The sequence below is a fragment of the Nocardioides sp. B129/18 genome, from assembly GCF_055282735.1.
In genome coordinates, this window is the sequence record NZ_JBUZJI010000006.1 from 8,877 (window position 1) to 64,179 (window position 55,303).

The 55,303-nt window shown below is 73.3% G+C and carries 54 protein-coding genes, 1 pseudogene and 1 riboswitch (1 of these 56 running past the window's edge); of the genes and pseudogenes, 26 read left to right on the forward strand and 29 right to left on the reverse strand.

Annotated features, from left to right (window positions below; translation table 11 throughout):
• Window positions 1-132: 132 nt before the first annotated feature.
• Window positions 133-1,092, reverse strand: a complete 960-nt coding sequence (locus ACZDWJ_RS05995) for a 1-phosphofructokinase family hexose kinase (RefSeq protein ID WP_463520021.1) — start codon at window positions 1,090-1,092, stop codon at window positions 133-135.
• On the reverse strand, window positions 1,089-1,856 hold the full coding sequence (locus ACZDWJ_RS06000) for a DeoR/GlpR family DNA-binding transcription regulator (RefSeq protein ID WP_463520022.1): 768 nt from the start codon (window positions 1,854-1,856) through the stop codon (window positions 1,089-1,091). Before ACZDWJ_RS06000 ends, ACZDWJ_RS05995 begins: the two co-directional genes overlap by 4 nt.
• 87 nt (window positions 1,857-1,943) lie before the next feature.
• Between ACZDWJ_RS06000 and ptsP the strand changes: the two genes are divergently transcribed.
• Window positions 1,944-3,653: a phosphoenolpyruvate--protein phosphotransferase gene (ptsP, locus tag ACZDWJ_RS06005; protein WP_463520023.1), complete on the forward strand. Its 1,710-nt coding sequence runs from the start codon at window positions 1,944-1,946 to the stop codon at window positions 3,651-3,653.
• A gap of 69 nt (window positions 3,654-3,722) precedes the next feature.
• Here the strand turns inward: ptsP and ACZDWJ_RS06010 are convergent, their stop codons facing one another.
• Both ACZDWJ_RS06010 and ACZDWJ_RS06015 read right to left on the reverse strand, forming a co-directional pair.
• Window positions 3,723-5,525 carry a molybdopterin-dependent oxidoreductase gene (locus tag ACZDWJ_RS06010; RefSeq protein ID WP_463520024.1) on the reverse strand — a complete coding sequence of 601 codons (1,803 nt, stop codon included), beginning with the start codon at window positions 5,523-5,525 and terminating at the stop codon, window positions 3,723-3,725.
• Window positions 5,526-5,737: 212 nt separating this feature from the next.
• Window positions 5,738-6,133 (reverse strand): annotated as a pseudogene (locus tag ACZDWJ_RS06015) (hypothetical protein); the annotation flags it as partial.
• Between ACZDWJ_RS06015 and rpsO the strand changes: the two are divergent.
• The 3 genes from rpsO (at window position 6,014) to ACZDWJ_RS06030 (ending at window position 10,229) form a co-directional block, all read left to right on the forward strand.
• A complete protein-coding gene (gene rpsO / locus ACZDWJ_RS06020; protein ID WP_463520025.1) occupies window positions 6,014-6,289 on the forward strand; it encodes a 30S ribosomal protein S15 in 276 nt (91 codons plus the stop codon). The pseudogene ACZDWJ_RS06015 and the gene rpsO overlap by 120 nt on opposite strands.
• 296 nt (window positions 6,290-6,585) lie before the next feature.
• On the forward strand, window positions 6,586-8,811 hold the full coding sequence (locus tag ACZDWJ_RS06025; RefSeq protein WP_463520026.1) for a polyribonucleotide nucleotidyltransferase: 2,226 nt from the start codon (window positions 6,586-6,588) through the stop codon (window positions 8,809-8,811).
• A 116-nt stretch (window positions 8,812-8,927) separates the two neighbouring features.
• Window positions 8,928-10,229 carry a M16 family metallopeptidase gene (locus ACZDWJ_RS06030; RefSeq protein ID WP_463520027.1) on the forward strand — a complete coding sequence of 434 codons (1,302 nt, stop codon included), beginning with the start codon at window positions 8,928-8,930 and terminating at the stop codon, window positions 10,227-10,229.
• A gap of 54 nt (window positions 10,230-10,283) precedes the next feature.
• On the opposite strand, the gene ACZDWJ_RS06035 is transcribed toward ACZDWJ_RS06030, so the two are convergent.
• The 3 genes from ACZDWJ_RS06035 to ACZDWJ_RS06045 are packed head-to-tail and all read right to left on the reverse strand — an operon-like array spanning window position 10,284 to window position 11,999.
• On the reverse strand, window positions 10,284-10,835 hold the full coding sequence (locus tag ACZDWJ_RS06035) for a hypothetical protein (protein ID WP_463520028.1): 552 nt from the start codon (window positions 10,833-10,835) through the stop codon (window positions 10,284-10,286).
• A complete protein-coding gene (locus tag ACZDWJ_RS06040; RefSeq protein WP_463520029.1) occupies window positions 10,832-11,428 on the reverse strand; it encodes a transposase in 597 nt (198 codons plus the stop codon). Before ACZDWJ_RS06040 ends, ACZDWJ_RS06035 begins: the two co-directional genes overlap by 4 nt.
• 55 nt (window positions 11,429-11,483) lie before the next feature.
• Entirely contained in the window at window positions 11,484-11,999 is a 516-nt protein-coding gene (locus tag ACZDWJ_RS06045; protein ID WP_463520030.1) for a class I SAM-dependent methyltransferase, read from the reverse strand.
• A 127-nt stretch (window positions 12,000-12,126) separates the two neighbouring features.
• Between ACZDWJ_RS06045 and dapB the strand changes: the two genes are divergently transcribed.
• Together dapB and ACZDWJ_RS06055 are read left to right on the forward strand one after the other, a co-directional pair.
• Complete coding sequence (dapB, locus tag ACZDWJ_RS06050) at window positions 12,127-12,909, forward strand: 4-hydroxy-tetrahydrodipicolinate reductase (protein WP_463520031.1); 783 nt, start codon at window positions 12,127-12,129, stop codon at window positions 12,907-12,909.
• A gap of 153 nt (window positions 12,910-13,062) precedes the next feature.
• On the forward strand, window positions 13,063-14,730 hold the full coding sequence (locus tag ACZDWJ_RS06055; protein ID WP_463520032.1) for a M4 family metallopeptidase: 1,668 nt from the start codon (window positions 13,063-13,065) through the stop codon (window positions 14,728-14,730).
• A gap of 25 nt (window positions 14,731-14,755) precedes the next feature.
• Here ACZDWJ_RS06055 and ACZDWJ_RS06060 read toward each other — a convergent pair whose 3' ends face one another.
• The 3 genes from ACZDWJ_RS06060 to ACZDWJ_RS06070 are packed head-to-tail and all read right to left on the reverse strand — an operon-like array spanning window position 14,756 to window position 16,340.
• Complete coding sequence (locus ACZDWJ_RS06060; protein WP_463520033.1) at window positions 14,756-15,064, reverse strand: AzlD domain-containing protein; 309 nt, start codon at window positions 15,062-15,064, stop codon at window positions 14,756-14,758.
• Window positions 15,061-15,762, reverse strand: coding sequence for an AzlC family ABC transporter permease (locus ACZDWJ_RS06065; protein WP_463520034.1), 702 nt, complete (start codon window positions 15,760-15,762; stop codon window positions 15,061-15,063). Before ACZDWJ_RS06065 ends, ACZDWJ_RS06060 begins: the two co-directional genes overlap by 4 nt.
• A complete protein-coding gene (locus tag ACZDWJ_RS06070; RefSeq protein WP_463520035.1) occupies window positions 15,759-16,340 on the reverse strand; it encodes a GNAT family N-acetyltransferase in 582 nt (193 codons plus the stop codon). The genes ACZDWJ_RS06065 and ACZDWJ_RS06070 overlap by 4 nt, the downstream gene beginning before the upstream one ends.
• A 90-nt stretch (window positions 16,341-16,430) precedes the next feature.
• Here ACZDWJ_RS06070 and ACZDWJ_RS06075 point away from each other — a divergent pair, with 90 nt between their 5' ends.
• Window positions 16,431-17,444: an aldo/keto reductase family protein gene (locus ACZDWJ_RS06075; protein WP_463520036.1), complete on the forward strand. Its 1,014-nt coding sequence runs from the start codon at window positions 16,431-16,433 to the stop codon at window positions 17,442-17,444.
• A 45-nt stretch (window positions 17,445-17,489) separates the two neighbouring features.
• Here ACZDWJ_RS06075 and ACZDWJ_RS06080 read toward each other — a convergent pair whose 3' ends face one another.
• Complete coding sequence (locus ACZDWJ_RS06080; RefSeq protein WP_463520037.1) at window positions 17,490-18,071, reverse strand: DUF3043 domain-containing protein; 582 nt, start codon at window positions 18,069-18,071, stop codon at window positions 17,490-17,492.
• Between the two features lie 172 nt (window positions 18,072-18,243).
• Between ACZDWJ_RS06080 and ACZDWJ_RS06085 the strand changes: the two genes are divergently transcribed.
• The 4 genes from ACZDWJ_RS06085 (at window position 18,244) to ACZDWJ_RS06100 (ending at window position 22,011) form a co-directional block, all read left to right on the forward strand.
• Window positions 18,244-19,026: a PspA/IM30 family protein gene (locus ACZDWJ_RS06085; protein ID WP_463520038.1), complete on the forward strand. Its 783-nt coding sequence runs from the start codon at window positions 18,244-18,246 to the stop codon at window positions 19,024-19,026.
• Between the two features lie 127 nt (window positions 19,027-19,153).
• Window positions 19,154-20,080 carry a zinc metalloprotease HtpX gene (gene htpX, locus ACZDWJ_RS06090; protein ID WP_463520039.1) on the forward strand — a complete coding sequence of 309 codons (927 nt, stop codon included), beginning with the start codon at window positions 19,154-19,156 and terminating at the stop codon, window positions 20,078-20,080.
• Between the two features lie 7 nt (window positions 20,081-20,087).
• Window positions 20,088-20,672 (forward strand): PspA-associated protein PspAB, encoded by a 585-nt coding sequence (pspAB, locus tag ACZDWJ_RS06095; RefSeq protein WP_463520040.1) that lies wholly within the window; start codon window positions 20,088-20,090, stop codon window positions 20,670-20,672.
• A 103-nt stretch (window positions 20,673-20,775) separates the two neighbouring features.
• Window positions 20,776-22,011 carry a sensor histidine kinase gene (locus ACZDWJ_RS06100; RefSeq protein WP_463520041.1) on the forward strand — a complete coding sequence of 412 codons (1,236 nt, stop codon included), beginning with the start codon at window positions 20,776-20,778 and terminating at the stop codon, window positions 22,009-22,011.
• Window positions 22,012-22,024: 13 nt separating this feature from the next.
• Here the strand turns inward: ACZDWJ_RS06100 and nadA are convergent, their stop codons facing one another.
• Window positions 22,025-23,212: a quinolinate synthase NadA gene (gene nadA / locus ACZDWJ_RS06105; protein ID WP_463520042.1), complete on the reverse strand. Its 1,188-nt coding sequence runs from the start codon at window positions 23,210-23,212 to the stop codon at window positions 22,025-22,027.
• Window positions 23,213-23,256: 44 nt separating this feature from the next.
• Entirely contained in the window at window positions 23,257-24,108 is an 852-nt protein-coding gene (locus ACZDWJ_RS06110; protein ID WP_463520043.1) for a GNAT family N-acetyltransferase, read from the reverse strand.
• Window positions 24,109-24,143: 35 nt separating this feature from the next.
• On the opposite strand from ACZDWJ_RS06110, the gene ACZDWJ_RS06115 reads away from it, so the two are divergent.
• Window positions 24,144-25,193, forward strand: a complete 1,050-nt coding sequence (locus ACZDWJ_RS06115; protein WP_463520044.1) for a glycerate kinase family protein — start codon at window positions 24,144-24,146, stop codon at window positions 25,191-25,193.
• A 99-nt stretch (window positions 25,194-25,292) separates the two neighbouring features.
• Entirely contained in the window at window positions 25,293-25,655 is a 363-nt protein-coding gene (gene erpA / locus ACZDWJ_RS06120; protein ID WP_463520045.1) for an iron-sulfur cluster insertion protein ErpA, read from the forward strand.
• A 205-nt stretch (window positions 25,656-25,860) separates the two neighbouring features.
• Here the strand turns inward: erpA and ACZDWJ_RS06125 are convergent, their stop codons facing one another.
• Window positions 25,861-26,079, reverse strand: a complete 219-nt coding sequence (locus ACZDWJ_RS06125) for a hypothetical protein (protein WP_463520046.1) — start codon at window positions 26,077-26,079, stop codon at window positions 25,861-25,863.
• 142 nt (window positions 26,080-26,221) lie between these two features.
• Between ACZDWJ_RS06125 and ACZDWJ_RS06130 the strand changes: the two genes are divergently transcribed.
• Window positions 26,222-27,154 (forward strand): carbohydrate kinase family protein, encoded by a 933-nt coding sequence (locus ACZDWJ_RS06130; RefSeq protein ID WP_463520189.1) that lies wholly within the window; start codon window positions 26,222-26,224, stop codon window positions 27,152-27,154.
• Window positions 27,155-27,173: 19 nt separating this feature from the next.
• Here ACZDWJ_RS06130 and ACZDWJ_RS06135 read toward each other — a convergent pair whose 3' ends face one another.
• Together ACZDWJ_RS06135 and ACZDWJ_RS06140 are read right to left on the reverse strand one after the other, a co-directional pair.
• On the reverse strand, window positions 27,174-27,434 hold the full coding sequence (locus ACZDWJ_RS06135) for a sulfurtransferase TusA family protein (protein WP_463520047.1): 261 nt from the start codon (window positions 27,432-27,434) through the stop codon (window positions 27,174-27,176).
• On the reverse strand, window positions 27,431-28,579 hold the full coding sequence (locus ACZDWJ_RS06140; protein WP_463520048.1) for a cysteine desulfurase family protein: 1,149 nt from the start codon (window positions 28,577-28,579) through the stop codon (window positions 27,431-27,433). The genes ACZDWJ_RS06135 and ACZDWJ_RS06140 overlap by 4 nt, the downstream gene beginning before the upstream one ends.
• A 90-nt stretch (window positions 28,580-28,669) precedes the next feature.
• On the opposite strand from ACZDWJ_RS06140, the gene ctaC reads away from it, so the two are divergent.
• From ctaC to ACZDWJ_RS06165, 5 genes are all read left to right on the forward strand, one after another.
• The gene (ctaC, locus tag ACZDWJ_RS06145) at window positions 28,670-29,539 is read left to right on the forward strand and encodes an aa3-type cytochrome oxidase subunit II (protein WP_463520049.1); all 870 of its coding nucleotides are present in this window, start codon (window positions 28,670-28,672) and stop codon (window positions 29,537-29,539) included.
• A complete protein-coding gene (gene ctaD / locus ACZDWJ_RS06150; RefSeq protein WP_463520050.1) occupies window positions 29,536-31,284 on the forward strand; it encodes an aa3-type cytochrome oxidase subunit I in 1,749 nt (582 codons plus the stop codon). The genes ctaC and ctaD overlap by 4 nt, the downstream gene beginning before the upstream one ends.
• Entirely contained in the window at window positions 31,281-31,697 is a 417-nt protein-coding gene (locus ACZDWJ_RS06155) for a cytochrome c oxidase subunit 4 (protein WP_463520051.1), read from the forward strand. Before ctaD ends, ACZDWJ_RS06155 begins: the two co-directional genes overlap by 4 nt.
• A 189-nt stretch (window positions 31,698-31,886) precedes the next feature.
• The gene (locus tag ACZDWJ_RS06160; RefSeq protein ID WP_463520052.1) at window positions 31,887-33,110 is read left to right on the forward strand and encodes a L,D-transpeptidase; all 1,224 of its coding nucleotides are present in this window, start codon (window positions 31,887-31,889) and stop codon (window positions 33,108-33,110) included.
• Between the two features lie 93 nt (window positions 33,111-33,203).
• Window positions 33,204-33,887, forward strand: a complete 684-nt coding sequence (locus ACZDWJ_RS06165; RefSeq protein ID WP_463520053.1) for a class I SAM-dependent methyltransferase — start codon at window positions 33,204-33,206, stop codon at window positions 33,885-33,887.
• 142 nt (window positions 33,888-34,029) lie between these two features.
• On the opposite strand, the gene qcrB is transcribed toward ACZDWJ_RS06165, so the two are convergent.
• Genes qcrB through ctaE form a run of 4 tightly spaced genes read right to left on the reverse strand, consistent with a single transcriptional unit; the run spans window position 34,030 to window position 38,393 of the window.
• On the reverse strand, window positions 34,030-35,739 hold the full coding sequence (gene qcrB / locus ACZDWJ_RS06170; RefSeq protein ID WP_463520054.1) for a cytochrome bc1 complex cytochrome b subunit: 1,710 nt from the start codon (window positions 35,737-35,739) through the stop codon (window positions 34,030-34,032).
• On the reverse strand, window positions 35,736-36,803 hold the full coding sequence (gene qcrA / locus ACZDWJ_RS06175) for a cytochrome bc1 complex Rieske iron-sulfur subunit (RefSeq protein WP_463520055.1): 1,068 nt from the start codon (window positions 36,801-36,803) through the stop codon (window positions 35,736-35,738). The genes qcrB and qcrA overlap by 4 nt, the downstream gene beginning before the upstream one ends.
• Window positions 36,800-37,675, reverse strand: a complete 876-nt coding sequence (gene qcrC, locus ACZDWJ_RS06180; protein ID WP_463520056.1) for a cytochrome bc1 complex diheme cytochrome c subunit — start codon at window positions 37,673-37,675, stop codon at window positions 36,800-36,802. Before qcrC ends, qcrA begins: the two co-directional genes overlap by 4 nt.
• Window positions 37,676-37,724: 49 nt before the next feature.
• A complete protein-coding gene (ctaE, locus tag ACZDWJ_RS06185; RefSeq protein WP_463520057.1) occupies window positions 37,725-38,393 on the reverse strand; it encodes an aa3-type cytochrome oxidase subunit III in 669 nt (222 codons plus the stop codon).
• A 220-nt stretch (window positions 38,394-38,613) separates the two neighbouring features.
• Between ctaE and ACZDWJ_RS06190 the strand changes: the two genes are divergently transcribed.
• Together ACZDWJ_RS06190 and trpD are read left to right on the forward strand one after the other, a co-directional pair.
• Window positions 38,614-39,030: an Rv3143 family two-component system response regulator gene (locus tag ACZDWJ_RS06190; protein WP_463520058.1), complete on the forward strand. Its 417-nt coding sequence runs from the start codon at window positions 38,614-38,616 to the stop codon at window positions 39,028-39,030.
• 4 nt (window positions 39,031-39,034) lie between these two features.
• Window positions 39,035-40,090: an anthranilate phosphoribosyltransferase gene (trpD, locus tag ACZDWJ_RS06195; protein WP_463520059.1), complete on the forward strand. Its 1,056-nt coding sequence runs from the start codon at window positions 39,035-39,037 to the stop codon at window positions 40,088-40,090.
• 50 nt (window positions 40,091-40,140) lie between these two features.
• On the opposite strand, the gene ACZDWJ_RS06200 is transcribed toward trpD, so the two are convergent.
• The 3 genes from ACZDWJ_RS06200 to ACZDWJ_RS06210 are packed head-to-tail and all read right to left on the reverse strand — an operon-like array spanning window position 40,141 to window position 43,622.
• Window positions 40,141-41,532, reverse strand: a complete 1,392-nt coding sequence (locus ACZDWJ_RS06200) for a hypothetical protein (RefSeq protein WP_463520060.1) — start codon at window positions 41,530-41,532, stop codon at window positions 40,141-40,143.
• Window positions 41,533-41,552: 20 nt separating this feature from the next.
• A complete protein-coding gene (locus ACZDWJ_RS06205) occupies window positions 41,553-41,831 on the reverse strand; it encodes an Lrp/AsnC family transcriptional regulator (RefSeq protein ID WP_463520061.1) in 279 nt (92 codons plus the stop codon).
• 9 nt (window positions 41,832-41,840) lie between these two features.
• Window positions 41,841-43,622 carry a DEDD exonuclease domain-containing protein gene (locus tag ACZDWJ_RS06210; protein WP_463520062.1) on the reverse strand — a complete coding sequence of 594 codons (1,782 nt, stop codon included), beginning with the start codon at window positions 43,620-43,622 and terminating at the stop codon, window positions 41,841-41,843.
• A gap of 145 nt (window positions 43,623-43,767) precedes the next feature.
• Here ACZDWJ_RS06210 and ACZDWJ_RS06215 point away from each other — a divergent pair, with 145 nt between their 5' ends.
• The 5 genes from ACZDWJ_RS06215 to ACZDWJ_RS06235 all read left to right on the forward strand — a co-directional run bounded on the left by ACZDWJ_RS06215 (window position 43,768) and on the right by ACZDWJ_RS06235 (window position 49,513).
• Window positions 43,768-45,111: an NYN domain-containing protein gene (locus ACZDWJ_RS06215; RefSeq protein ID WP_463520063.1), complete on the forward strand. Its 1,344-nt coding sequence runs from the start codon at window positions 43,768-43,770 to the stop codon at window positions 45,109-45,111.
• Window positions 45,112-45,220: 109 nt separating this feature from the next.
• Window positions 45,221-45,427 carry a hypothetical protein gene (locus ACZDWJ_RS06220; RefSeq protein ID WP_463520064.1) on the forward strand — a complete coding sequence of 69 codons (207 nt, stop codon included), beginning with the start codon at window positions 45,221-45,223 and terminating at the stop codon, window positions 45,425-45,427.
• 213 nt (window positions 45,428-45,640) lie between these two features.
• Window positions 45,641-45,803, forward strand: a riboswitch (cyclic di-AMP (ydaO/yuaA leader).
• Window positions 45,804-45,816: 13 nt separating this feature from the next.
• A complete protein-coding gene (locus tag ACZDWJ_RS06225; RefSeq protein ID WP_463520065.1) occupies window positions 45,817-46,818 on the forward strand; it encodes a C40 family peptidase in 1,002 nt (333 codons plus the stop codon).
• 97 nt (window positions 46,819-46,915) lie between these two features.
• On the forward strand, window positions 46,916-48,178 hold the full coding sequence (locus ACZDWJ_RS06230; RefSeq protein ID WP_463520066.1) for a gluzincin family metallopeptidase: 1,263 nt from the start codon (window positions 46,916-46,918) through the stop codon (window positions 48,176-48,178).
• Between the two features lie 63 nt (window positions 48,179-48,241).
• The gene (locus ACZDWJ_RS06235; protein ID WP_463520067.1) at window positions 48,242-49,513 is read left to right on the forward strand and encodes a M48 family metallopeptidase; all 1,272 of its coding nucleotides are present in this window, start codon (window positions 48,242-48,244) and stop codon (window positions 49,511-49,513) included.
• Between the two features lie 129 nt (window positions 49,514-49,642).
• Here the strand turns inward: ACZDWJ_RS06235 and ACZDWJ_RS06240 are convergent, their stop codons facing one another.
• The 6 genes from ACZDWJ_RS06240 to ACZDWJ_RS06265 all read right to left on the reverse strand — a co-directional run.
• Complete coding sequence (locus ACZDWJ_RS06240; RefSeq protein WP_463520068.1) at window positions 49,643-49,858, reverse strand: Flp family type IVb pilin; 216 nt, start codon at window positions 49,856-49,858, stop codon at window positions 49,643-49,645.
• Between the two features lie 76 nt (window positions 49,859-49,934).
• Window positions 49,935-50,150 carry a Flp family type IVb pilin gene (locus ACZDWJ_RS06245; protein WP_463520069.1) on the reverse strand — a complete coding sequence of 72 codons (216 nt, stop codon included), beginning with the start codon at window positions 50,148-50,150 and terminating at the stop codon, window positions 49,935-49,937.
• Between the two features lie 231 nt (window positions 50,151-50,381).
• Window positions 50,382-51,029, reverse strand: a complete 648-nt coding sequence (locus ACZDWJ_RS06250; RefSeq protein WP_463520070.1) for a response regulator — start codon at window positions 51,027-51,029, stop codon at window positions 50,382-50,384.
• Entirely contained in the window at window positions 51,026-52,621 is a 1,596-nt protein-coding gene (locus tag ACZDWJ_RS06255; protein ID WP_463520071.1) for a sensor histidine kinase, read from the reverse strand. Before ACZDWJ_RS06255 ends, ACZDWJ_RS06250 begins: the two co-directional genes overlap by 4 nt.
• A 130-nt stretch (window positions 52,622-52,751) precedes the next feature.
• Window positions 52,752-53,675 carry a type II secretion system F family protein gene (locus ACZDWJ_RS06260; protein WP_463520072.1) on the reverse strand — a complete coding sequence of 308 codons (924 nt, stop codon included), beginning with the start codon at window positions 53,673-53,675 and terminating at the stop codon, window positions 52,752-52,754.
• Between the two features lie 3 nt (window positions 53,676-53,678).
• On the reverse strand, window positions 53,679-55,303 hold the 3' portion of the coding sequence (locus ACZDWJ_RS06265) for a type II secretion system F family protein (protein ID WP_463520073.1). It continues 313 nt past the right edge of the window; only the last 1,625 of its 1,938 coding nucleotides appear in the window; its start codon lies beyond the right edge, outside the window — the gene reads right to left on this strand; it ends in the stop codon at window positions 53,679-53,681.

Below are 55,303 nucleotides of genomic sequence, written 5' to 3' on the forward strand. Positions count from 1 at the left end.
GGGCATCGGCTCGGCCCGCGGCGAGGGTCTCGGCGAGCGCGCGGATGACCGCGTGCTTGTCGGCGCCGAGATCGGCGTCGAGCCGGACCAGCGCGGGCGTGATCAGGTCGGTGGTGGTCGGTTCGGACACGGTCACCCTCCCAGGGTGGTGGACAGGCTGCTGAGGGTGACCAGCTCCGGGCGGACCTGGGTCGGCAGCGGGATGGTGGTGCCGGGCAACCCGGCTGCCGCACTGCCGTAGGCCACGGCGAGTGCGAGTCGGTGGGACGGCGAGCGCTGCTGCAGGTCGCCGAGGAGATAGCCGAAGAGGCTGGAGTCGCCCGCGCCGACGGTGCTGACGACCGTGGTGGGCGGGGGAGCGGCGTGCCAGGCGCCGGTGCGGTCGACCAGCACGGCGCCGTGGGCGCCGAGCGTGGCCAGCACGGCGCCGACGCCGGCGTCGATGAGGGTGCCGGCGGCCTTGGCCGCGGCGGCGGGGTCGCGCTCGAGCTCCTCGGCGTCGCCGCCGGTGAAGGAGGCGAGCTCCTCGGCGTTGGGCTTCATCAGCGCCGGGGCGGCGCGGTCGAGGCCGGCGACGAGCGCGGCCAGCGGGGCGTCGCTGGTGTCGACGGCCACGTGGGCCGGGGACGCGACGAGGTCGGCGACGAGATCGGCGTACCAGGACGCCGGGGCGCCGGGCGGCAGGGAGCCGGCGAGGACGACCCATGACGCGCGGCCCGCGCGGCGGCGGACGGCGTCGGCGAGGGCGTCGAGGAGCGCGGGCGTGGCCTGCGCGCCGGGGCTGTTGAGCTTGGTGGTGGTGCCGTCGGGCTCGGTGATGGTGAGGTTCACCCGCGGCGAGGCGTCGGTGGGCACGGGGCGGCAGTCGACGCCGGCGGCGAGCAGCTCGAGCACGAAGGGGTCTTCGGCGGGCGCCGGGACGACGGCCTCCGACGGCACGCCCGCAGCCACGCAGGCCCGGGAGATGTTGACGCCCTTGCCACCGGCCTGGGAGATGACGGAGGCGACCCGGTGCACGGCGCCGCGGGTGAGCGCGGCGTCGAGGGCGACGGTGCGGTCGTGGCTGGGGTTGGCGGTGAGGGTGAGGATCATGCGGTCAGGACCTCGATCCCGGCCGCCTCCAGGGCGGCTCGCTCGGTGGTGGGCAGTCCGGAGTCGGTGACGAGGACGTCGACGGCGTCCAGCGGCGCGAAGCTGACCAGGGTGTCCTGGCCGACCTTGCTGGCATCGCAGGCGACGACGACCTGGCGGCCGGCGCCGACGAGCGCGCGCTTGGTGGCGGCCTCCTCGACGTCGGGGGTGGACAGGCCGTGCTCGGTGCTCAGGCCGTTGGTGCCGACGAAGACGACGTCGGCGCGCAGGCGGCTCAGCGCCTCGACGGTCTCCGCGCCGACGGCCGCGCCCGTGGTGGGGCGCACGCGGCCGGGCAGCAGGTGCAGGTCGACCTGGGGGAGCGCGGCCAGACGGGCCAGCAGCGGCACCGAGTGCGTGAACACGGTGAGCCGCACGTCGCGGGGCCAGGCGGCGACCAGGCGCGCGGTGGTGGAGCCGGCGTCCATGACGACGGTGGAGCCCGGCGGCGGCAGGAGGGTGAGGGCCGCATGCGCGATGCGGTCCTTCTCCTCCACGCGGGCGCCGTCACGCTCGACCAGGCCGGACTCCAGCGAGCTCAGCGCGTGCGGCGGGACCACCCCGCCGTGCACGCGGCGCACCAGCCCGAGCCGCTCCAGGGACGACAGGTCGCGGCGCACCGTCTCGGTGGTGACGTCGTAGGTGGTCGCGAGCTCGACGACCGACAGGCGGCCGCGCTCGGCGACCAGCGCTGCGATCGCCTGCTGGCGCTCCTCGGCGTACATGCTGTGGCTCCCCTCACATCTGTGTTTGTGTTGTTTTATGCCCGAACACCTTTGACTGTCAAGAGTGCGCGTGGATATCGTGTGAGCATGGTCACCAGCGCTTCCGGTCTCGCCGACCGCCTCAGCGGCACGCCCGTCGTCCCCGGGCTGGGCCTCGGCCCCGTCCTGCCCGTGCGCACCGAGATCGACCCCGGCGCGATCGCCGCCTTCGCCACGACCGCGCTGGAGGAGGAGTCCGCGCTCGCGGCCTACGACGCCGCCGTCGTCGACGTCGCCGCCGGCTACGAGGCCCGCGCCGCCGCCGGCCATGGCGCCGCCGCCGAGGTGCTCACCGCCAGCGCCGGCCTGGCCCGCGACAAGGGGCTGCGCTCCGCGGTGCGCAAGAACCTGCGCACCGGCGCCGGGCTGCTCGACGCCGTGCACGCCGCGGTCGCGCAGTTCGTCGACCTGTTCACGCAGATGGGCGGCCTCATGGCCGAGCGCGCCACCGACCTGCGCGACATCGAGCGTCGCCTCGTCGCGCGGCTGGTCGGCGTCCCCGAGCCCGGCGTCCCGACGCCGGCGCAGCCGTCGGTCCTCGTGGCCGAGGACCTCGCTCCCGCCGACACCGCCGGGCTCGACCCGCGCCTGGTCGTCGCCCTCGTCACCGAGCGCGGCGGGCCCACCAGCCACACCGCGATCATCGCCCGGCAGCTCGGCATCCCCTGTGTGGTCGGCACCGCCGGAGCGCTCGGGCTCGACGCCGGCCGCACCGTGCTCGTCGACGGCGCCGCCGGCCTGGTCGAGACCATCGGCGAGGGCGAGGCCGAGCGTGAGGCCGCCGCCGCGCGCGTCAAGGCCGACCGTCGCGAGCGGGAGGCCGTCGCCGGCTGGGCCGGCCCCGGGCGCACCGCCGACGGCACGGCCGTGAAGCTGCTCGCCAACGTCGCCGACGGCGAGTCCGCCGCGCGGGCGGCCGACGGACCCGTCGAGGGCGTGGGCCTGTTCCGCACCGAGCTGTGCTTCCTCTCCCGCGCCGACGAGCCGAGCGCCGAGGAGCAGGCCGACATCTACGCCGCGGTGCTCGAGCCGTTCGGCGAGCGCTACGTCGTCGTGCGCACCCTCGACGCCGGCTCCGACAAGCCGGTCGCCTTCGCCACGCACGAGGGCGAGGAGAACCCCGCCCTCGGCGTCCGCGGCCTGCGGCTCTCCTTCGACAACCCCGGCCTGCTCGGGCGTCAGCTCGACGGCATCGCCGAGGCCGCCCGCCGCACCGGCACCGAGGCGTGGGTGATGGCGCCGATGGTGGCCACCGTCGCCGAGGCCGCCGACTTCGCCGCCCGGGTTCGCGAGCGCGGCCTGCGGGCCGGCGTCATGGTCGAGGTGCCCTCCGCGGCGCTGCTGGCCCACCGGATGCTCGAGGTCGTCGACTTCCTCTCCATCGGCACCAACGACCTCACCCAGTACACGATGGCCGCCGACCGGATGGCCACCGACCTCGCCCACCTCACCGACCCCTGGCAGCCGGCCGTCCTGCAGCTGATCGCGATCACCGCGCACGCCGGCGTCGAGGCGGGCAAGCCGGTGGGCGTCTGCGGCGAGGCCGCCGCCGACCCGCTGCTGGCCTGCGTGCTCGTCGGCCTCGGGATCACCTCGCTCTCGATGGCCGCGGCCGCCGTGCGCCCCGTCGGCGCCCGGCTCGCCCAGGTCACCCACGCCCAGTGCGAGGAGGCCGCCGAGGCAGCCCTCGCCGCCGCCGACCCCGCCGCCGCGCGCGACGCCGTCCGGGCGATCCTCGCCGCCGCCAGCCCGATGTGACGCGGGGTTCGCCCCTCCGAGGGGCGAACCCCGCGTTGCATGCTGCGGGTCGCGTGCCCGGGGCCCGGGTCAGCCGACGGCGACGACCTCGACCGGCAGGCCGGTCAGGGCGGCGTTGCCGGAGAGCGGGTCGACGAGGGCGGGGTCGGTGAGGTCGTTCACCGACACCCCGGGGACGCCGCTGGCGTGCCGCAGGCGGGTGCCGGGGAGGCCGTGGCCGAAGCCGTGCGGCAGGGAGACGACGCCGCGCATGAGGCCGTCGTCGGCGCTCACCTCGACCTCCACCGCGCCCACGCGCGAGGTGATCCGCACGAGCCCGCCGTCGTCGAGGCCGCGCTCGGCGAGGTCGTCGGGGTGCATGAGCAGGTGGTGGCGGGCCCGGCCGCGGGTGAGCCGCTCGGTGTTGTGCATCCAGGAGTTGCAGTCGCGCAGGTGACGGCGGCCGATGAGCACGAGGCCGTCGGGCGACGCGTCCTCCAGGCTCGCGCGCAGCCGAGGCAGGTCGACGACGAGGGCCTCGGGGGTGAGGTCGATGCGCTTCGACGGCGTCTGCAGCCGCTCGGGCAGGGTCGGCCGCAGCGGGCCGAGGTCGACGCCCTCGGGGTGCTCGAGGAGCTCCTCCATCGACGTCCGCCCGCCGCCGGCGAGCAGCAGGGCGACGAGGTCGCGCGGGTCGGCGTCGAGCGTGCCGGCCATCGAGGCCGACAGCGGCGTGCCGAGCCGGTCGGCGAGCCGGTGCGCCAGGGCGGCGGCGATCTGCCAGTCGTGACGCTGGTCGTCGTCGGGCTCGAAGACCGCCGGGGTCCAGCGGGCGGTGTTGCGCACCGCGAACCCATGGAAGACCAGGTCGTAGTGGTCCCGCTCGAGCAGCGTGGTCGGCGGCAGGATGACGTCGGCGTGGCGGGTGGTCTCGTTGAGGTAGATGTCGATCGAGACCATGAAGTCGAGCCCGTCGAGGGCCTCGGCCAGCCGATCGCCCGACGGCGTCGAGAGCACCGGGTTGCCGGCCACCGTGACCATCGCCTGGATCTGACCCTCGCCTGGCGTGGTGATCTCCTCGAGCATCGTCACCGAGGGCAGCTCGCCGCCCTGCTCGGGCAGATCGCGCACCCGGCTGCGCCAGCGGCCGTGGGAGCCGGGGCCCACGACCCGCATGCCGACGGTGTCGGCCGCGGGCTCGGGGAGCATCGCCCCGCCCGGGGCGTCGGCGTGGCCCGAGAGCAGGTTGAGGCAAGCGATGGCCCACTGGCACAGGGTGCCGAAGGCGTGCGTGGAGACCCCGATGCGGCCGTAGACGACGCCCGAGGGCGCCGCGACCAGCTCGCGGGCGAGCCGGCGGATGGTCTCGGCGTCGACGCCGCAGACCGCAGCGGCGGCCTCGGGGGTGAAGGGCGCGACGAGCTCGGCGAGGCGGTCGAGGCCGTCGACGTACGCGGCGGGCCGGGCCAGGTCCTCGGCGAGCAGCACCTGGATCATCGCCACCAGCAGGGCGGCGTCGGTGCCGGGGCGCACGAAGTGGTGCTCGTCGGCGACCCTCGCGGTCTCGGTGCGGCGCGGGTCGAGGACGATCATCCGTCCGCCGCGCGCCCTCAGGTCGCGCACCCGCTGGGGGAAGTCCGGGACGGTCATCAGCGAGCCGTTGGAGGCCATCGGGTTCGCGCCGACGACGAGGAACCAGTCGGTGCGGTCGAGGTCGGGCACCGGGATGAGGAGCTGGTGGCCGTACAGCTCGCGCGCGACGACCTGATGAGGCATCTGGTCGACCGTCGAGGCGCTGAAGCGGTTGTGGGTGCGCAGCGCGCGCACCAGGCCCGGCCCGTGCGTGCTGAAGCCGAGCGAGTGTGCGTTCGGGTTGCCGAGGTAGACGCCCACGGCGTCGTCCCCCGCTCGCGCAGGGTCGCGGCGAGTCGGTCGGCGACGAGGTCGAGGGCCTCGTCCCAGTCCATCTCCTCCCAGCGGGCCTCGGCGCCGCGGCCGATGCGCCGCACCGGGCGACGCAGCCGGTCGGGGTCGGCGTGGACGTCGCCGAGCGAGACGCCCTTGGGGCAGATGTGCCCGCGCGAGAGCGGATCGTCGGGGTTGCCCCGCACGCCCGTGACGCGCTGGGCGTCGGTGTCGATGGTCAGCACGAGGCCGCAGATGGCCTCGCACAGGTTGCAGACGCCGAGGCGCTCGTGAGTGGCCACGCTCACACCGTAGTCCGCCGGGCCGGTCGGGCGCGGGCAGGCCCGAGCCGCGTTTTGGCCGCGCCCCGGACCGACCGATAGCCTGCTGCGGTTGCCGTCAGAACGGCCGCGGAGCGAGAGAGCCCCGGGGAGAAGCCCCGGAGCACCGCGCAACGAGTCGAGAGGAGCCCGCACATGTCGATCGGAACCGACGCGGAGACCAAGAAGAGGATCATCGCCGAGTACGCCACGACCGAGGGCGACACCGGCTCGCCGGAGGTGCAGATCGCGCTGCTCAGCCACCGCATCGCCCACCTCACCGAGCACCTCAAGCAGCACAAGCACGACCACCACAGCCGTCGTGGTCTGCTGCTGCTCGTCGGCCAGCGCCGTCGTCTCCTCAACTACCTGAACAAGACCGAGATCGAGCGCTACCGCTCGATCGTCGAGCGTCTCGGCCTGCGCCGCTGACCTCTCCGTCATCAGGTGCGGAGCGGCAGCCGCTCCGCGTCTTTTCCCGGGGTCCGCACTACGATGGCCCCGACCACAACTGAACAGCACATCCACCAGGAGCGACCCGCCCGTACAGGCCCGGTCCTCGGTAGTGGCCTCCAGGCCGGCATCGGCCGCGCTGTGGGCCTCGATCGAAGACCGGCCATCCAGCGTCGGACTCCATGCGCGAGCCCGCCGCCTCCCGCCGCCCGAGCGATCTCGGTCGGCGCACGTCGTCCGGGCGCGGTCCGCTCCGCGAACAGCAAGGACATCCCTTGACCGACTCCACCGAGCCCGTCATCTCCGCTGTCGAGACCGTCCTCGACAACGGGAAGTTCGGCACCCGCACCATCAAGTTCGAGACCGGCCTCCTGGCCCGCCAGGCCGCCGGCGCCGTCACGGCCTACCTCGACGACGACACGATGCTGCTCTCGGCCACCACGGCCGGCAAGCAGCCGAAGGACCACTTCGACTTCTTCCCGCTCACCATCGACGTCGAGGAGCGGATGTACGCCGCGGGCCGCATCCCCGGCTCGTTCTTCCGCTCCGAGGGTCGCCCGGGCGAGGACGCCATCCTCGCCTGCCGCCTCATCGACCGCCCGCTGCGCCCGACCTTCAAGAAGGGCCTGCGCAACGAGGTCCAGGTCGTCATCACGGTGATGGCGCTCAACCCCGACGCCCCCTACGACGTGCTCGCCATCAACGCGGCGTCCATGTCGACCCAGCTCTCCGGCCTGCCGTTCTCCGGCCCCGTCGGCGGCGTCCGCGTGGCGCTGATCGAGGGTCAGTGGGTGGCGTTCCCGACCCACAGCCAGCTCGAGAAGGCCGTCTTCGACATGGTCGTCGCCGGTCGCGTCACCGACACCGGCGACGTCGCGATCATGATGGTCGAGGCCGAGGCCACCGAGGAGACCATCGAGCTGATCCGCGGCGGCGCCACCGCGCCCACCGAGGAGGTCGTCGCCGGCGGTCTCGACGCCGCGAAGCCCTTCATCAAGCAGCTGGTCCAGGCCCAGAGCGAGCTCGCCGCCGTCGCCGCGAAGCCCGTCCAGGACTTCCCGATCTTCCTCGACTACGAGGACGACGTGTTCGCCGCCGTCGAGGCGGCCGTCAAGGCCGACCTCACCGCCGCGATGACCATCGCCGACAAGCAGGACCGCGAGGCCCGCACCGACGAGCTCAAGGCCTCGCTGCTCGAGAGCCTCGGCGCTCAGTTCGAGGGTCGCGAGAAGGAGATCGGCGCGGCGTTCCGCTCGGTCAACAAGCAGGTCGTGCGCGAGCGCGTCCTGCGCGACAAGGTGCGCATCGACGGCCGTGGCCTGGCCGACATCCGTCCGCTGCACGCCGAGGTCGACGTGATCCCGCGCGTCCACGGCTCCGCGCTGTTCGAGCGTGGTGAGACCCAGATCCTGGGCGTCACCACCCTCGACATGCTCAAGATGGAGCAGCAGATCGACACCCTGTCGCCGGAGACCCACCGGCGCTACATGCACAAGTACATCTTCCCGCCGTTCTCCACCGGCGAGACCGGTCGCGTCGGCTCGCCGAAGCGCCGCGAGGTCGGCCACGGCGCGCTCGCGCGTCGCGCCCTCCTGCCCGTGCTGCCCGACCGCGAGGAGTTCCCCTACGCGATCCGTCAGCTCTCCGAGGCCATGGGCTCCAACGGCTCCACCTCGATGGGCTCGGTCTGCGCCTCGACCCTCTCGCTGCTCCAGGCCGGCGTCCCGCTGAAGGCGCCCGTCGCCGGCATCGCGATGGGCCTGATCTCCGGTGAGATCGACGGCGAGACCCAGTACGTCGCCCTCACCGACATCCTCGGTGCCGAGGACGCCTTCGGCGACATGGACTTCAAGGTCGCCGGCACCCGCGAGTTCGTCACGGCCCTGCAGCTCGACACCAAGCTCGACGGCATCCCCGCCGAGGTCCTGGCCGCCGCGCTGACCCAGGCCCGCGACGCCCGCCTGGCGATCCTCGACGTCATGAACGAGGCCATCGAGGCCCCGGCCGAGATGTCCTCCACCGCGCCGCGGATCATCACCGTGAAGGTCCCCGTCGACAAGATCGGCGAGGTCATCGGCCCGAAGGGCAAGGTGATCAACCAGATCCAGGACGACACCGGCGCCTCGATCTCCATCGAGGACGACGGCACCGTCTACATCGGCGCCACCAACGGCGAGGCAGCCGAGGCCGCGCGCAGCGCGGTCAACGCCATCGCCAACCCGACGATGCCCGAGGTCGGCGAGCGCTACCTCGGCACCGTCGTGAAGACCACCAACTTCGGTGCCTTCGTGTCCCTGCTCCCGGGCAAGGACGGCCTGCTGCACATCACCAAGCTGCGGGCGCTCAACGACGGCAAGCGCGTGGAGTCGGTGGAGGACGTCGTCTCGGTGGGTCAGAAGATCCAGGTCGAGATCGCCGAGGTCGACGACCGCGGCAAGCTCTCCCTCGCCCCCGTGGTCGAGGGCGGCGACGACGCCGCGTCGAACGGCGACGAGGCCTGAGGCCCGTCCCCGTGCCGCATCAGCACCAGCAGACCCGCCCGGGCCTCCCGGGCGGGTCTGCCGCTTCCCGTCCCGCGTCCGCCGCTGCATCCGGGGCCGGCTCCGCCGCTGGACCCGTGGCCGGCTCCGCCGCCGTGGACCTCCAGATCACCACCGACGCCGCCGGCCAGGTGGTCTCCCGCGTGCGCCGCAGCGTCCTGCCCGGCGGCCTGCGCGTGGTCACCGAGCAGATGGCCGGCGTCCGCTCGGCCAGCATCGGGGTGTGGGTCGGCGTCGGCTCGGCCGACGAGGACTCCACGCTCCACGGCTGCTCGCACTTCCTCGAGCACCTGCTCTTCAAGGGCACCGGCGAGCGCTCGGCCCTCGACATCTCCGTCGAGCTCGACGCCGTCGGCGGGGAGTTCAACGCCTTCACCGCCAAGGAGTACACCTGCTTCCACGCGCGGGTGCTCGACGACGACCTGCCGCTCGCCGTCGACGTCCTCGGCGACATGATCACCTCCAGCACGCTGGAGCCCGACGACGTCGAGGCCGAGCGCGACGTCATCCTCGACGAGATCGCGATGCACGACGACGACCCCGACGACGTCGTCCACAACCTCTTCGCCGAGCAGGCGTGGGGGAGCACCTCCTCGCTGGGCCGCACCATCGCCGGCACCGAGGAGTCCATCGCCGCGCTGACCCGCGACCAGATCGACGCCTTCTACCGCACCCACTACCGCCCGGCGCGGATGGTGGTCGCGGTGGCCGGCAACCTCGAGCACGACGCCGTGGTGGCCCTGGTCGAGAAGGCCTTCGGTCGCGGCGACTGGCTCTCCGGCGACGAGGAGCCGCTCGTGCTGCGCGGCTCGGGCGTCCCGCTGCCGGTGCGCCCGGGCACGATGTCCTCGCTGCGGCCCTTCGAGCAGGTCAACGTCGTGCTGGGCATGGAGGGCATCACCCGCCACGACCCGCGTCGCTTCGCGCTGAGCCTGCTCACCACCGCGCTGGGCGGCGGCACGTCGAGCCGGCTGTTCCAGGAGGTCCGCGAGGTGCGCGGCCTGGCGTACTCGGTCTACTCCTTCGCCTCCCACCACGCCGACTCCGGCCTGGTGGGCGTCGCAGTGGGCTGCCTGCCGGCCAAGCTCGACGACGTCCTGGCCACGGTGCGCCGCGAGCTCGCCGCGGTCGCCGCCGACGGCATCACCGCCGAGGAGCTCCAGCGCGCCCAGGGCCAGCTCAAGGGCAGCCTGGTGCTGGGCCTGGAGGACTCCGGCTCGCGGATGTCGCGGCTGGGCAAGGCCGAGCTGGTCTACGCCGAGCTGCTGAGCATCGAGGAGGTGCTCGCGCGCATCGACGCCGTCACGCTCGAGGAGGTCTCCGCGCTCGCGGCCGAGCTCCTGGTGCGCCCGGAGGTCCTGGCGGTCGTCGGGCCCTGAGCCTGCCGGGCCGCACCGCACCGGCTCGGGCCGGGTCGGGCCGGGTCGGGCCGCCTAGCGGGTCACGAGCACGACGACGCCCGCGCAGGCGGCCGACCACAGCACGCTCACGAGCGTGCCGATGATGAACCGCTCGGCGGCGCCGGTGCGCACGGCGTCCTCGGCCGCGCGCAGCTCGGGGTAGCGGCCCAGGCCCTTGACGGCCAGGACGACGGCCAGGCCCTCGGGCCAGCCGGCCACCAGGCTGGCGAAGACGGCGAGCCGCTCGAGCCCGCCGATCCACGCGCCGCCGCGCAGCACCCGACCGGCCTCGTGGAGGCGGTCGGGCGGCTCGCGACGGTCGATCGCGGCGAAGACGAGGGTGGTCAGCGGACCGCCGCCGGCGACCGCGCAGCCGGCGGCGAGCGCGACCAGCAGGCCGGTGAGCCAGCGCGGCCCGGCGTCGACCTCGGGCGGGAGCGCGACGAGCGCCGCCGTGATCACCAGCAGACCGAGCGCGACCGGCCCGGCGAGGCGAGCCTCGCCACGGCGCCAGGCCAGCAGGCCGGCGGCCAGGCAGCCGGCGAGCGGCAGCAGGGCCAGGGCGGTCCAGGCGGTGGCGCTCACGCGGGCTCCTCAGGAGCGAGGAGGTCGGCGGCCAGCCAGCCGAGCAGCTCGCGCGCGCGGCGGTCCTCGACGATGCCGGCGGCCTGGGCGCGCTGGCTCACCGCCGACTGGCTGATGCCCAGGCGCTCGCCGATCTCGCCGTAGGCCAGGCCCTCGGCGGCGAGGTCGGCGACCTCCCAGCCACGGCTCGTGCGACGACTGAGCACGGCGGCCCACAGCCAGGCGGTGGTCTCGAGCGCGCGCACCGCGGGCGTCTCGCCGACCACTCGCAGCCGCCAGGGGCTCGACTTCGCGGCGGTGACGGCGGTGCGCGCGTGCAGGAAGGCCGGGCCGCGTCCGGCCGGCGCGTCCTGGGGCAGCGGGAGCTCGACCTCGCCGATCCCGACGCCGATGTTCCACTGCTCCGAGCGCAGCAGCAGGGCCAGGACGCCGACCAGCGCGTCGGGGGAGGCCAGCACGCCCTGCACCTCGTCGCCCGCGGTGCGGGCGAAGCGCGCGGCGACGGGCACCGCGGCGAGCGAGGTCAGCAGCGGCGGCACGAGATCGGGACCGGTGCGGCTGCCGCGTTGGTCGAGGGTGAGGACGGCGAGCACCCCTCGACGGTACAGAAGGAAATAACCTGATGCAACGCCGATGAAGGATATTCCCTTATCGGTGGCCGATGACGCCGACGCAGGCCGGCACCTTGCGCTGCACGACCTGCACGCGGAACCCGCCCGCGGCCAGCGAGGCGGAGGTGCGCTCGATCATCTGCGGGACGTCCTCGGCACGGGTGGCCTCGTAGTAGAGGAACACCTTGCCGCCGGGAAGCAGCCGCTCGTGGAGCAGGGCGATCTCGTCGGCGCAGTCGCGCACCCAGAAGAGGTTGACGTTGAAGGCGTAGACCTTCGTCAGCCGCTTCACCGGCACGCGCAGGGTCGCCAGGTCGATCTGACGCACGGTGAGCCGCCCGGCCTCGACGTACTGGGCGCAGCGTCGCTTCGTGCGGTCGACGCCGGACTCCGAGCGGTCGATAGCGAACAGCTTGCCGGTCTCGAGCCGGCTGCAGATGAGCTCTGCGCCCGCGCCCGGACCGCAGCCGATCTCGAGCACGTGGTCGTCGGGCTGGACGTCCATGAGGTCGACGGACCAGCGGATCCGCGCCGGGATCGTCTGCAGCACCATGGGCACCAGCCTGCCAGATCCACACCCGCGCGCGCCCGGCACCATCCCGGCGGGGGGTGAGATCGCCGTGAGATCGCCGTGAGATCGCCGCGGGATCCGCCTCACGGCGCTTGTAGGTTGGGGCCTCGTGAGCAGCCAGTCCGCGTCCTCGTCCTCCTCCGCCGGGCTCCGCGTCGGCGTGCTCGGCGCCCGCGGCAAGGTCGGCGCCGAGATCTGCCGGGCCGTCGAGGCCGCCGTCGACCTCGTGCTGGTGGCCGAGGTCGACGCCGGCGACGATCGCGCGGCGCTGGTCGAGGGCGGCGCGCAGGTCGTCGTCGACTTCACCCACCCCGACGTCGTCATGGACAACCTGGCGTTCTGCATCGAGCACGGCATCCACGCCGTCGTCGGCACCACCGGCTTCGACGACGACCGCCTCGCCACGCTGCGCGAGCAGCTCGCCGACGCGCCCGACACGGGCGTGCTCATCGCCCCGAACTTCTCCATCGGCGCGATCCTCATGATGCGCTTCGCCGCGCAGGCGGCCGCGTTCTACGAGTCCGTCGAGATCGTCGAGCTGCACCACCCCACGAAGGCCGACGCCCCGTCGGGCACCGCGCGCCGCACCGCCGAGCTGATCGCCGCGGCCCGCCGCGAGGCCGGCGCAGCGCCGATGCCCGACGCCACCAGCACCGCGCTCGACGGGGCCCGCGGCGCGGTCGTCGACGGCGTGCCGGTGCACGCCCTGCGCATCCGCGGCCTCGTGGCCCACCAGGAGGTCGTCCTCGGCGGCCCGGGGGAGACCCTCACCATCCGTCACGACTCCCTCGACCGCGCCTCCTTCGCTCCCGGCGTGCTCGTCGGCGTGCGCGGCATCGGCGCGCACCCCGGCCTCACCGTCGGGCTGGAGCACCTGCTCGACCTCGACTGACGCCCGCTGCGGCGCGGCCGGCCGCGGTTCCCGCGATCCGCTGCAGATTCCTGCGGTGCACGAACCTGCGCTTCGTCCGCCGTTCCGCCGCCGTCCTCGCGGCCCCAGTCTCCTCCCACCGGCGTCATCGGGACGTCGCGGAAGGAGACCCCCATGAGGATCGGCATCGGCCTCGCGGCCGCCGCCCTGCTCGGCGCCAGCGCACTCGCGACCGGCCTGTCGACGGCCCAGGCCGTCCCCCCCGGCCCCGACGCCCGCGCCGGCCGTGACGCCGCCCGCGTCCAGGCCCGCGAGGTCCAGGGCGACGACGCCGTCGCCCGGCTCTCGGCCCGCGCCATCACCGCGCTCTCGGCCCACCCGGCCGCCCGCGTCGCCACCGGCCAGGCGCTGCGCGCCGAGGGTCGGGCCCTGCGCGACGCGGACGGCACCACGCACGTCCGCCTGGCCCGCACCTACCGCGGCCTGCCGGTCCTCGGCGGCGACGTCGTCGTCCACCAGGCCCCCGACGGCACCTACCGCGGCGCCAGCCAGACCCTGCGCAGCGCGCTCGCGCTGTCGGTCTCCCCGCGGGTCGGCGCGACCACGGCCCGCACCCGCACCCTCGCCCCGGCCCGCGCCACCGCCGACCTGCGCGGCCGCACGGTCACAGGCTCGCCGCGCCTGGTCGTCGACGCGGTCGGTCACGCGCCCCGCCTGGCCTGGCAGGTCGTCACGGGCGGCCGCGCCGCCGACGGCACGCCCAGCCGGCTCTCCACCTACGTCGACGCCCGCACGGGGACGGTCCTGCGCCGCGAGGAGGCCATCCAGACCGCCGACGGCAGCGGCCAGTCGCTCTACAGCGGCACCGTCCCGCTGCAGGTCACGCCCGCCAACGGCGCCTTCCAGCTCAAGGACGCCACCCGCGGCGGCACGTACACCACCGACATGAACGGCGGCACCGACTCCCAGCTGTGCGGCGTGCTCGGGGTGGGCTGCAAGACCGGCACGATCTTCACCAGACCGACGACGTCCTTCGGCTCGGGCACCACCGCGAACCGCGCCTCGGCCGGCGTCGACGCCCAGTACGGCACCAACGAGACCTGGGACTACTACACCCAGGTCCACGGCCGTGCCGGCATCTTCGGCGACGGGCGCGGCTCCTACAACCGCGTCCACTACGGCTCGGGCTACGTCAACGCCTTCTGGGACGGCTCGAAGATGACCTACGGCGACGGTGACGGCACCTCCTACGGTCCGCTGGTCTCCCTCGACGTCGCGGGCCACGAGATGTCGCACGGCGTCACCGAGAACACCGCCGGCCTGACCTACAGCGGCGAGTCCGGCGGCCTCAACGAGGCCACCTCGGACATCTTCGGCACGATGGTCGAGTTCTTTGCCGCGAACGCCGCCGACCCCGGCGACTACCTCATCGGCGAGGAGTTCGACCTCGCCAAGCACAGCGGGTTCCGTCGCATGGACGACCCCATCAGCGACGGCAAGTCGCCGAACTGCTGGTCGGCGAACACCAAGAACCTCGACGTGCACTACTCCTCGGGCGTGGGCAACCACTTCTTCTACCTGCTCGCGGAGGGCTCGGGCGCCAAGACCATCAACGGCGTCGCGCACAGCTCCACGACCTGCAACGGCTCCACCGTCGCCGGCATCGGCCGCGACGCCGCCCAGCGCATCTGGTTCCGGGCGCTCACGGTCTACATGACCTCGGGCACCACCTACAGCGGCGCTCGCACCGCCACGCTGTCGGCCGCGAAGGACCTCTACGGCGCGGGCAGCGTCCAGGAGTCCGCGGTGGGCGCCGCCTGGAGCGCGGTCTCCGTCTCCTGACGACGCGTCTGCTGCGCGTCCTGGCTCAGGCCAGGGCGCGCAGCACGGCCGCGGTGGCCGCGGCGCCGGCCACGACGACGAGGAACGGCGCCCGCACCACCAGCAGCACCACGGCGGCGGCCAGGCCCGCCACGCGCGCGTCGAGCGCGAGCCGCGTGCCGTCGGCCAGCGTCTGCACGGCCACCAGCGCCGCGAGCAGCGCCACCGGCACCAGGGCGGCCACCCGGGCGACGACCGGGCGCTCGAGCACCCGCGTCGGCACGGCCAGCCCGAGCGCCTTGAGCGCCAGGCAGCCGACGCCGGCCACGACGATGGCGGTCCACGTCGGGCTCACGACGCCTCCTGCTCGCCCGGCGCGCCGAGCCGCGGGTGCAGCCCGGCCAGCAGCGCCAGGCCGCCCGCGGCGAGCACCGGCACCCCGGCCGGGGTCGCCGGAACGAGCGCCAGCGCCAGGGCGGCCGCGGCGAGCGCCAGCAGCCGCAGGCCGCCGTCGGAGAGGCGCGGCCACAGCAGTGCGAGGAAGGCCGCGCCGACGGCGGCGTCGAGCCCCAGGTCGCGCGGGTCGCCGAGGGCGCTGCCCGCCAACGCCCCGGCCAGCGTCGTCAGGTTCCACAGCAGGAACACCGAGCCGCCGGTCACGAGGAACGCCAGGCGGGCCAGGGGAGCGGTCGGCTGGCCCACGGCCATCGCCGTCGACTCGTCGATCACCAGGTGCGCGGCCAGCAGGCGTCGCGGCCCGCGCCAGGGGAGAAGAGCGGCCAGACGCAGCCCGTAGAGCGTGTTGCGGGTGCCGAGCAGCAGCGCGGTGCCGGCCGCGGCCGGTGCGGCACCACCTCCGGCGAGCACGCCGACGAGCGCGAACTGCGAGGCGCCGGTGAACATGAGCAGCGAGAGCACGCAGGCCTGGGCGGTCGAGAGGCCCGAGGCCACCGCGACGGCGCCGAAGGAGAGGCCGTAGAGCCCGGTCGCGACGCCCACCCCCAGCGAGTCGACGACGCTCGCCCGCCGCGCCCGCTCCGGCGCGGCGCTCATCCCACGGCCGTGTGCAGGCGCACCTGGCGCACCCGCACCGCGCCGGTGCCGTCGAGGTCGAGCTCGCGGTGGGCGCCGTCGGTGGCCCAGCCGGCGGAGGTGAGCAGGGTGCGCAGGGCGTCGTCGTCGCTGAGCACCCAGGTGACGACGCGGGTGAAGCGGTCGGCCGCGACGGTGTCGACGGCCGCCTGCAGGAGCCGGGTGCCGTGTCCGCGGCGACGCTCGTCGGTGGCGACGGTGAGCTCGTGCAGCTCGGCGTCGTGCCCGGGGTCGGCGTCGGGGTCGGTGGCCGGCGAGGTCAGCACGGAGCCGACCACCCGGGCGCGGTCCAGCGCGACGAGCACCCGCTGCCGCGCCTCCGCCGGACGGGTCAGCAGCCCGCGCCAGGCCTGCGTCGCGGCGGCCAGCGCCTCCTCGCCCTGCGGCAGCGCCTCGGCCGGCAGCAGGTGGCCGTAGCGCTCGGGCCAGGTGCGCAGCTGCAGCGCGGCGAGCGCCGGCGCGTCGTCGGCCCAGGCGATCCGCACGGAGTGGTCGGCGGGCCGGTCGGCGGGACGGGCGTCGGGGGAGGAGCCGCTCATGGCCCCATCCTGCCGCCCCGTCGCCGCGACCCTGCGCAGGGGTGATCCTGGCGGTGGGAGCGGCGCGGCGGCCCGGACTAGGGTCGATCCATGGAGATCCGCAACCTGGGTAGGAGTGGTCTGAAGATCTCGGCCATCTCCTACGGCAACTGGCTCACCCACGGCTCGCAGGTCGAGGAGGACGCCGCGCTCGCGTGCGTGCGTCAGGCCCTCGACGAGGGCATCACCACCTTCGACACCGCCGACGTCTACGCCAACACCGCCGCCGAGACCGTCCTCGGCAAGGCCCTCAAGGGCGAGCGGCGCGAGGGCCTGGAGATCTTCACCAAGGTCTACTGGCCCACCGGCCCTGGCGCCCACAACGACCACGGCCTCTCGCGCAAGCACATCTCGGAGTCGATCGACGCCTCGCTGCGGCGTCTCGGCACCGACCACGTCGACCTCTACCAGGCGCACCGCTACGACGACGAGACGCCGCTGGAGGAGACGATGGAGGCCTTCGCCGACGTCGTCCGCGCCGGCAAGGCGCTCTACATCGGCGTCTCGGAGTGGCGCGCCGAGCAGATCCGCGAGGCCCACGCGCTGGCCCGCGAGCTGCGCATCCCGCTGGTGTCGAACCAGCCGCAGTACAACATGCTGTGGCGCGTCATCGAGGCCGAGGTCGTCCCGACCTCCGAGGAGCTGGGCCTGGGCCAGATCGTCTGGTCGCCCATCGCCCAGGGCGTGCTCACCGGCAAGTACAAGCCCGGTCAGCCGCACCCGGCCGGCTCGCGCGCCACCGACGACAAGGGCGGCGACCAGATGATCAGCCGCTGGCTGAAGGACGACGTCCTCGAGCGCGTCCAGCAGCTCGCGCCGCTGGCCGACGAGGCAGGCCTCAGCCTGGCCCAGCTGGCCGTCGCCTGGGTGCTGCAGAACCCGAACGTCTCCTCGGCGATCATCGGCGCCTCGCGGCCCGAGCAGGTCACCGAGAACGTCAAGGCCGCGGGCGTGCGCCTCGACGCCGACCTGCTGGCCAAGATCGACGAGATCGTCGAGCCGGTCGTCACCCGCGACCCCGCTCTGACCACCTCGCCGCGGCGCGCGGACCTGATGGGCCGCTGACCCGCTCCGCCCACCGAGCACGCGGGCCCTCGTGGCGTCCGCGGGTCAGCGGTAGGTGTCGGGGAGCTCCTGGCCGATGCGGACCTGGCTCTTGGGAAGCCGCATGAACCGCATCTGGGTGGCTCGGACGACGGCGTAGTAGGTGGTGCCCTTGAGGGGCTCCTCGGGGAAGCGGCGGCGCAGCTCGCGGCGCAGGCGGAACCGCAGCACGACGAGGTCGACGATCACGAGCAGGAACACGCCGAGGATCACGGTGTTCGCCACCTGGGCCGGGCGGGTGCCGCCGGCGCCGAGCAGGAACGGCAGCGAGACCAGCACGAGGATGAAGATGACCTCCGCGATGCGCAGGCGGGAGTCGACGTAGTCGCGGATGAACCGTCGCACCGGGCCCTGGTCGCGCGGCGGCAGGTAGCGCTCGTCGCCGGTGCGCATGGCGTCGCGCATCTTGCGGCTGCTCTCCGAGCGCGAGAGGCGCTGGGCCGCGGCCTGCTCCTTGCGGGTGCGCGGGGTCTTGGCCCGGGCCCGCGCCGCCGCCTCGGCCTCCTTGCGCGTGGGCGTGGGGCGTCCCTTGCCGCCCGGCTTCGCGGGGGTGGGCTCGGGGGTCGGGGTCGACTTGCTTCGGCGCACGCGGGGCTCTCGGGGTGCTCGCAGGGGATCGCCGGGCCCGAGGGCCCGGCCGTTCGGACGCCGCCAGCCTACCGAGCAGGCCGGGTGCGGGCCGGGTGCGGGCCGGGCATGGGCCGGGTGCGGGCCTGGCATGGGGATGCGGCGGCGTTGACCGACTGCCTAAGGTGGGCGCATGAGCCTGTGGAAGCGCATGAGCCTGGTCGTCAAGTCGAAGGCGAGCAAGGCGCTCGACCGTGCCGAGGACCCCCGCGAGACCCTCGACTACAGCTACCAGAAGCAGCTCGAGCTGCTCACCAAGGTGCGCCGCGGCGTCGCCGACGTCGCCACCAGCCGCAAGCGCATCGAGCTCCAGGCCACCCAGCTCCAGCAGCAGTCCGACAAGCTGCAGAAGCAGGCCGAGCAGGCCATCTCGATGGGTCGCGAGGACCTCGCCCGTGAGGCGCTGACCCGCAAGTCCGGCCTCACCGCGCAGATCGGCGACCTCCAGGCCCAGCTCGCGCAGCTGCAGGCCGAGGAGGAGAAGCTCGTCCGCACCCAGCAGCAGCTGCAGACCAAGATCGAGTCCTTCCGCACTCGCAAGGAGACGATCAAGGCCACCTACACCGCCGCCGAGGCCCAGACCAAGGTCAACGAGGCGCTCTCCGGCATCGGCGACGAGCTCGGCGACGTCGGCGCCGCCATCACCCGGGCCGAGGACAAGACCGCGCAGATGCAGGCCCGCGCGGGCGCCATCGACGAGCTCATCGCCAGCGGCGCGCTCGACGACGTCTCGGCCACCAACCGCGGCGACGACATCGCCCGCGAGCTCGAGGCGATGAGCAGCCAGGCCGACGTCGAGGCCGAGCTGGCCCGGCTCAAGGGCGGCGCGCCCGCCCCCGACGCCCTCGAGGCCCCCGCCGCCTCCGCGGAGCCGGTGCTCGACGCCGAGCAGGCCAAGGACCCCGGCCAGGCCTGAGCCTCCCGACGACGCAGACGACGACGCTGACGACGCCCCGGCCACCTGGCCGGGGCGTCGTCGCACGCACAGCAGATCCTCAGGCGCCGGCAGGCGTCGTCTTGCCCGTTCAGGGCAGGATGGGGCCATGGCACGCACGCGGTTCGCGGGTGATCCTGGCCTGACCGCCCGGATGACCCTGGTCATGTTCCTCCTCGGCGCGGCGTTCGTCGCGCTCATCGGCCTGGTGATGGGCATCCTGGCCTCGGCCGGCATGGGCGGTCTGGCCGTCGTCGCCGGCCTCGCCGGCCTCGGCATCGCCTGGTACCAGTGGTACTCCTCCGACACCGTCGCCATGAAGGCGATGCGCGCCCGCGAGGTCTCCCCGCAGCAGGCGCCGGAGCTGCACGCGATGATCGACCGCCTCTGCGCGATGGCCGACATGCCCAAGCCGCGCGTCGGCGTCGCCGACACGGCCGTGCCCAACGCCTTCGCCACCGGTCGCTCGCCCGAGCGCGCGGTCGTCGTGGTCACCACCGGCATCATGCAGACCCTGAACGCCGAGGAGCTCGAGGGCGTCCTGGCCCACGAGCTCTCCCACGTCGCCCACCGCGACGTCCTGGTCATGACGGCCGCCGCGTCGGCGGGCATCGTCGCCGGCATGCTGTCGCAGGGCGCGCAGTACGGCGCCTGGTTCGGCGGCGGCCGCAACCGCGACAACAACTCCGGCCTGCCCATCTGGCTGGCCGTCCTGCTGGTCAGCATGGTCACCTACGCCGTCAGCTTCCTGCTGCTGCGCCTGCTCAGCCGCTACCGCGAGCTCTCGGCCGACCGCGCCGGGGCGCAGCTGACGATGAAGCCCCAGGCCCTGGCCTCGGCGCTGCGCAAGATCAGCGGCGAGATGAACGTCGTCCCCGACAAGGACCTGCGCGCCTCGCAGCCGATGAACGCCTTCTTCATCGCCCCGGCGGTCAAGGGCGTCTCGCTCAACACCCTCACCTCCACCCATCCGAGCCTGCAGCAGCGGCTCGAGCAGCTCGCGCGCATCGAGGCCGAGCTCGGACGACGGGGCTGACGCGCCGATGGGCCTGTGGCAGACCCTGAGCGGACGCTCCAAGCCGAAGCAGGCCGACCTCTCGGCCCTCTTCGCCCTCCCGACCGCGGCGCTCGGCCTCGAGGCGGCGCTCGACCTGCGCCCCACCGGCGACGCCTCGGTCTGCTATCGCCTCGCGGCAGGACCGGCCTCGGCGCAGGCGCAGCAGGAGATCGTCGAGCTGCTGCGCGCCGACGCCAAGGCGCCCGACATCGTGGTGTCCACCGACGACTTCGGCTTCACCTGGCTGCTCATCGACGACCGGCCCGAGGCGCCGAACGACCTCACCGACCTCAGCACCGGTCTGCATGCGGTGAGCACCGGCATGGAGGCGGCCGGCTTCGGCCCGGGCCTGCTCTGCGCGCTGGTGCCCTTCGCCGACCCGGCCGGTCGGCGCGTCGCGCTGGTCTACCTCTACAAGCAGTCGACGTTCTACCCCTTCGCCCCGCGGCCGGGCGCCCGCGAGCGCGACGAGCTGCTCGAGATGCAGGTGCGCGACCTCCTCGTCGGCGAGCTGCCGATGGAGACCGACCTGTCGCGCTGGCTGGCCGTCTGGGGAGCACCCGGGCTCTGACCGTGACCATTCCGATCGATCCGTCCGGCTGATCGGCAGCCGTCCCCGCCGGACGGTAGGTTCGTCGCGAGCGCCCCGGCGTGGGGCGAGGGAGGAGCCGGCGGTGACCGCCACGGTGCACAGCGATCACGATCGCGAGCGCAGGGTCCAGATCGACCGCTACCGGGTGCTCGTCGAGCCCCCGCGGGCGGACCTGCAGGCCCTCGTCGAGGTGGCCGCCCATGTGGCCGACGTGCCGATGGCCACCATCAACCTCATCACCGAGACCCACCAGTACCAGGTGGCCGTCACGGGCTTCGAGGCCGCGGTGTGCACGCGCGAGGACTCCATGTGCAACGTCGCCATCGGCCAGATGGCGCCGATCATCGTCGCCGACGCCCGCCAGGACGACCGGTTCGCCGCGAACCCCTTCGTCACCGGCGAGATCGGCCGGGTGCGCTTCTACGCCAGCCACCAGCTGCGCACGCCCGACGGCGTCGTCATCGGCACGCTGTGCGTCTTCGACCTCGAGCCGCGCACCCTCACCGAGGAGCAGGCCGCCGACCTCGCGCGGCTCGCCGATCGCGTCGTCGACCTCCTCGAGCTCGAGCTGCGCACCCGCGAGCTCACCCGCACGGTCGCCGAGCTCGAGCGCGCCCAGGACGAGCTCGAGCGCTCGAACCTCCAGCTCGCGGCCTTCGCCGGCCAGGTCAGCCACGATCTGCGCAACCCGATGACGGGGCTGGACCTCTCGCTGTCGATGATGGCCGAGGAGGTCCAGGAGCTCGCGCCCGGCGAGGCGGCCGGCGACCTCCCCTTCCTCGTCACCCGTGCCCGCGGCAGCCTCGGGCGCATGCAGGGCATGGTCGACGACCTGCTCGCCTACGCCCGCGTCGGCGGTGCGCTCGACCTCGCCGAGGTCGACCTCGCGGCGCTGGTGGCCGACGTCCGGGCCGATCTCGCGGTGCAGCTCGAGGGCGCCACGGTCGACGTCGGGCGTCTCCCGGTGGTGCTCGGCGACGCCGGGCAGCTGCGGGCGGTCCTGCAGAACCTCCTCGCCAACGCGGCCGCCTACGTCCGCGCCGACGAGCCGGCGCGGATCGAGGTGCGGGCGGAGCGGATCGAGGACGCCTGGCGTCTCGAGGTCGCCGACCACGGCCTCGGCCTCGCGCCGGAGGACCGCGAGCGGGTCTTCGAGCCGCTGGTGCGGGTGCACAAGCACGTCGCCGGCACCGGGATCGGGCTGGCCACGGTCCGACGCATCCTCGACGCCCACGGCGGCGCCGTCGGCATCGAGGAGACTCCCGGCGGGGGCGCCACGGTGTGGCTCACCCTGCCCGACCAGCCGCCTCGCGGCTGACCGGACCCACGCCTCAGGCGGGCCCGACCGCCTTGCCGGGCAGCGAGAGCATCCGCTCGAGGGCCACGAGCGCCCAGCGCTCGGTCTCGGGGTCGACCTCGATGCGGTTGACGACCTCGCCGGCCACCAGCGACTCCAGCGCCCACACCAGGTGCGGCAGGTCGATGCGGTTCATCGTCGAGCAGAAGCACACGGTGCGGTCGAGGAAGCTGATCGACTTGTCCGGGTGAGCGGCCGCGAGCCGCTTCACCAGGTTCAGCTCGGTGCCGATCGCCCAGGCCGACCCGGCCGGGGCGGCCTCGATCGTCTTGATGATGAACTCGGTGGAGCCCACGAGGTCGGCCTTCGTGACGACCTCGTGGCGGCACTCGGGGTGCACCAGGATCTGGACGTCGGGGATGGTGGCGCGCAGCTCGTCGACGACCTCGGGGGAGAAGCGGCCGTGCACCGAGCAGTGGCCCTTCCACAGGATCATCTTCGCCTCGCGCAGCTGCTCGGCGGTGAGGCCGCCGTGGGGGCGGTGCGGGTTCCACACCACGCAATCGTCGAGGGAGAGGCCGAGCTCGAGCACGGCGGTGTTGCGGCCGAGGTGCTGGTCGGGCAGGAAGAGCACCTTGCCGCCGGCCTCGAGGTGGGCCTTCTGCTCGAAGGCCCAGGTCAGCGCGACCTCGGCGTTGCTGGAGGTGCACACGACGCCGCCGTGGCGTCCGCAGAACGCCTTGATGTCGGCGCTGGAGTTCATGTAGGTCACCGGCACGACGGCGTCGGCGACGCCCGCCTCGACGAGCGCGTCCCAGGCGTCCTCGACCTGGCCCAGCCGCGCCATGTCGGCCATCGAGCAGCCGGCGGCGAGGTCGGGGAGGATCACCTGCTGGTCCGGCCCGGTGAGGATGTCGGCGGACTCGGCCATGAAGTGCACGCCGCAGAACACGATGAACTCCGCGTCCGGGCGGGCCGCGGCGTCGCGGGCGAGCTTGAAGGAGTCGCCGGTGACGTCGGCGAACTCGATGACCTCGTCGCGCTGGTAGTGGTGCCCCAGGACGAAGACCCGCTCGCCCAGCGCGGCCTTGGCGGCGCGGGCGCGGGCGACGAGGTCGGGGTCGGAGGCCGGCGGCAGGTCGCCGGGGCACTCGACGCCCCGCTCGGCCTGCAGGTCGACGCCGCGGCCCAGCGGCAGCAGCGGGAGATCGACGGTGCTCATGGGCGGATCGTATTCCTCACCGTGGGTCGCTCCGGCACCGGCGCTCAGAGCAGGCTGCCATGCGGAACGTAGGAGAGGGGCGGACGCATTCCCCGCACGGCGAGGTAGCCGGTGACCTGGGGCTCGAGCCCGACCTCGAGGCCGAGCCGCAGCGCCCAGGTCTGCGAGCTCGCGACGTGCGCCACCAGCGGCCCGTCGGGACCCTCGGCCAGCACCGAGGTCAGCAGCTCCTCGGCCGTCGCCTCGTCGGTGGCGGCGAGCGTGGCCGTCGTCGCGCCGTCCACCAGCGCGTAGCCCCGGCCCAGACCGTCGTCGACGACGTGGAGCCGATGTCCGGCCGCGAGCATGAGGGCCAGCTCCGCCGGCCGGCGCGCCCCGCGCACCTGCGCGTCGACGGCGTCGAGGAGCGCGGGGTCGACCTCGCCGCCGACCCGCACCCGTGCGGCGGCGCCGAGCCGGTCGCGACGCAGGCGGCCGCCGAGCCGCATCATCGGCTCGAGGAGGAAGCCGCGCCGGTGGTAGGTGCGCAGGGCGCCGAGGTGGTCCGAGGAGCAGAGCATGGCGCGCCCGCCGGGGTCGGCGGCGTCGAGCAGGGCGGCCCCCACGCCGGACCCGTGACGATCGGGCTCGACGGCGAAGGTCGCCAGGCACCAGAGGTCCTCGCGCTGCAGGGAGGTGGCGAAGCCGACGACGGCACCGTCGTCCTCGGCCACGACGCAGCCCTGCGGATCGGTGCGCAGGAGGTGCTCGCTGCGCTGCCGCCACCACCCGGGCGGTCCCGACGGCGTCGGCGATCCGGCGGGCAGCGGCCCGCCGCCGGCCAGCCCGGCGAAGGCGCGGGCGCGCACGCCCTCGGCGGCGTCGAGGTCGGACGGCGTCATCGGTCGGATCCGCACCCGCGCGACGCTAGCCCGCGCACTACGGTGGCCGCATGCGGGTTCTCGTCGCACCGGACAAGTTCGCCGGCACCCTGACCGCCGTCGAGGCCGCGGAGGCCATCGCGGCCGGCTGGCGCCGTCACGCGCCCGACGACGAGCTCGATCTCGCCCCGCTCTCCGACGGCGGCCCCGGCTTCGTCGACGTCCTGCACGAGGCGCGCGGGGGAGACCTGCTGGCCGTCACGGTCAGCGGACCCCACGGCCGTGCCGTCCCGGCGACCGTGCTGCGGGTGGGCGAGGACGCCTTCGTCGAGAGCGCCCAGGCCTGCGGCCTGCACCTCACCGGAGCGCAGGGCGCTCGCACGGCCTCGACCCGTGGCGTCGGCGAGCTGCTGGCCGCCGCCGCGGCCTCCGGCGCCCGGCGCATCGTCGTCGGGCTCGGCGGCTCGGGCACCAACGACGGCGGCGCGGGCCTGCTCGCGGCCCTCGGGGCCACCGCCGAGGTCCCCCTCGACGCCGGGCCGGACGCCCTCGACGGCGTCGCCGACGTCGAGCTGATCGCCGCCAGCGACGTCGACATCCCGCTCACCGGGCTCTTCGGGGCCACCAAGACCTTCGGCCCGCAGAAGGGTCTCGCCGAGGAGGAGCTCCTGCTCGTCGACGGCCTCCTCGAGCAGTGGGCCGCGGCCACCGACCGCCGCGTCGCCCTCGAGAAGGGCGCCGGCGCCGCCGGCGGCCTCGGGCACGCCCTGCTGCTCCTCGGCGCGCGGCGCGAGCCCGGCATCGCCTGGGTCACCGAGGCGGTCGGCCTCGCCGAGCGCGCGCGGGCCGCCGACCTCGTGGTCACCGGCGAGGGCGCCTTCGACTTCTCCAGCCGCGCCGGCAAGGTCCCCTACGGCGTCGCCGCGCTCGCCGAGGAGGCGATCCGCCCCTGCATCGCCCTAGCCGGACGCGTCCTCGTGGGCGCCCGCGAGATGCGGGCGCTGGGCATGGAGTCGGCCTACGCGATGGTCGACCTGGTGGGCGAGGAGCGCTCCCTGCAGGACCCGGCGGGCTCGCTCGAGGCGCTGGCGGAGCGGGTCGCGCGGTCCTGGTCGCGTTGAGGTCGCACCCGGCGTGAGGACGCCCACTCGGGGAATAGCGCGTCCTGACCTAGCATTGGACCTGACGTCACCCGCCATCTCATCCTTGGGGAGCACCGCATGACCGAGCAGGTCGAGACCACCACCGAGCGTCGCAGCGACAGCATCAACATCAGCCCCGTCGCCGCCGCCAAGGTGAAGAGCCTGCTGGAGCAGGAGGGTCGCGACGACCTCCAGCTGCGGATCTCCGTGCAGCCCGGCGGCTGCTCGGGTCTGCGCTACCAGCTGTTCTTCGACGAGCGCACGCTCGACGGCGACGTCGTCACCGACTTCGACGGCGTGGCCGTCGTCGTCGACCGCATGAGCGTCCCCTACCTCAACGGCGCGCTCATCGACTTCGTCGACTCCATCGAGAAGCAGGGCTTCACGATCGACAACCCGAACGCCACGGGCTCCTGCGCCTGCGGCGACTCGTTCCACTGAGTCCTGCCTGAGCCCTGTGTGAGCCCCGAGCGGGCTCGTCGCCCGGCCCCCGACGTCCTCGACGTCGGGGGCCTGCGTCGTCTCCGGGCCGGGTCCGCGCTCAGCGGGTCCGGACGCACCGACGCCCCCGCGCGAGGCGCGGGGGCGTCGGAGTGAGGACCCGGGCGTACCGGGGGGTCGGTGCCGAGGCGGGTGGACGCGGCCTTCAGTCCAGGTGGAGCTCGAGGGCGTCGGCGATGCGCTTGGCGGCGTCGCTGATGCGGATCTCGGGCTTGCGGACCTCCCGCGGGAAGTCGTCGTAGAGCAGCGAGGGGGCCGTCGTGGAGACGGCCGGCAGGGTGCGGACCACGGCCTCGCAGTCGGCGCGCAGGTCGCCGGGAGCGAGGAGGTCCTCGTAGGCCAGACGGGGCTCGTGGGCGGTCATGACCTCGACGCTAGGCGCTACCGACAGGTAGGCCCACAGGTACCCGTCGGTAGTGTTCCGGCTAGTGTTCTGCGACGTGTCCGACACCACCACGCCCACGGGTCCGCTGCTCATCGCGGGGTCCATCGCCACCGACCACCTGATGACCTTCCCGGGTCGCTTCGAGGACTCGCTGGTGGTCGAGCAGCTGCACAAGCTCTCGCTGTCCTTCCTCGTCGACGAGCTCGAGATCCGTCGCGGCGGGGTCGCGCCGAACATGTGCTTCGGCCTGGCCCGCCTGGGCCTGAGCCCGATCCTGGTCGGCGCGGTCGGCGAGGACTTCGGCGAGTACCGCTCCTGGCTGGAGCGCCACGGCGTGGTCTGCGACCACGTGCGGGTCTCGGAGTCCAAGCACACCGCCCGCTTCGTGTGCACCACCGACTCCACCATGGCCCAGTTCGGCTCGTTCTACGCCGGAGCCATGAGCGAGGCGCGCCTCATCGAGCTGGCCCCGATCGTGGCCCGCGTCGGCGACCCGGCCTTCGTGCTCATCGGCGCCGACGACCCCGAGGGCATGCTGCGGCACACCGAGGAGTGCCGTCAGCGGGGCTACCGGTTCATCGCCGACCCCAGCCAGCAGCTGGCCTTCAGCGAGGGCGATCTCATCCGTCCGCTCGTCGACGGCGCGGCCATCCTGTTCTCCAACGAGTACGAGTCGCACCTGATCGAGCAGAAGACCGGCTGGTCGGCCGACGAGGTGCTCGAGCGCGTGGGCGTGCAGGTCACCACCCTCGGCGCCGCGGGCGTGCGCATCCGCCGTCGTGGCGAGGACGACATCGTCCTCCCCGCCGCCAGCGGCGTCACCGCCGTGGAGCCCACCGGCGTCGGGGACGCCTTCCGTGCCGGCTTCCTCGCCGCGACCACCTGGGGCCTCGGGCTCGAGCGCGCCGCGCAGGTGGGCTGCGTCCTGGCCGCCTACGTCGTCGAGACGGTCGGCACCCAGGAGTACTCCTTCACCGCCGCCGACTTCGTCGAGCGCGTGCGCATCTCCTACGGCGACGCCGCCGCCGACGAGGTCGCGCCCCACCTCTCCTGAGCGAGCGGCCCGGGTCGGCTCACACGAGCCGGCGCACCCAGTAGCGCGCCACGCCGTCGTCGGCGAGGTCCTCGCCGAGGTAGGTCTGGCCCTTCATCCGGCACCAGGCGGGCACGTCGTGGCGGGCCGCGACGTCGTCGGCCACCACCGCGACGATCCCGCCGACGGCGACCTCGCCGTGTCGCTGCCCGAGCCGGATGATCGGGAGCGGGCAGGCCTGGCCCCGGCAGTCGAGCTCGAGGTCGGGCCGCAGGCCGGGGTCGGAGGGAAGCGGGCTCACGGCCGCAGTCCCGCGACGACGTCGGGGAGCACCGCGCAGAACGCCTCCACCTGCTCGGCGGTGGTCTCCCGAGTCAGCGAGACCCGCACGTTGCCGTGCGTGAGCGCGCCCATCGCGGCCAGCACGTGGCTGGGCTCGAGGGTCGAGGCGGTGCACGCCGATCCGCTGGCCACGCCGAAGCCGCGCCGGTCCAGCTCGGTGACGATGGCCTCGCCGTCGACGTAGAGGCAGGAGAAGGTCACCAGGTGGGGGAGCCGGTCGTCGGGGTCGCCGACGACGTCGACGTCCTCGATCGCGCCCGCGGCCGCCCGCACCCGGTCGATGAGCGCGCGCTGGCGGCGGTCGGTCTCGGCCCGCTCGGCCACGACCGCCTGCAGCGCCGCCGCGGCCGCGAGCGCGGCCGGGACGTTCTCGAACCCCGAGGCGCGCTCGTCGGAGCGGTCGTCGCGGGGGAACGGCGCCCGCCAGCGGGCGCCGGAGCGCACCAGCAGCAGCCCGACGCCGGCCGGACCGCCCCACTTGTGCGCGGACGCCGCCGCGACGTCCCAGCCCGACGGCAGGGCGACGCGCCCCGCGGCCGCACAGGCGTCGACGAACAGCGGCACGCCGTCGAGGCGCTCGGCGATCGCGGCGATCGGCTGGATCGTGCCGACCTCGTGGTTGGCGGCCTGGACCGCGACCACCGCGGTGTCGGGAGCGAGCGCGGCGGCGACGTCGTCGGGGGAGACCCGGCCGAGGCGGTCGACGCCGACGCTCGCGTGCTCGCCGCCGGCCCACTCGAGCGCGTGCAGCACCGCCGAGTGCTCGACGGCGGAGTGCACCGCCCGCGTGCCGACCCGGGCGCGCCCGCGGAGCAGGCCCAGCAGGCCGCGATGGACGGCGTCGGTGCCCGAGGCGACGAAGGTGACCTCGTCGCGGCGCACGCCGAGCGCCTCCGCGGTCGCCTCCCGCGCGTTGTCCAGCAGCAGCCTGGCCGCCCGCGCCGGACCGTGCAGGCGACGCGGGTCGGCGTACCCGCGGTCGTAGGCGGCGAGGAGCACCTCGCGGGCGGTCGGATGCAGCGGCTCGGACGACGCGGCGTCGAGGTCGACGGGGGTGAGGGACGCGGGGCCGGTCCCCCGGGGATCGGACGTGGCTGACCGCACACCGGAACGGTAGCGCCCCCATGCCGTGACCCCCTCCAGGGTCCGGTACTGTGGAAACACCTAAGTACGCCTGAGAGGAAGGCTCAAACGTTGAGTCTGCAGCTCCCCCGGCGCACGGCCGGTCGCTCGCGTGCCCTGCGCACGCTGGCCCTGACCGTGACGCTCGCCGGCATCATGATGCTGGCCGGTTGTTCGTCCGAGACCTCGGGCGAGTGGAAGCGTCTGGCCATGCCGGACCCGGTCACGAAGCAGGGCGAGTCGACCCTCGACCTGTGGCGTGGCGCCTGGATCGCCGCGATGGTCACGGGCGTGATCGTCTGGGGCCTCATCGCGTGGGTCGTCGTCCGCTATCGCCGCCGCAGCGACGACGAGATCCCGGTGCAGACCCGCTACAACCTGCCGCTGGAGATCTTCTACACGATCGCCCCGGTGATGATGGTGATCGTGTTCTTCGCGCACACCGTGCGGGTCCAGGACATCGTCCTCGACGAGAGCAAGAAGCCCGACCAGATCGTCCAGGTCGTCGGTCAGCAGTGGAGCTGGACGTTCAACTACCCGCTCCCGGACGGCCGCTTCGCCTACGAGGCGGGCACGGCGTCCTACATCCCGACGCTGGTCCTGCCCAACGACGAGACCACGCGCTTCCAGCTGACGTCGCCCGACGTCATCCACGACTTCGGCGTCCCCGGCTTCCTCATCAAGATGGACGTCATCCCGGGCCGCACGAACTCCTTCCAGGTCACCCCGCAGCGCACCGGCACGTTCGCCGGCAAGTGCTATGAGCTGTGCGGCGTGTACCACTCGCGGATGCTCTTCAAGGTGAAGGTCGTCTCGCCCGCCGAATACGACGCCTACCTCGAGCAGCGCGTCAAGAACGGCTACGTGTCCGACCAGCCTCTGCTGGGCGGCTCCGACGCCACCACCCAGGCCGGTCTCAAGAGCGAGGGAGAGAGCGAGTGACCGCCGTCGCCAACCCGCCCACCACCGTGATCGGGCGCAAGCCGCTCGGCACGCAGCTGGTGCGCATCATGACCACCACCGATCACAAGCTGATCGGCAAGCTGTACCTCGGCACGTCCTTCGCCTGGTTCCTCATCGCCGGCGTGATGGCGCTGCTCATCCGCTCCGAGCTGGCCTACCCGGGCCAGCAGATCGTGAACGACGAGCTGTACAACCAGCTGTTCACGATGCACGGCACGATCATGCTGCTGCTGTTCGCGACGCCGCTGTTCTTCGGCTTCGCCAACGTGATCATGCCGCTGCAGATCGGCTCGCCCGACGTCGCGTTCCCGCGCCTGAACATGTTCAGCTACTGGCTGTTCCTGTTCGGAGGGCTGATCGCGGCCTCCGGCTTCCTCACGCCCCAGGGCGCGGCCGACTTCGGCTGGTTCGCCTACACCCCGCTCTCCGACGCCGTCCGCAGCCCGGGCGTCGGCGGCGACCTGTGGATCATGGGCCTGTGGATGGCCGGTCTCGGGTCGATCCTCGGTGCGGTCAACTTCATCACCACGATCATCTGCATGCGCGCCCCGGGCATGACCATGTTCCGGATGTCGCTGTTCACCTGGAACACCCTCATCACCAGCCTGCTGGTGCTGATCGCGTTCCCGGTGCTCGCCGGCGCGCTGCTGTCCCTCGAGGCCGACCGCATCTTCGGCGCCCACGTCTTCGACGCCGCCCACGGCGGCCCGATCCTGTGGCAGCACCTCTTCTGGTTCTTCGGTCACCCCGAGGTCTACATCATCGCGCTGCCGTTCTTCGGCATCGTCACCGAGATCTTGCCCGTGTTCAGTCGCAAGCCGATCTTCGGGTACGTCGGCTTGGTCGGCGCCACGCTCGGAATCGCCGTGCTGTCGGTCGCCGTGTGGGCCCACCACATGTTCGTCACCGGCGCGGTCAACCTGCCGTTCTTCTCCGGCATGACCTTCCTGATCGCCGTACCGACCGGGGTGAAGTTCTTCAACTGGATCGGCACCATGTGGGGCGGATCCATCTCGATGGACACCCCGATGCTGTGGTCCATCGGCTTCCTCACGACCTTCCTCTTCGGAGGTCTCACGGGCATCATCCTGGCCAGCCCGCCGCTGGACTTCCACGTCTCCGACTCCTACTTCGTCGTGGCGCACTTCCACTACACAGTGTTCGGCACCGTGGTGTTCGCGATGTTCGCCGGCTTCTACTTCTGGTGGCCCAAGCTCACCGGGCGGATGCTCGACGAGCGCCTGGGCAAGCTGCACTTCTGGCTGCTCTTCGTCGGCTTCCACACCACCTTCCTCGTGCAGCACTGGCTCGGCGTCGAGGGCATGCCGCGTCGCTACGCCGACTACCTGCCCGACGACGGCTTCACCTTCCTCAACCAGGTCTCCACGGTCGGGGCGTTCCTGCTGTCGCTGTCGATGCTGCCGTTCATGTACAACGTCTACGTCTCGCGTCGCAACCCGCTCGTCGAGACCGATGACCCCTGGGGCTGGGGCCGCTCGCTGGAGTGGGCCACCTCCTGCCCGCCGCCGCGGCACAACTTCCACACCATCCCGCGCATCCGCTCGGAGTCGCCGGCCTTCGACCTCCACCACCCGGAGATCGCGGCCCTCGACCTCGAGGAGAACGGTGACGGCAGCGGTGCGGACGCGCCCGACATGCAGGGCCGTGCCGAGCATCTCGAGGACGTCATGGGCGACGACACCACCGGAGGCGAGAAGCGATGAAGGCCGAGACCTGGATCTTCGCGGTCTGCACCGTCTTCCTGGTGCTGGTGACCCCTGCCTACTGGCTGGTCACCTCCTCCTCCGAGCACGGGGGCGACTGGACCGGCACGAGCGCGCTCACGATGACCACGCTCCTCACCGCGATGGTCACGCTGTACCTGGGCTTTCAGGCGCGGCGCATGGACCCTCGTCCCGAGGACCGCAAGGACGCCGAGATCGCGGACGGCGCCGGCGAGCTGGGGTTCTTCCCGCCGTACTCCTGGTGGCCGCTGTGGGCCGCGCTGACCCTCGGCCTGATCGTGTTCTCGGTCGCCATGCAGGCCTGGTGGCTGGCCATCATCGGCGGCGTCGTCGGTGCCGTGGCCGTGTGCGGCCTGGTCTTCGAGTACTACCGGGGCGAGTTCGCCCACTGATCCATCCGAGCCGGTGACGGCTCACTCGGCGATTCCGCGTACCACGCCGGTACGCGGAATCGCTGCGTTCTGGACGCGTCCTTTACTCTGAGGGCAGTCTCATCCGCGCTCAGGCGCAACGAATCCCGGGCCGGGTGCGTCCTACGAGGTGCCTCACCCGCCCACACACCAGCTCCTTGGAGTCATGCGATGTCCAGCCTCCCGACCCGCCCCGTCCGTGCGGCCACGATCCTGGCCGCGGCCCTGCTGCCGCTCGGCCTGCTCGCCGGCTGCAACGCCGGCTCCGGATCGAGCTCCTCCGCAGACGGCCCGCAGGCCGGCGGCGCCTCGACGACCGGTGCGTCCGCGCCGACGTCCGCTGCGGTCGTGAGCTTCAACGTCAACCGCGGCGCCACCACGGTGCCGGTCGACACGACGCTGACCGCCTCCATCGCCGACGGCACGTTCACCGACGTCTCCGTGCGCACCGCCGCGGGCGCGGTCAAGGGCGCCCTCTCCGGCGACAAGACCACCTGGACGGCCGGCCAGCTGCTCGAGCCCGGCACCTCCTACCGCGTGCAGGCCTCGGGCACCGACGCCGACGGCGTCGCGGTGTCCAAGACGATGTCCTTCCGCACCCAGACGCTGGACCGCAAGACCCAGGAGGTCTTCCCGTCCTTCGTGCCGCTCGACGGCCAGACCGTCGGCGTCGGCATGCCGGTCATCGTGAAGTTCGACCTGCCCGTCACCGACAAGGCGTCGGTGGAGAAGCACCTGAAGGTCACCTCCGTTCCGGCCCAGGCCGGCTCGTGGAGCTGGATCAGCCCGTCCGAGGTGCACTGGCGTCCGCGCACGTACTGGAAGGCCGGCACCAAGGTCCACGTCGCGGCCGACATCAACTCGGTCCCGACCGGCGGGGGCCGTTACGGCCAGATGGATCGCGCGATCGACTTCACCGTCGGTGACGCGCACATCTACAAGGTCAACGCCCAGACCCACCAGATGCAGGTCTTCAGCAACGGCAAGCTCCTGCGCACGATCCCGATCACCACGGGCAAGCCGGGCTTCATCACCCGCTCCGGCACGAAGGTGATCATCGAGAAGTTCGCCAGCAAGCGGATGAACTCCGAGACCGTCGGCATCGGCGGCTCCGAGGCCTACGACCTCGACAACGTCCAGTGGGCGATGCGCCTGACCTACTCCGGCGAGTTCATCCACGCCGCGCCGTGGTCGGTGGGCCAGCAGGGCTACGCCAACGTCAGCCACGGCTGCACCGGCATGAGCACGGCGAACGCCAAGTGGCTCTACGACCTCTCGCGTCCCGGCGACGTCGTGGTCACCACCGGCACCGACCGTCAGATGACCGCCGACAACGGCTACGGCGACTGGAACGTGCCGTTCAGCACCTACTCCCAGGGGTCCGCTCTGGCCTGAGAGGTCCACAGGAGCCTCTGAGAGGCTCTCAGGTGCCCCCGAGTCCCCACAGTGGACTCGGGGGCGTTCTGCGTCGTGTGCGAGCCTCTACGGGTGCCTGACGCCCAGTACGAGCCGTTCGCCCTGGCCTTCGACCGCCATGCCGAGAGCAGCAGCCACAACGCCCTCTACGACCGTCCGACGATGCTCGCGCTGCTCGGCGACGTCGCGGGGCGCCAGGTGCTCGACCTCGGCTGCGGGCCGGGCCTCTACGCCGAGGAGCTCGTGCGTCGGGGCGCCGCGGTCCATGGCCTCGACGCGAGCCCCACGCTCATCGCGCGAGCCCGCGCTCGGGTCCCGAGTGCCCGCTTCGACGTGGCGGACCTCGAGGCGCCGCTGGGGCAGGTGGCCGAGGCGTGGGCCGACGTGGTCCTCGCCGCTCTCGTGATCCACCACGTGGAGCGGCGTGCCGCCCTGCTGCAGAAGATCCGGCGGGTGCTGCGCCCCGGCGGAGCGCTGCTGGTCTCCACGACCCACCCCACGTGGGACTGGCAGCACGTGCGGGGCGGCTACGTCGATCGTGGCTGGGTCGAGGAGACCTGGCAGCAGGACTGGCGGATGCGGTACTGGCGCCAGCCGCTGTCGGACTGGTGCGGCGAGCTCACGGACGCGGGCTTCCTCATCGAGCGGCTCGTGGAGCATCGGGCGTCCCCGGAGATGGCCGAGCGCGACCCGGCCACTCATGCGCGCCTGAGCGTGCAGCCGGGATTCGTCGGTCTGCGGCTGCTGCGTCCGTGAGGCTCCCGCGCACGGACCGCCTCGGAGCCTGACGCCCCCGCCCAGCATGCGGGGCGGGCGCGAGGCGTGGGGGAGGGGCTCCAAGAACGACGAAGGGGGTCGGCTCCCGAAGGAGCCGACCCCCTGGTCGTGCACGACTGCGTCAGTGCTTGGCGCTCTCGCTGCTCTCCAGAGCGGCGTGATCGTCGTGGCCCTCGAGCTCGTGCTCGAAGTGGTGCTTGGCCTCCTCGATCTCCTCGGTCGTCGGCTTCTGCACGTTGTCGGCGAACCAGAGGGCGGAGAGGCGACCACGCAGGGCGTCCAGGCGACCGACCCGGGCCGGCACGCCGTTCTCGTCGAGCTTGGTCTCGGGCACGTACACCTCGTCGCGGTCGCGCGCGGTGAGCATGTAGGCCTTGGCCTCCGAGATCGGGGCGTGACGCTCGCTGTAGCCGCCCTCGGCCGACCGCATGATGATGCCGGTCTCGTAGCCGTGGAGCAGCTTCTGCTCGTCGTGACGCTGCAGCGAGATGCACCAGCGGCGCGTGATCACGAACGCCAGGGCGGGACCGACGAAGACGGCCACGCGCATGAAGTAGGTGATCGCGTTGATGCTCAGGTGCAGCTTGATGGCGATGATGTCGTTGCCGCCGGCAGCCCACATGAGGCCGTAGAAGGTCATCAGCGAGACCATCACGGCGGTGCGGGTCGGGGCGTTGCGCGGACGCTCCAGCAGGTGGTGCTCACGCTTGTCGCCGGTGATCCAGGACTCCAGGAACGGCAGCATCATCAGGATCGTGAACATCAGGCCGGGCAGCACGATGATCGGCAGGAAGACGTTCCAGGCGATCGTGTGACCGAACAGGTGCGACTCGATGCCGGGCATGATGCGCAGCGCGCCGTCGGGCCAGCCCATGTACCAGTCGGGCTGGGAGCCCGCGGTGACCTTGGTCGGGTCGTAGGGCCCGAACTTCCACACCGGGTTGATGGTCAGCAGACCACCCATGACGGCGGTGACGCCGAAGACGATGAAGAAGAAGCCACCGGCCTTGGCGGCGTACACCGGCAGCATCGGGTAGCCGACGACGTTCTGCTCGGTGCGGCCGGGACCAGGCCACTGGGTGTGCTTGTGGTACACGAGCAGCAGCATGTGCGCCGCGATCAGCGCCAGCAGCAGGCCCGGGATGAGCAGCACGTGGATGATGAACAGGCGCGGGATGATCGAGTCACCGGGGAACTCGCCGCCGAAGAGGAAGAACGACAGGTACGTGCCGACGACCGGGATCGACTTCATGAAGCCGTCCGCGGCACGGATGCCGGTGCCGGAGAGCAGGTCGTCGGGCAGGGAGTAGCCGGTGAAGCCCTCGAGCGTGCCCAGGAGCAGCAGCAGGGAGCCGATGACCCAGTTGAGCTCGCGCGGCTTGCGGAACGCGCCCGTGAAGTAGACGCGCAGCAGGTGCACCATCATCGAGGCCACGAACAGCATCGCGGCCCAGTGGTGCATCTGGCGCATCAGCAGGCCGCCGCGCACGTCGAAGGAGATGTGCAGCGTCGAGGCCAGCGCCTCCGACATGGGGATGCCGCGCAGCGGGTCGTAGGAGCCCTGGTAGAACACCTCGCCCATGCTGGGCTTGTACCAGAGGGTCAGGAACACGCCGGAGAGCAGCAGGACCACGAAGCTCCACAGGGCGATCTCGCCCAGCATGAAGGACCAGTGGTCCGGAAACACCTTCCGGAGGTTCTTCTTCATCGCAGTGCCGAGTCCGAGACGCTCGTCGGCCCAGGTGGCCACAGCGCCTGCGCGGCTCGGCTTCGTGGCGGTAGCCGCGGAGGAGCGGTTGCTCTCCGCGACCTTGCTGGTGTCGATGCTCATAGGTCAGCCTCGCCTTGGTCGCCGATGTTCTTGCTGTCACGTTCCCAGAAGCTCGGGCCCACGGGCTCGAGGAAGTCGCTCTGGGCGATCAGATATCCCTCACCGTCGACTGCCAGCGGCAGCTGGGGCAAGGGGCGTGCAGCAGGCCCGAAGACCACCCGGGCGGAGTCGGCCAGATCGAAGGTCGACTGGTGGCAGGGGCACAGCACATGGTGGGTCGTTCGCTCGTAGAGCGAGATGGGGCACCCGACGTGGGTGCAGATCTTGGAGTAGGCGACGATGCCGTCGACGTCCCAGTTCTCCCGGCCCTTGCCGGGCTTGAGCTCGTCGGGCTCGATGCGGACGAGGATGATCGCGCCCTTGGCCTTGGCCTGCTGGAGCGGGACGCCCTCGATCTCGGGGTAGCCGTTCTCCTCGTTGGGGAACAGCGCCTCGGGAGCACCGTTGATGAGATCGCCGATCTCGGGGTCCGAGGCGAGGATCGGCGTGCCGACCACGTCCCGGACCAGGCGCATGTCCTTCTTCCACACGGTGCTCTTGAGCTTGTCGCCCGGCAGCGGGCCGAGGTCGCGCAGGAGCACCACGGCGGGCGCGCCGAGGAGGCCGACCGCGCCGAGGAGTGAGTTGCGGATGAGGGGGCGTCGGGCGATGCCCGACTCCTCGAGGCCGGCCTGCAGCGCGGCGACGGTGGCCTCGCGGTCCTCCTCGGAGGAGGCCGCGGGGTGGCGCATCTCGACCATCTCGTGGTCGGCCATGAGCTTGCGGGCCCACTGGATGACGCCGGCGCCGATGAACAGCAGCGCGCCGCCGAAGGTCAGGCCGAGGGCGACGTTGGAGGTGCCCAGACCCAGGTTGGAGTCCCAGTTGTTGCCCACCTTGAAGGTGAAGTAGGACACCAGGAACAGCAGCGTGCACACGGCCGAGAGGCCGAACAGGGTCGCGACCTGACGCTCGGCGCGCTTGGCGGCGTGCTCGTCGACGTCGGTGGGACGCCACTGGTGCTCAGGGAGACCAGGGTCCTTGATGGGCTCGCTCTCAGGAAGCTCGGGCAGGTTGTCGCTCATGCCTCGACCTCTTCCTTCTTCTTCGACGAACGGGTGCTGTGGGCCGCGATCCAGATCGCGAATCCGACCAGACCGCCGATGCCGACGACCCAGGCGAACAGGCCCTCCGCCACGGGGCCGAGACCACCGAGGCTGAATCCACCGTACGTCGGGGTGTCACGCATGGAGGTGATGTAGGCGATGACGTCGCGCTTCTCCGAGGGGGAGAGGTTGCCGTTGCTGAAGGACGGCATGTTCTGCGGGCCGGTCAGCAGGGCCTCGTAGATGTAGCGCGGCTCGACGCTGTGCAGGTTGACGGCGTAGCCGCCGCGCGGCATCGCGCCGCCGGCACCGTCGAAGTTGTGGCACGCGGTGCAGTTGGTGAGGAAGATCTGGCCGCCGCGGACGATGGCCTGCTTGCGCTCCTCCTCGGTCAGACCGTCGGTGCTGTAGTCCTTGGCGTTCGGCACCGCGGGGCCGGGGCCGAGCGAGGCCACGTAGGCGGCCATCGCGTCGATCTCGTCCTGGGTGTAGACGACCTTCTTGCGCGGGGCCTGGGCACCCGGCCGGGCCATCGGCATGCGGCCGGTGCCGACCTGGAAGTCGACGGCGGCGGCGCCGACGCCGACCAGCGACGGGCCGAGCTGCTTGCCGTCGACGGTGGAGATGCCCTGGCCGTTCTGGCCGTGGCAGAAGGAGCAGCCGACGAGGAAGAGCTTGCGGCCCTCCTCGACCTTCATCGCCTGCGTGTCGGACTTCGCGGCCTGCGCCGGGGAGAAGGTCTGGTAGAGACCACCGGTGAGGCCGAGTCCGAGCAGCAGGAGCAGCAGCCCGGCGACCGGGCCACGGCGATACCGCGACACTCGGCCGGCGGAGCGGTTCAGGAGACGCACGATGCTTCTTGTCCTCGATCCTTGAAGGGTCGGCGGGCGACGAGGGGGATTACTTGACGAGATAGATCGTGGCGAAGAGCCCGATCCACACGACGTCGACGAAGTGCCAGTAGTAGGAGACCACGATGGCGCTGACGGCCTGCTCGTGGGTGAACCGGCGGGCGAGGTAGGTGCGGCCCAGGACCAGCAGGAACGCGATGAGGCCGCCGGTCACGTGGATGCCGTGGAAGCCGGTGGTCAGGTAGAACATCGTGCCGTAGGCGGAGTCCTGGATGGTGATGCCCTCGTGGACCAGCTCGGTGTACTCCACCGCCTGGCCGCCGATGAAGATCGCGCCCATGACGTACGTGAGGATGAACCACTCACGCAGGCCCCAGCCCTTGATGTGGAAGATCGAGCCGGAGCGCCCGACCTGACCGCGCTCGGCGGCGAACACGCCGAGCTGGCAGGTGAGGGAGGAGAGCACCAGGATCGTGGTGTTGGCCGAGGCGAACGGCACGTTCAGCGACTCGGTGTTCTGCGCCCACAGCTCCGGGCTGACCGAGCGGATCGTGAAGTACGCGGCGAAGAGGGCCGCGAAGAACATGAGCTCGCTGGAGAGCCAGATGATCGTTCCGACGCTGACCATGCTGGGCCGGTCGTGATGCCCGTGCAGACGGGATGCAGGGATGGTTGCCGTGGTCGCCACAGACCCATTATGGCCGACCATCTCGCGCATGCGAGCCGGGGTCCCCGCTGTCTCATGCGAGGGATGTGTCACGTCGGGGGTTCCGGAGTCGTGTCGGAGTGCCGTCGGAGTCCCGTCCGAGCGCCGTCCGAGTCCCGTTCCCGCCGGTGGCGGGCGTCTCCGGGGCGCTCGGGGCGGGCCCGACGGCGGGCCGGGTCCAGGCCCTGAGGCCCTCGTGACGAGGGGCAGGCGGGGGGCTAGCATCGCGCTCGTGAGCCAGACCTCCACGGACCGCACGCTCCGCGTCCTCGTCTACAGCGACGACGTGACGACCCGCCAGCAGGTGATCCTGGCCCTCGGCCGCCGCCCGCACCCCGACCTGCCGGAGGTGGAGTACGTCGAGGTCGCGACCGAGCCGGTCGTCATCTCCTCGATGGACTCCGGCACCATCGACCTCGCCGTCCTCGACGGCGAGGCCGTGCCGGCCGGCGGCATGGGCATCGCCAAGCAGCTCAAGGACGAGATCTACCGCTGCCCCCCGATCGTCGTGCTCACCGGACGTCCGCAGGACGCCTGGCTGGCCACGTGGTCGCGCGCCGAGGCGGCCGTGTCCCACCCGCTCGACCCGCTGCAGCTCGCCGACACCGTGGTGGGCCTGCTGCGGGGTCGCGTCGCCGCCGCCGGCTGAGCGCGTGAGCGCACCCGCCGCGACCTGGCCCGACGTCCTCGGCCGCCTGGTCGCCGGCCACGACCTGAGCGCCGACCAGGCCGCCTGGGCGATGGGGGAGATCCTCGCCGGAGAGGCCACGTCCGCCCAGATCGCCGGCTTCGCCGTCGCGCTGCGTGCCAAGGGCGAGACCGTCGCCGAGCTCGGCGGCCTCGCCGAGGGGATGCTGGCGAAGGCCGCTCCCATCTCGATCCCCGGACGCCTGCTCGACGTCGTCGGCACCGGCGGGGACCGCTCGCTCTCGGTGAACATCTCCACGATGTCGGCGATCGTGGCGGCCGGTGCCGGTGCGCGGGTCGCCAAGCACGGCAACCGATCGGCGTCCTCGGCCTCCGGGTCGGCCGACGTCCTCGAGCGGCTGGGCGTGCGGCTGGACCTGCCCGTCGACCGCGTCGGGCCGATCGCCGAGCAGGCGGGCATCACCTTCCTGTTCTCGGCCGCCTTCCACGGCTCGATGCGCCACGCGGCGCTGCCGCGACGCGAGCTGGGCATCGGCACGAGCTTCAACTTCCTCGGTCCGCTCACCAACCCGGCCCGCCCCGCGGCGCAGGCGATCGGCTGCGCCGACGTCGGTGCGGCGCCGGTGATGGCCGGGGTGCTGGCCGCCCGCGGCGTGGACGCCTGGGTCTTCCGCGGCCGCGACGGCCTCGACGAGCTCACCACCGGCGACGCCTCGGACCTCTGGGTCGTCCACGGGGGCGAGGTCGTGCGCTCGGCCGTCGAGCCACGCGCGCTCGGACTTGCGCCCGCCACCGCCGAGGACCTGCGCGGCGGCGACGCCACGCACAACGCCGAGGTCGTGCGGCGCGTGCTCGCCGGCGAGCGCGGTCCGATCCGAGACGCCGTCGTGCTCAACGCGGGCGCGGCGCTGGCCGTCCACGCCCAGGTCGACGCCGCTGCGCCGTCGGATCAGGACGCCGTCCACGAGGTGCTTCGGGCCGGGATGGCCCGCGCGGAGGCCTCGCTCGACGAGGGCGCCGCCGCGGCCGTGCTCGAGCGCTGGGTGGCCGCGACGGCCTAGGCGCCGACCGGCCCCGACCGACCCCGCCCGGCCGTGGCCGGCAGGCGGCGCTAGGACGACGGACGCTGCAGCATCACGACGTCCTCGGAGCGGTGCACGACGCGCCAGCCGGCGCTGTGCTCCAAGGCGTAGGCGAGGGGTCCCTCGGTGCTGGTGAGCGCGACGTCGACGCCCTGCCGATCCAGCACCTGCAGCCAGCCGGGCTGCAGGTCCAGCACCGTCATGACGTCCTTGAGCTCGGCGTCGGTGTAGGCGTCGGCGTAGCCGTTGTAGGCGGCGTCGACCTCGGGGTGGGCCCACAGCAGGTAGGAGCCGTACTGGATCTCGCTGAGCACCGGCGTGCCCGCCGGCAGCGCGGCCAGGCTCGGCGCCATCCAGGCCGGCTCCTCCGGCGAGGGATCGGGCATGAGGGCCGCGTACAGCCCGGCGCCCGCCACGGCGACCGCCGCGCCCGCGAGCAGCAGTCCGCGCTCGCGACGGCTCGGAGCGAGCACCGCGACCGGACCGCGGCCCAGCTGCCGGGCGAGCAGGACGGCCAGCAGCGCGGCCGACACCGGGATGCCGCGGCTGTTGTAGAGGGCCCAGCCGATCGCGTCGAGGAGCAGGAGGTCGGCCAGCCACAGGTCCGGGCCGGTGCGCGCCCGGGCCACCACCGTGAGGAGGATCAGCGCGGCCACCACGGCGCCGGTGGGCGAGGTGAAGTCGGTGGGCGCCCACTCGCCGAAGTAGCTCGCGCGCGAGCCCACGGCCAGCACCGCGCCGTAGAGGCCCGGCCCGACCGGGGTCAGGCCGGCGACGGCGAAGGACGCCACGGGGATCAGGAGCGCCCGCATCGCTCGGCGGCGCTCGGTCGTCGGCTGGTCCAGGACGTGCCCGACCGCCGCGGCCAGGCTCGTGGCCACGCCGATGACCCACATCCCGTGCAGCATCGCCCACAGCCAGGTGAGCGGGACCAGCCACCAGCGCAGCCGGCCGTCACGGGCCGTGGCCAGCCAGGCGCCGAGCACGACCACGACGAGCAGGTAGCTCACCAGCTGCGGGCGGCTGGAGATCGAGGGCGCGGCCGCGAGCATGACGACGGCGGCCATCGGGGCAGCGATCGCCAGCGAGCTCTCCCGGCGGCAGGTGCGCAGCACCACGACCATGAAGACCACGCCGACGGCCGAGGAGAGCCACAGCACGCCCCGCAGCCCCAGCACGTCGTCGGTGCCGGCCAGCACGATCTGGCTGAGCCACTGGGTGGGGTACCAGTGCTTGGTGGCCTGCGGCGTCGGCTGACCGGGGTCCCACGGCGCCCAGTCGCTGAGGAAGCGCTGGCCGATCACCAGGTGGAAGAAGGTGTCGAGGTTGACCGCCTGGCGCAGCTGGCGCAGCGCCACCACGGCGAGCACGGCCGCCGTCAGCAGCGCCGGGATGCCGGTTCGGACGAGACGGGTGACCACGCAGGAGTGATCGGCAGGCCTCAGTCGAGTCCGAGGGAGAACGCGGTCTCGAGATCGTGACGGGAGTAGGCGCGGAAGGCGATGTGGGTCTGGGTGGACACCACGCCCGGCACCTTGTTGAGGCGATCGGCGACGACGGCGGCGACGTCGTCGTGGGAGCGCACCCGGATGAGGGCGATGAGGTCGATCTCGCCGGTGACGGAGTAGACCTCGGACACGCCGTCCAGCGCGGCGATCGCCTCGGCGACCTCGGGGATGCGGGCGACCTCGGCGTTGACGAACACGATCGCGGTGATCATGGGGGGAGGCTATGCCACCGGGCCCGTGGGGCGCAGCGACCGGCGGTCGTCGAAGGGCACGAGCTCGCGGCGTGAGAGCGCGACGGCGTCGTGGCGGGCCAGGTGGCGGTGGGCGCCGCGCACCGGGCAGGTCCACTCGCCGTCGACCTCGACGAGCCGGACGCCGTCGGACTCCAGCCAGCGCAGGATGCGCTCGGTCTCCTCGGCGCTGGCCGCCGGGACCGGCCCGGGAGCGGGGCGGACCGTCTCGGCGCCCGCCTTGAGCTGGGCGACGTACTGGTGGGCGTCGGCGCCACTGGGGATCACCCCGGCCGCGGCCAGGCGCCCGTGCCGGACGACGTGGACGGCCCAGCGGCCGTCGTCCTCGCGGCGGGCGGCGACCACCTCGGGGCAGCCGGTGAGGGCGCGCAGGCGCTGGTGGCGGGCGGCGCCGCGCAGGAAGGCGGTGAGCCGGTCGCGGTGCTGGCCGGCCTCCTCGAACCGCTCGTCGGCGGCCAGACGGCCCATCCGCTCCTCGAGCCGCACGACGACGTCGTCGGGGTCGTGGAGCAGCGCGGTGCGCAGGGCGTCGACGACCTCGGCGTAGGCGTCCTCGTCGGCCGAGCCGTCGCAGGGGGAGAGGCAGCGGCCCAGCTCGGCCAGGACGCACGCCGAGCGGCGGGCCCGGCGGGCCAGGCGTCCGCTGCACTGCCGCACCGGGAAGGTCTCGTGAAGCGCGGCGACGCACCGCTCGGCGGCCCCCTTGGAGGAGAACGGCCCGAGGTAGTCGGCGTCGTCGTCGCGGACGGAGGTGACCAGCGAGAGCCGCGGCCACGCCTCGCGGGTGAGCTTGACGAAGTGCATGCGCTCGGGGAACCGGGAGCGACGGTTGTAGGGCGGCTTGTGCTCGCCGATCAGCCGCAGCTCGCGCACGGCGGCCTCGAGGGTGGTGGCGCACGGGACGGCGTCGACGACGGTGGCCAGCGCCACCATCTCGCCCATGCGGGAGCGGGTCTCCGAGGCGGTGAAGTAGGTGCGCACGCGGGTGCGGAGGTCGCGGGAGGTGCCGACGTAGAGCACCTTCGCGCGGGCGTCGCGGAAGAGGTAGACCCCCGGCGCGTGCGGAAGGGCCTCGGCGAGGTGCCGCTTGCGCCGCTGGGCGGGGGTGACCCGCGAGGTGAAGGTCTGCACCTCCTCGAGCGTGTGCACCCCCAGGCCGCCGAGCCGGGCGAACAGGCCGTGGAGGACGTCGACGGTGGCGCGGGCGTCGGACAGCGCGCGGTGGTTCGGGGTGGTGGTGGCGCCGAAGAGGGCGGCCAGCGAGGAGAGCTTGCAGTTGGGGGCGTCGTCGCGGGTGACGACGCGGCGGGCCAGGCGGGCGGTGTCGAGGATCTCGAAGCGCGGCCACGGCAGGCCCTGCTCGGCCGCGAAGTGCTGCAGGAAGCCGACGTCGAAGGGTGCGTTGTGGGCGACCAGCACGCAGCCGCGCGCGAACTCCAGGAAGCTCGGCAGCACCGACTCGATGGGCGGTGCGCCGGCGACCATGGAGTCGGAGATGCCGGTGAGCACGGCGATGAAGGCCGGGATGGACGACCGCGGGTTCACCAGGGTCTGGAACTCGCCGAGGACCTCGCCGCCGCGGACCTTCACCGCGCCGATCTCGGTGATCATCGAGCCGCCGGTCGCCGAGCCGCCGGTGGTCTCGAGGTCGACGACGCAGAACGTGAGGTCGCGCAGGGGGCGGCCGAGCTCGTCGAAGCCCCGCTGCTGCTCCCATCGCCCCGGACGTCCGGGGACCTGCTCGGCCACCATGGAGCGGACGCTAGGCCGCGGCACCGACAATCGCGGCGCGGCGCGCGGGAACCCGGTTCGCCCGCGGGCCCCGGCCTCGTAGGCTGGAGGACCCGACCGCGCCGCGGCGGTGCGGCCCGGCAGCGGGCCCCGACGAGAGGACCCCGTGAACCCCGAGCCCGTCCCGAGCGCCCCGACGACCCCCGTCGTCGGCCTCGCGGACCTGCCCGACGCCGCCCGCCTGCGGATCGTGGCCGAGGTCGCGGCGGTGCTGCCCGACGCCGGCACCCTGCCGCCGGCCCTGCGCCGCGTCGCGGGGTTCGCCGCCGCGCGGCGGGCCCGCCTGGGCACGGGGGCGATCCTCGACGCCCTGGCCGACGACGCCCTGCGCGAGCGGCTCGCGACGCTCGTCGCGGCCCGGACCGGCACGGGATCCGGTGCCGGTCCCGGCGCGGAGCCGGAGGCGCCGGCCGAGCGCGCCGCCCGCGCCTGGCTGCTGCGTCCCGACGGCTGGGCCGACGCGCTGACCGCCGCGCTCGACGAGCTCGGCGCCACGGCGCCCGACCCCGATCGGGAGCAGTCGCGCTCCGAGCAGCTCGCGCGTCGCCTCGAGCGCGTCGAGCAGCAGCTGCGCGAGTCCCGCGCCGCCCACCGCCACGACCTCGACGAGCACAAGGCCGAGGTCGCGGCGCTGCGCCGTCGCATCGCCGAGGTGCGTCGCAGCGTGCCCAGCGAGCAGACCCGGTCGGAGGTGGGGGAGGCGCAGGAGGCGCTCGAGGCCGCCCGGGCCGAGCGCGACGTCGCCCGGGCCGAGGTCGAGCGCCTCGCCGCCGACCTGGCCCTGGCCCGCGAGCGCGTCGAGCTGCTCGAGCGTCGCCGGGCGCCCGACCAGGCCGCCGAGCGCCGCGCCGCCCGCGCCGAGCGCGACGACGTCACCGCCCGCGCGCGGCTGCTCCTGGACACCGTCCTCGACGCCGCGGCCGGCCTGCGGCGCGAGCTGGCGCTGCCCACGGTCGTCGGGACGCCGGGGGAGCGGCTGGAGACCCGCCTCGCGGAGTCCTCGGTGCCCACCGCCGCTCCCGGGGCGGTCGTGCCGCTCACCGCGTCGATGGTCGAGGGCTACCTCGCCATGCCGCGCTCGCGCCTCATCGTCGACGGCTACAACGTCAGCAAGTCCGGCTGGCCCGCCGCGCCGCTCGAGGTCCAGCGGGCCCGCCTGCTGGCGGCCCTGGCGCCCTTGAGCGCTCGCACGGGCGTGGAGACCACGGTGGTCTTCGACGCCGCCGACTCCGAGACCCGGCCGCCGGTGAGCCCGCCGCGCGGGGTGCGGGTGGTCTTCAGCCCGCCGGGCGTCATCGCCGACGACGTCGTGGGCGAGCTCGCCGAGGCCGAGCCCGCCGGGCGCGTGGTGCTGGTGGCCACCGACGACCGCGAGGTGCTCGCCCGGGTGGGTCGGGCGGGCGCGCGCGGCGTGCCGGCCGCGGTGCTGCTCGACGTCGTCGCCCGCTGACCCGCCGGCGCTGCGCTCCGGGCCCGCTCGACGCGCAGCGACACGCCGACACGCCGCCGGCGTGTCGTCCCGGGCCGGATTGTCGGCGCGCGGTGCCAGCGTGCCGCCCATGACGACACGAATCGACTGCGACTCCTGCCTGATGCGCGATCTCGCGTGCCACGACTGCGTGGTCACGGTGCTGCTCGGCCCGGCGCCCGACCTCTCCCTCGACGACGAGGAGCGTCGCGCCCTCGACGCCCTCGCGGCCGGCGGGCTCGTCCCGCCGCTGCGCCTGGTCGACCCCGTCGACGCCCCGATCGTGGAGTCCGCCTGAGCCGGGCGGCCGACCGGCGGGGTCCGGGCGGCGGGCCGGGCCGGTCCGGTGGGGCACACGGGGCTGATGTGACTCCTGTGACAGGAGAGCCGACCCAGGGGTCTAGATCACCTCAGGAACGCGCCCGACATGCGAGCCGGTTTTGGCGCGTCTCCCACCCGTTGTCTAGCCTCACCCCTCAGGTGCACGTAGCAGCGGTCCACACCGGACCGCGCGGGCACCGCGTCGAGTCCCTCGCCTCCGGGCGCGGGAGCCGGGGAACCACCACCTCTGGGGTGTATCTCCCGCAAGGCGGCCCGACCGGCCGAGGAGCGGGGGTAGGGCAAGTCGTGCCCGAACCCGTCAGCTCACCCGGTAGACGTCACGACGAACAAGGAGAGCGCCCGCTCGTGCTCGACGGACGGAAGCGACTCGGCAGCGCGGCTGCCGGTCTGGCCCTCGTGGCCGTTGCCGGACTCATCCCGACCCTCCCCGCCCAGGCGGAGCCCAGCGTCGAGACGGTGCAGGCTCGTGTCGATCGGCTCTACCACCAGGCCGAGCAGGCCTCGGAGCGCTACAACGACGCGCGCCTGCAGCTCGCCGACCTCCAGCGCGACCTGCGTCTGCTGCAGGCCGACCAGAAGCGCCAGGCCCGCGGCCTCGAGAGCGCCCGGGGCCAGGTCCGCGACTCCGTGCTGCGCCAGTTCGAGGGCCAGGGCCTCTCGACGGTCAGCGAGGTCGTCGTCTCGAAGGACCCCAGCTCCTTCCTCGACCAGATGGCCACCATGTCCTCCTACAGCGACCTGCAGGAGCAGCTCTACTCCACCTACGCCACGCAGGCCCGCGCCCTCGAGCTGCGCTCGGAGGCCACCGCCCGGCGCGCCAAGCAGCTGGCGGAGGTCAAGAAGGACCTCGCCTCGGACAAGCGGACGATCGACGCCAAGCTCGCCGAGGCCAAGACCCTCCTGGGCAGCCTCCAGGCCGAGCAGCGCGCCCAGGTCGTCTCCCGCAGCGAGACCACCCGCACCGCCGACGTCGCCGCGCTCAAGGACGTCCCGGTCAGCGGCCGCGCCGGCGCGGCCGTCGCCTACGCCCTCGCGCAGGTCGGCGACGCCTACGTCTACGGCGCGGCCGGCCCGAGCGCCTTCGACTGCTCCGGCCTCACGATGATGGCCTGGGCCCAGGCCGGCGTCTCGCTGCCGCACTCCTCGCAGGCGCAGATGTCCTCCGGCTCCCCGGTCTCCCAGAGCGACCTGCAGCCCGGCGACCTCGTCTTCTACTACAGCCCCGTGAGCCACGTCGGCATCTACATCGGCGACGGCAAGATCGTCCACGCGGCCAACCCCAGCACCGGCGTGCAGGTCGCCCCGGTCTTCTCGATGCCGTTCAGCGGCGCCGTCCGTCCGGGCTGATCCCCTGACCGACCAGCCCACCGACTCCGGGCCCGCCCCCACGGCGGGCCCGTCGTCGTCTCCCGACCCGGCCGGACGCGGCCGCCGGGTGCTGGTCGTGCGGCTCGTCGTGGCCGCGGTGGTGCTGGTCGCCGTCGTCGTCACCCTCGTGCTGGTGCGCGGCCGCGACGGCTACGTCGTGGAGCCCGACGCGGCCGGCGCGGGTGCCCCCGCGGCCGCGGCCGCGGGGGAGGCCACCCGGGTCCTCGCGGACCTCGAGCAGGCGCTGCGCGCCCACGACGCCCGGGCCGCCGCCGCGCTCGCGCCCGCCGGCGACCAGGAGGCGGCCGACCGGCTGGCCGCCGTGGCCCGCAACGTCGCCGCGCTCGACCTGCGCGAGGTCTCGCTGCGCTTCGTCGACCAGGACGGCCCCGTCGACGCCGACGGCCGGTGGACGGCCGTCGTGCAGGCCACCTGGCAGATCCCCGGCTTCGACCGCCGGGCCGCCGACACCGAGGTCGACGTCGCGCTCACCCAGACCGACGGCCGGGTCGCCGTGCGCTCCTTCGGCGGCGGGGGACGTCGCTCGCCCCTGTGGCTGCAGGGCCCGGTCACCGTCGACCGGCAGGGCCGGGTGCTGGTCATCGCGGCGCGCGCGTCCGACGCCCGGCGCCTCGAGGGGCTCGCCCGCACCGCCGTCGCCCAGGTCGGCCGACGTCTCGACCTGCCCGACACCTCCCTCGTGCTCGAGGTCCCGGCCTCCGGCGAGGGCCTCGACGCCGCCCTCGGGGCGGAGCCGGGCACCTATCGCCAGATCGCCGCGGTCACCGCCCCCGTCGACGGCTCCGATCCCGCCACCGCGCCGATCCACGTGTTCGTCAACCCGGCGGTCATGGACGAGCTCGACCGCGACGGAGCCCAGGTGGTGCTCACCCACGAGACCACCCACGCCGCGACCCGCGCGCCGGCGAGCAAGGCGCCGACCTGGCTGATCGAGGGGTTCGCGGACTGGGTCGCGCTGCAGGAGGTGCGGCTGCCGCTCTCGGTGACCACCGCTCGCCTGGCCACGCGCATCGAGAAGGACGGCATCCCGGACGCCCTGCCCACGGCCGACGACTTCGGCGTCGACCGCACCGATCTCGAGGCCACCTACGAGAGCGCCTGGCAGCTGTGCGTCACGATCGCCGACGAGTCCGGCGCCGCCGCGCTGCGACGTCTCTACGACCGCGCGGGCACGGGTGCGCCGATCGCGTCGACGCTCAAGGCCACGACCGGCCTCGACGTCGCCTCCCTCACCCGGCTGTGGCAGCAGCGTCTGCGTGCGCTCCCGCAGCCCTCGGGGGAGACCGGTCGCGAGGCACCCGACGTCCCCGTCGGCTGAGGCCTCGCTGAGAACCCGGGCCACGGCTCGCGCCCGTCGGGGTCGGTGACGCACTCTGGAGGCGTGACGTCGTCCGCGCCTCCCGTCGATCCGACCGCTCCCGTCGACCCGGCCGGGGCCGACGCACCTCCCTGGCGCGGCACCGCCCTCGCGGTGACGCTGGTGGCGGGGGTCGCCTTCGTGCTGCTGGCCTGGTGGAGGATCCCGTGGGACGCCGTGCCCGGCGGGCACCTCAGCCCGGCGCCGGCGTCGGTGCTCGACCCCGAGCAGGTGCGGCGCGCCGAGGCGTTCAGCCGCTGGGCGCGGGTCTGGAGCTGGGGCTCGCTGGCGGTGTCGATCCTCGTCGCGTGCCTGCTGGGCCTCACCTCGCTCGGCGCGCGCCTCATGCGCCGGGCCCCGGGGCCCTGGTGGGTCCAGGTGCCGCTCGGCGTCGTGGTGCTGCTCGTCGTGGGGCGCGTCGTCACCCTGCCCTTCGCCGCGGCCATGCACGTGCACGTGCGCGACTACGGCCTGACCCGCCAGGGCTGGGGCGGCTTCGCGCGCGACCTCGTCGTCTCGGAGGCGATCACGGCCGTCACGACCGCGCTGGCCGTCCTGGCGCTCGTGGCGTGCGCGCGTCGTCTCCCGCGCCGGTGGCCCGCTGTCGCCGGTGCGCTGGTGGCGGTGCTGGTGATGCTCGGGTCGTTCGTCTACCCGCTGCTCGTCGAGCCGCTGATGAACCGCTTCACCCCGCTGCCCGACGGGCCGCTGCGCAGCAGCATCCTGCGGCTGGCCGAGAAGGACGGCGTCCCGCTCGACGACGTCCTGGTGGCCGATGCCTCGCGACGCACGACGACGCTGAACGCCTACGTGTCCGGCTACGGCGACACCCGCCGGGTCGTGCTCTACGACAACCTCGTGAAGGACCTCGACGACCGGGAGGTGCTCTCGGTGGTGGCCCACGAGCTCACCCACGCCCGGCACGACGACGTGCTGACCGGCTCGGCGCTCGGCGCGCTCGGCGCGGCCGCGGGGGTCGGGCTGCTCGGCCTGGTGCTCGGACGGCGGCGCCTGGGCGATCCCGCCGTGGTGCCGCGCGTGCTGGCGGTGGTGGCGGTGGCGTCGTTCCTGGCGATGCCGGTGCAGAACACCCTGAGCCGGCGCATCGAGATCCGGGCCGACGTCGGGGCGCTGGAGACCACGCGCGACCCGCAGGCCTTCGAGGCGATGCAGCGTCAGCTCTCGCTGCGCTCCCTGAACGACCCGACGCCGCCGGCGTGGTCGCAGGTCTGGTTCGGCAGCCATCCGACCGTGCTCACGAGATTGGCCCTCGCCGAGCGGATGGCCGGGGACTGAGGCGGGGTCCTGAGGGACTCCGCGTCGTTCCGACGGCGATCGTGCTCGGCGAGGGCCAGCACTCCCTCCCCAGAGAGTGGTCTCGCGGGCCGCGGTGGCGGCGCTGGCGGACGGGAGTCCGCCGGGGGCTCAGCAGGTGGTGCCGCTGAGCGAGACGCCCGAGCTGACGCTCGAGCAGGTGGTGCTGAAGGCTCCCTTGACGACCGGGCCGAGGGCGAAGACGGCCACCACGAGGATGGCGGCGATGCCCGCGATCAGGAGCCCGTACTCGACGGCCGAGGCACCTCGCTCGTCACGGCGGTCCGGGGAGCTCGGAGCGTCGGTGGCGTGGAGGTGGTCGGTCATCGTGGTGGTCCTGTCGTGGCGGTCGGGATCGGGAACAGGGGGTCGCCGCGGGGCCCGAGGTCCGGGGCGACCAGGCTCAGCAGGTGCCGGTGGCGATCGCGGTGTTGCTGCTGGTGATCGACGAGCAGGTGGTGGTGAAGGCCTTCTTCACGACCGGGCCGAGGGTCATGACCGCGACGACGATGACCGCGGCGATGCCGGCGATCAGCAGGCCGTACTCGACGGCGGATGCGCCGCGGTCGTCGGCGGTGGGTCGGCGGCCGGAGAAGAGCAGGCGCAGGTACTCGATCATGACGTTCTCCCAGAGGGGTGCAAGTGGTGGATCGGTTCGGGCTGGGACCGTTCCGGTGAGGCGTCGACCTCACATGGAAGATCATCGGCCGGGCGGCACCGGACCTGAATCAGATGACCGCGTCGATTCCGGTAGCCCGTTCGGGCTAGCGCGGGACGACGACCGGAGCGCGCACGAGGACGGCCCCCCACGCGGTGCGTGGAGGGCCGTCGGGGGACCGGAGGTGAGCGACTAGGGGGTCGGCTTGACCGTCGAGAGCAGTCCGACGCGCATGGCGGTGACCAGCGCCTGGGCGCGGTTGGTGGCGCCGAGCTTCTGGTAGATCTTCGCGATGTGGGACTTCGCGGTGGACTCGCTGAGGTAGAGCCGCTGGCCGATCTGGGCCGCGCCGAGACCGTCGGCGAGCAGCAGCAGGACCTCGTGCTCGCGGTCGGTGAGGCGGGTCGACTCCGCGGCCGAGCGGCGCATCATCGCGCCGACGAGTCCGGCGCAGACGAAGGAGCGCGGTGAGACCCGGGCGTGCCGGGCGGCCTTGACGACCTCCATCGAAGGCGCGTCCTTGCCCACGAAGCCGGACGCGCCGGCCTCCATCGCGGCGAAGATCTGGTCGTCGCCGGAGTGCATCGTCAGCACCACCAGGCCGATGGTCTCGCTGACCTTGCGCAGCGCGCGGACGATGTCGAGCCCCGTGCCGTCCTGCAGCTGCAGGTCGGTGACGACGACGTCGGGTCGCAGCTCGGCGGCCTTGGCCATGCACTCGGCCACGCTGCCGGCGACGCCGACGATCTCCATGTCGTCCTGCAGGTCGAAGACGCCGGCCAGACCCGTGCGGATCAGCTCGTGGTCGTCGACCAGCAGGACTCGGGTCTTCTCGGTCACAGCTCCGCCTTCTGCTCCTCCTCGGCCGGGGTGCCGAGGGCATGGTTGCCGAGGACGACGCGCACCGTGAGGCCGCCGCCGGGGGTCTCGGACAGGGTCAGTATGCCGCCGATGAGATGCGTGCGCTCCTGCATGATGCCCAGGCCGAAGGAGTCCGAGCGTCCGACCCCCATGCCGCGGCCGTTGTCGCTCACGGTGATCGACGCGGCCGGCGGCTGCACCTGGCAGTGCACCTGGATCTGGGTGCACCCGGAGTGCTTGACGGCGTTGTTCATCGCCTCCTGGGCGATGCGGAACAGCTCGGCCTCGACCTCGGGCCGCAGCCGCGTCGGCTGCTCGTCGAGGGTGACGGCGATGGGCATGCCCGAGACCTGGCTGAGGTTGCGGGCGATGGAGCCGATCGCGGTGCCGAGGGACTCGCTGGAGCCCACGCTGGTGCGCAGCGTGATGACCGTGCGCCGCACCTCGGCGACGACCGCGGAGATCCGCTGACGCAGGAGCTCGATCTGCTCCTCCTGCTTCGGGCCCGGCGGCGTGCAGGACAGGATGTCGACGAGGTAGCCGAGCGAGGCGATGTCCTGCGCGACGCCGTCGTGCATCTCGCGGGAGAGGCGACGTCGCTCCTCGGCGGTGGCGGTGTCGCGGAAGCGGGCGAAGAGCAGGGCGGTGTCGAGCTGCACCGCGAGCGGGTGCAGGGCGCGGCTGAGGCGTCGCTGCAGGTCGCGCGCCTCCACCCCGCTGGAGGAGGGGGTGGCGGCGACGACGCCGACCCGGCCGGCGTCGGTGACCAGCACGAGGGCGACGCGGCCGCTGGCGTCGAGCACGAGCGTCTCCTCGCCGTCCCAGGCGCTCTGCGCGAGCGCGAGGTGATCGTCGAGGCCGGGCTGCCCGGGCTGCCCGAGCTCCTCGTCGAGCGACTTGGTGACCAGCGGCACCAGCTCGTCCTCGCGGGGCACGTAGAGCGCCAGCACCGAGGTGGGCAGCTCGTCGTCGATGCGCGCCATGATCGCGCCCCCGAGGATGGCGGGGTCGAGGCCGGAGCTGAGGTCGCCGCTGAGGCCGATGAGCTGCCGGATGAGGGTCTGTGCGTAGTAGTACGGCGTCAGCGGGTCGTTGCTGCGCAGCAGCGCGCTGCGCACGAAGCAGGCCACCAGGCCCAGGCCGAGCCCGGTGACGGTCCAGGTGAAGGTCGCGACGCTCTGGTCGGGGGTGATGCCGTCGTAGACGACGTAGGCGAGGAGCACGATCGCGGTCAGCTGGGCCGAGAGCGCGACGCCCATGCCGCGCACGCCGCGGTGCAGGCCGCCGGTGAACGCCGGGACGGCCAGCAGGCCGATCGCCGACGTCGTGCTGTGCAGCGCGACGCCGCACACCACGCCGACCGCGATCGGCTCGAGGATGCTCAGGACGCCCAGCGTGCGCTCGGGGCGCAGCTCGGCGAGCTGGACCACGACCCAGATGCCCCCGACGACGAGCACGGCGTTCAGCGCGTCGCGGTCCTGCGCGTACACCGCGCTGCCGAGGAGGACGACCAGGACGAAGAGCCGGGCGGCCGCGGCCAGACGGAACACCTGACGCTGCAGCGTCGTCATGACCTCCCCCTCGCTCGACCTGTCGTGTGCCGGACGCCCGTGCGGACGCTCGGTCGGTGGTCCGAGGCCTGTGATTATGGTCTCTGGACCCCGTCCTCCGCACGGCATCCACCCGGACGCGCCGCAGCGATCAGCCGAAGCTGTCCATGACGTTGAGCGCCGCGGGCCCCATGACGGCGATGAACAGGCAGGGGAGGATGAAGAAGATCAGCGGGACGGTCATCTTCACCGGCACCTGCTGTGCCTTCTCCTCGGCCCGCTGACGCCGCTTCACGCGGATCTCCTGGGACTGCACGCGCAGCACCGAGCCGATCGGCACGCCGAAGGAGTCGGCCTGCACCATGGCGCCGACGAAGGCCTTGAGGTCGTCGACCTCGGTGCGGTCGGCCAGCGAGCGCAGCGCCTGCGCACGACCCTGGCCCAGCTGCATCTCCTGCAGCAGGCGGGCGAGCTCCTCGGCCAGGGGGCCCTCGGTGTTGCGCGCGACCTGCTGGACGGCGGCGTCGAAGCCCAGGCCGGCCTCCACCGAGATCGTCAGGAGGTCGATGGCGTCGGGCAGCGCGCGCTGCACCTGCTCGGCGCGGTCGTAGGCGCGCTGGTAGAGCAGGCCGTCGGGGGCCCAGAAGCCGGCGGCGGCGCCGAGCAGCAGCATCCCGAGGCGCACCGGCAGCGAGGTGCCGAGCAGGAGGGAGATCAGCAGTCCTGCGACCAGGCCGACGCCGGCGAGGAGCACCTTGCCGGAGACGATCCGGTCGACGCTCCAGCCCGGCGGGTTGCCGGCCAGCTCGAGCCGACGCCGGATCCGCTCGGTGGTGTCGCCGCCGGAGAGCCGGCGGCCCAGCCCGAGCGCGCGGGCCTGCAGCGGCTCGAGCACCCGCTCGGAGAAGGGCCGCTCGGACTCCTGGCGACGCAGGTCGGAGGGGGCCGCGGTCATCGCCTCGAGCACCTCGAGGGAGCGGGAGACGCCGTCGACGCCGCTGGGTCGCGTCGCGACCGCCAGCAGCGTGATCGCGGTGCCGAGCATCAGCACGCCGAGCACGAGCATCATCGTCATCGTCTACACCTCCACCTTGATCAGACGGCTCATCCAGAACACGCCGATCGAGAGCCACAAGGTCGCCGCGCCGAGCAGGAACCAGCCCCGCGGATCCCCGAAGAGGGGCGCGACGTAGTCGCCCTGGGTGAGGGCGAGGTAGATCAGGAACAGCGGCGGGAGGCCGCCGAGCACCCAGGCCGAGAGGCGTCCCTCGGCCGAGAGCGAGGCCACCTGGCGGCGCATGTACTCGCGCTCGCGCAGCGTGCCGGCGACGGTCTCCAGCAGCTCGGCGAGGTTGCCGCCGACCTGACGCTGGATGCGGATCGCCATGACGACCCACTCGAAGTCCTTGCTCTCGAAGCGCTCCGCGACGCCGTCGAGGGCCTCCTCGAGGGACACGCCGAGGCGGGTCTCGACCATCACGCGCTTGAACTCCGAGGCGATCGGGTCGGCGCCCTCCTTGACGATCGTGTCGACCGCCTGCTGCAGCGAGAGGCCCGCGGCGAGCGCGCCGGACATCAGCTGCAGGGTGTCGGGCAGCGAGGCGCCGAAGCGCTTGCGGCGCCGCTTGGCGCGGAAGCCGAGCACGACCCAGGGGAGGATCGCGCCGGCCAGCACGGTGAGGATGCCCAGGAGCAGGCTGCCGGCGCTGAGCAGCAGGCCGAGCACGGCCGATCCGACGAACACGCCGAGGTGGATCAGCAGCCACTCCGCCGGCTTGAGCTCGCTGCCCGCGGCGTCGAGGCGACGGGCGATGCGCGACTCCAGATCGCGGTTGCGGCCCAGCATCTGGGCCGCGGCGTCCCTGGCCTGGGTCATCGCCTGGTCGGGGTCGATGCGCGGCATGTGCGGGCCGCTGCCGCCGCCCACGCCCGCGACGGTGCGGGTGTAGCGGGCCACGCGCTCGGCGGCGGAGAGCGGCCGCGGGGCGCGGGGTACCAGCAGCATCAGCAGGCCGAGCAGGCCCACGCCCACCACGCCGGTGGCGGCGTACAGGCCCCACTGCGGCAGCGCCGAGCCGCCGTCGGCGAGGTCGGGCACCGCGACGGCCGGGGCCGGACTCGGGTTCGTCGTGGCGACCGTCGCGTAGGCGTCGGCGGTGAGCGCGCCCGCCGAGGTCGGCAGCGTGACGCTGACCGTGCCCGCGGTGCTCGTGAGGCCGTCGGGCCGCTCGATGGTGACGAGGACCTGCCGCTCGAGGGCGTCGGCCTCGCCGGCGAAGGCCTGCTCGAGGTCGGCGCGGTCCGCGGCGATGACCCGACCGCCGCCGGCCGAGGCCATCCGGCGCAGGTCGGCGTCCGGGGTGCCGGCGTCGAGCGCGATGGCGTCGACGATGGTCCTGCTGGAGCGGATCTCCGCGAGCACGCGGGAGAGCGGGGTCCGGGAGGTGTCCGCGCCGTCGGAGAGGACGAGCAGCTGACGCTGACCGGCGGTGCCGGCGACGTCGATGGAGCGCAGGACGCCGTCGTAGAGCCGGGTCTGCGGTGCGATCCGCAGCGAGGCCAGCACGCTGCGCGCGGCGGCGTGGTCGAGCGTCGGCGGCTGGGCGACCGTGATCGCGCCGGCGAAGGCGACGATGCCCACGCGGACGTCGTCGGGCACGGTGTCGAGGAACGTGCCGGCGGCGGCCTTCGCGGCGGCGAAGC

What these genes read in the sequence shown, in the direction of transcription:
- ACZDWJ_RS05995 (WP_463520021.1), bottom strand. Translation starts at nt 1,092, where the DNA reads ATGATCCTCACCCTCACCGCCAACCCCAGCCACGACCGCACCGTCGCC.
- ACZDWJ_RS06000 (WP_463520022.1), bottom strand. Translation starts at nt 1,856, where the DNA reads ATGTACGCCGAGGAGCGCCAGCAGGCGATCGCAGCGCTGGTCGCCGAG.
- ptsP (WP_463520023.1), top strand. Translation starts at nt 1,944, where the DNA reads ATGGTCACCAGCGCTTCCGGTCTCGCCGACCGCCTCAGCGGCACGCCC.
- rpsO (WP_463520025.1), top strand. Translation starts at nt 6,014, where the DNA reads ATGTCGATCGGAACCGACGCGGAGACCAAGAAGAGGATCATCGCCGAG.
- ACZDWJ_RS06045 (WP_463520030.1), bottom strand. Translation starts at nt 11,999, where the DNA reads ATGGTGCTGCAGACGATCCCGGCGCGGATCCGCTGGTCCGTCGACCTC.
- ACZDWJ_RS06055 (WP_463520032.1), top strand. Translation starts at nt 13,063, where the DNA reads ATGAGGATCGGCATCGGCCTCGCGGCCGCCGCCCTGCTCGGCGCCAGC.
- ACZDWJ_RS06065 (WP_463520034.1), bottom strand. Translation starts at nt 15,762, where the DNA reads ATGAGCGCCGCGCCGGAGCGGGCGCGGCGGGCGAGCGTCGTCGACTCG.
- ACZDWJ_RS06070 (WP_463520035.1), bottom strand. Translation starts at nt 16,340, where the DNA reads ATGAGCGGCTCCTCCCCCGACGCCCGTCCCGCCGACCGGCCCGCCGAC.
- ACZDWJ_RS06075 (WP_463520036.1), top strand. Translation starts at nt 16,431, where the DNA reads ATGGAGATCCGCAACCTGGGTAGGAGTGGTCTGAAGATCTCGGCCATC.
- ACZDWJ_RS06085 (WP_463520038.1), top strand. Translation starts at nt 18,244, where the DNA reads ATGAGCCTGTGGAAGCGCATGAGCCTGGTCGTCAAGTCGAAGGCGAGC.
- htpX (WP_463520039.1), top strand. Translation starts at nt 19,154, where the DNA reads ATGGCACGCACGCGGTTCGCGGGTGATCCTGGCCTGACCGCCCGGATG.
- pspAB (WP_463520040.1), top strand. Translation starts at nt 20,088, where the DNA reads ATGGGCCTGTGGCAGACCCTGAGCGGACGCTCCAAGCCGAAGCAGGCC.
- nadA (WP_463520042.1), bottom strand. Translation starts at nt 23,212, where the DNA reads ATGAGCACCGTCGATCTCCCGCTGCTGCCGCTGGGCCGCGGCGTCGAC.
- ACZDWJ_RS06115 (WP_463520044.1), top strand. Translation starts at nt 24,144, where the DNA reads ATGCGGGTTCTCGTCGCACCGGACAAGTTCGCCGGCACCCTGACCGCC.
- erpA (WP_463520045.1), top strand. Translation starts at nt 25,293, where the DNA reads ATGACCGAGCAGGTCGAGACCACCACCGAGCGTCGCAGCGACAGCATC.
- ACZDWJ_RS06125 (WP_463520046.1), bottom strand. Translation starts at nt 26,079, where the DNA reads ATGACCGCCCACGAGCCCCGTCTGGCCTACGAGGACCTCCTCGCTCCC.
- ACZDWJ_RS06130 (WP_463520189.1), top strand. Translation starts at nt 26,222, where the DNA reads ATGACCTTCCCGGGTCGCTTCGAGGACTCGCTGGTGGTCGAGCAGCTG.
- ACZDWJ_RS06155 (WP_463520051.1), top strand. Translation starts at nt 31,281, where the DNA reads ATGAAGGCCGAGACCTGGATCTTCGCGGTCTGCACCGTCTTCCTGGTG.
- ACZDWJ_RS06160 (WP_463520052.1), top strand. Translation starts at nt 31,887, where the DNA reads ATGTCCAGCCTCCCGACCCGCCCCGTCCGTGCGGCCACGATCCTGGCC.
- qcrB (WP_463520054.1), bottom strand. Translation starts at nt 35,739, where the DNA reads ATGAGCATCGACACCAGCAAGGTCGCGGAGAGCAACCGCTCCTCCGCG.
- qcrA (WP_463520055.1), bottom strand. Translation starts at nt 36,803, where the DNA reads ATGAGCGACAACCTGCCCGAGCTTCCTGAGAGCGAGCCCATCAAGGAC.
- ctaE (WP_463520057.1), bottom strand. Translation starts at nt 38,393, where the DNA reads ATGCGCGAGATGGTCGGCCATAATGGGTCTGTGGCGACCACGGCAACC.
- ACZDWJ_RS06205 (WP_463520061.1), bottom strand. Translation starts at nt 41,831, where the DNA reads ATGATCACCGCGATCGTGTTCGTCAACGCCGAGGTCGCCCGCATCCCC.
- ACZDWJ_RS06210 (WP_463520062.1), bottom strand. Translation starts at nt 43,622, where the DNA reads ATGGTGGCCGAGCAGGTCCCCGGACGTCCGGGGCGATGGGAGCAGCAG.
- ACZDWJ_RS06220 (WP_463520064.1), top strand. Translation starts at nt 45,221, where the DNA reads ATGACGACACGAATCGACTGCGACTCCTGCCTGATGCGCGATCTCGCG.
- ACZDWJ_RS06240 (WP_463520068.1), bottom strand. Translation starts at nt 49,858, where the DNA reads ATGACCGACCACCTCCACGCCACCGACGCTCCGAGCTCCCCGGACCGC.
- ACZDWJ_RS06245 (WP_463520069.1), bottom strand. Translation starts at nt 50,150, where the DNA reads ATGATCGAGTACCTGCGCCTGCTCTTCTCCGGCCGCCGACCCACCGCC.
- ACZDWJ_RS06255 (WP_463520071.1), bottom strand. Translation starts at nt 52,621, where the DNA reads ATGACGACGCTGCAGCGTCAGGTGTTCCGTCTGGCCGCGGCCGCCCGG.
- ACZDWJ_RS06260 (WP_463520072.1), bottom strand. Translation starts at nt 53,675, where the DNA reads ATGACGATGATGCTCGTGCTCGGCGTGCTGATGCTCGGCACCGCGATC.